Raw genomic sequence first — 57,671 nt, 5'->3', positions numbered from 1 at the left:
GCGGCGGGTATGCCCCGCGCTGGTCCTGACAGCTCGGGGGTGGCAGCCGGGCACGGCCAGTACAGTCCCGGGCCGCCGGCGGCGTCGTGCGCGTCGAGCCGGGCGTGGCTGAGCCCGGAGTAGTCCGCGACGCCGCCGGCCGACGCGCGCGCCAGCTCGTCGAACACGACGGCGGGGTCGGTCGGGAAGGCGACGTCGGAGCCCAGGCGGCGCGCGAGCTCCGCGAGGATCCACAGCTCCGAGCGCGCGTCGCCCGGGGCGTCGGTGGCGCGGCGGCGACGGATCACGCGGCCCTCGAGGTTCGTCATCGTGCCCTCCTCCTCCGCCCACTGGGTGGTGGGCAGGACGACGTCGGCGAGCAGCGCGGTCTCGGACGGCACGACGTCGCACACCACGAGCAGGTCGAGGGCGGCGAGGCGCTCGCGCACGCGGTCGGCGTTCGGCGCGGACACGACGACGTTCGAGCCGTGCACCAGCAGCGCGCGCGGCCCTCCGGGCGTCCCGAGCGAGGTGAGCAGCTCGACGGCGGGCACGCCCGGCCCCGGCAGCGACCCCGGGTCCACGCCCCACACCACGGCGACGTGCGCGCGGGCGGCCGGGTCGTCGATCCTGCGGTAGCCGGGCAGCTGGTCGCACTTCTGCCCGTGCTCCCGCCCGCCCTGGCCGTTGCCCTGCCCGGTGAGGCACCCGTACCCCGACCCCACGCGCCCGGGGAGCCCGAGGGCCAGCGCCAGGGAGATCGCCGCCGTCACGGTCGCGGTGCCCTGCGCCGACTGCTCGACGCCGCGCCCCGTGAGCACGTAGGCGCCTCGCCCGCCGCGCGACGGCGACGCCGCGGCCAGCAGCCGCGCCACCCGGCGCAGCTCCTCGGCGGGGACGCCGCACACCGTCTCCGCCCGCTCGGGCCACCAGGCGGCGGCCGACCGCGCGACGTCGTCGAACCCCGTGGTGCGCTCCTCCACGTACGCGCGGTCCACGAGCCGCTCGGCCACCAGCACGTGCACCAGCGCCAGCAGCACCACGAGGTCGGTGCCGGGCACGGGCTGCAGGTGCACCCCCTCGCCGGGACCGGCGAGGCGGGCGGTGGCCGACCGGCGCGGGTCGACGACGACGAGCCCGCCCGCGGCGCGCGCGCCGGCGAGGTGCTGCACGAACGGCGGCATCGTCTCGGCCACGTTCGAGCCGAGCAGCAGGATCGCGTCGGCCCCCGCCAGGTCGGTCACCGGGAACGGCAGCCCGCGGTCCAGGCCGAACGCCCGGTTCCCCGCGGCGGCGGCCGACGACATGCAGAACCGGCCGTTGTAGTCGATGAACGGCGTGCGCAGCACGGTGCGGGCGAACTTGCCGAGGGCGTACGCCTTCTCGTTCGTCAGCCCGCCGCCGCCGAACACCGCCACGGCCTGCGGCCCGTGCTCGGCGGCCAGCCTCGCGAGCCGGCCCGCCACCCGATCGAGCGCGTCGTCCCACGACGCCGGAGCCAGCGCGCCGTCCGCCCCGCGCACGAGCGGCGTCGTGAGCCGGTCGGTCGCGCGCAGCACGGTCGCGCTGGTCCACCCCTTCTGGCACAGCCCGCCGCCGTTCGTGGGGAACTGCCGGGGCGCCACCGACACGGGCAGCGCCGCCCGGCCCGCCGACGCCGGGCCGGCGGGGCCGGCGGGCGTGAGGTCCATGCCGCACTGCAGCGCGCAGTACGGGCAGTGGGTGGCGACCGCGGCCCCCGCCGTCGTCATACGCGCGCCGCCCGCATCGCGGTGCCGCGGCGCGCGTACACCGCCCAGGTGACGACTGCCATCACGGCGTACGCGCCGACGAACACCCACAGCGCGGCGACCAGCGAGCCCGTCAGCGACGTCGACATCGCGAACCCGCGGGGCACGAAGAACCCGCCGAGCGCGCCGACGGCCCCGGCGATGCCGATGCAGCCGGCCGCCGCGCGGGCCGTCGCCGACGCCTCCCGTCCCGCCCCGGCGACCCGGAAGGCCGCCGGGATCATCCGGTACACCGACCCGTTGCCGACGCCGGTCGCGACGAACAGCACGAGGAACGACGCGAAGAAGAGCCCGAACCGGTGGCTCCCCAGCGCGGAGATGGCGCCGAGCGCCCCGACGATCATCACGGCGTAGCAGCACACGGTGACGACGGCGCCGCCGACGCGGTCGGCGAGGATGCCGCCCAGCGGGCGGGCCACCGACCCCACGAGCGCGCCCAGGAAGGCGAGCGAGAGGCTCACCTCCGGGAACTGCCCCGCCAGGAGCGTCGGGAAAGCACCCGAGAAGCCGATGAACGACCCGAACGTGCCGATGTAGAGGAACGAGATGACCCACGTGTGCGGCTGGCGGACGGCCACCGCGAACGAGCGCGGGTCGGCCTTCGCCGCCGCGAGGTTGTCCATGAACCGCCAGGCGAGGAACGCCGCCAGCACGATGAACGGGACGAACACGAGGCTCGCCCGCTCCAGCGCCACGCCCGCGCCGGTCACGATCACCAGCGGCACGACGAGCTGCACGACGGCGGTGCCCAGGTTCCCGCCCGCGGCGTTCCAGCCGAGGGCCGCGCCCTTCTCCTTCTCCGGGAAGAAGAAGGAGATGTTCGCCATCGACGACGCGAAGTTGCCGCCGCCGAAGCCCGCGAGCGCCGCGACGGCGAGCAGCACGCCGAACGACGTCTCCGGCCGCTGCACGACGACCGCCAGCGCCGTCGTGGGGATCAGCAGCAGCGACGCCGACACGACCGTCCACGTCCGTCCGCCGAACACCGGCACCGCGAGGGTGTAGGGGATGCGGAGCGTGGCGCCCACGAGCGAGGGCACCGCGATGAGCCAGAACATCTGGTCGGTGGTGAGCGTGAACCCGGCGGCGGGCAGCTGCGGCACGACGATCGACCAGAGCGCCCACACGCAGAACCCGAGGAACTCGGCGAACACCGAGAGCACCAGGTTGCGGCGCGCGACGCGGCGGCCTCCGCCGGCCCAGAACGCCGGGTCCTCGGGGCGCCAGTCGTCGATCCAGCGGCCCGGGCGGGTGTGCGCGCCGGGGGCCGGGGGCGCGGCGTCCGTGGTGGGAACGGCCGTGGTCGGAGCAGCCATCGCGTGTCCTCCTGAGCGCGGGCCCGACGACGCGGGCGGTGGGTAGGTGCCGCCGGCGCGTCGTCGGGCCGGTGGTCCGACGCTAGGAAGACGGTGTTTCGATGCCTGACGCCGGGCCGTGAAATGCGCGTGAGCACGAACGCACAGCCGGCCCGGCGGGCCTGTGAGCAGGAGGGTTCGACATGCGCTGCCCCAGGTCCGGGCCCATGATGCGAAACAGTGACTCTTCGGTACCCCAGCCCCAGGAGTGCGCATGTCGACCACCCGTCCGCCCGTCACGACCGACCTCGGGGCGGCGCCGCCGACCGGGGCCGCCGACGCCCTGCTGCGGCTCGGCAAGCACCTGCGCAAGGGGGACGTGTCCGAGGACCTGCGCCAGCTGTTCCTCAAGGGCGGTCGCGAGGGTGACGTCTTCTACCGGGACCGGTGGTCGCACGACAAGGTGGTGCGCTCCACGCACGGCGTGAACTGCACGGGCTCGTGCTCGTGGAAGGTGTACGTCAAGGACGGCATCATCACGTGGGAGACGCAGCAGACGGACTACCCGTCGGTCGGGCCGGACTCCCCCGAGTACGAGCCGCGGGGCTGCCCGCGCGGCGCCGCGTTCTCCTGGTACACCTACTCGCCCACGCGGGTGCGCTACCCGTACGTGCGCGGCGTCCTGCTGCGGGCGTACCGGGAGGCGAAGGCCGCGGTCGGCGGCGACCCGGTGCTCGCGTGGGAGCGGCTGACCTCCGACCCGGAGACGGCGCGGGCGTACAAGAGCGCGCGCGGCAAGGGCGGCCTGGTGCGGGCCACGTGGGACGAGGCGGCGGAGATCGTCGCGGCGGCGCACGTGCACACCATCAAGGCGCACGGGCCGGACCGGGTGGCGGGCTTCTCCCCCATCCCCGCGATGTCGATGGTGTCGCACGGCGTCGGGGCACGGTTCGTGCAGATGCTGGGCGGCACGATGCTGTCGTTCTACGACTGGTACGCGGACCTGCCGGTCGCCTCCCCGCAGGTGTTCGGCGACCAGACGGACGTGCCGGAGTCCGCGGACTGGTGGAACTCGTCCTACCTGATCATGTGGGGCTCCAACATCCCGGTGACCCGCACCCCGGACGCGCACTTCATGGCCGAGGCGCGCTACCGCGGCACCAAGGTCGTGTCCGTCTCCCCCGACTACGCGGACAACACGAAGTTCGCCGACCAGTGGCTGGCGCCGCAGCCGGGCACCGACGGGGCCCTCGCGATGGCGATGGGGCACGTGATCCTGCGGGAGTTCCTCGTCGAGAAGCGCACCGCGCCGTTCGTCGACTACCTCAAGAAGTACGCGGACGCGCCCTTCCTGGTGCGGCTGGACGAGAAGGACGGCGCGTACGTGCCGGGCAAGTTCCTCACCGCCTCGGACGTGGACGACGCCGTCCTGCCGGGCGCACGGGCGACGGCGAACCCGAGCTTCCGCACGCTGCTCCTGGACGCCGACGGCACGGTCGTCGCGCCGAACGGGACGCTCGCCGACCGGTACGGCGAGGCGGGCGAGGGGAGGTGGAACCTGGACCTGGGCGACGTCGACCCGCTGCTGTCGGTGGCCGACGGCGCCGGGGCGGCGCCGGGCGAGCTGGGCACGGCAGCCGTGCTGCTGCCCCGGTTCGACGTCGTGCCCGAGGCCGACGCCGGTGCCGGGGACGCCGCCGAGCAGGCGCACCTGGGCGGCAAGGGCGTGCTGACGCGTGGCGTGCCCACCCGGCGGGTGGGCGGGCACCTGGTGTCGACGGTCTTCGACCTGCTGCTGGCGCAGTACGGCGTCGAGCGGGCCGAGCTCGACCTGCCGGGCGAGTGGCCCACCGGCTACGACGACGCGACGGCGCCCGGCACCCCCGCCTGGCAGGAGGAGATCACCGGCGTGCGCGCCGCAGACGCCGCGCAGATCGGCCGGGAGTTCGCGCAGAACGCCGAGGACTCCGGCGGCCGGTCGATGATCATCATGGGCGCGGGCGCGAACCACTGGTTCCACTCGGACACGATCTACCGCGCGTTCCTCACGCTCACGACGATCACCGGCTGCCAGGGCGTCAACGGCGGCGGCTGGGCGCACTACGTGGGCCAGGAGAAGTGCCGCCCGATCACGGGCTGGGCGCAGTACGCGGGCGGCCTGGACTGGGTGCGTCCGCCGCGCCAGATGATCGGCACGGGCTGGTTCTACCTCGCCACGGACCAGTGGCGGTACGACGGGATGCCGGCCGACGCGCTCGCGTCCCCGCTGGCGCCCGGGGTCCTGGCGGGCCGCACGACGGCGGACTCGCTGGTGGAGTCGGCGCAGCGCGGCTGGATGCCGAGCTACCCGACGTTCGACCGCAACCCGCTGGACCTCGTGGACGAGGCGCGCGCGGCGGGCAAGGAGCCGGAGCAGCACGTCGTGGACGAGTTGAAGGCCGGGAACCTGCGGTTCGCCTGCGAGGACCCCGACGACCCGGCGAACTTCCCCCGGGTGCTGACGATCTGGCGGGCCAACATCCTCGGCTCCTCCGGCAAGGGCAACGAGTACTTCCTCAAGCACCTGCTCGGCACGGACGCCTCCGTGCTGGCCGACGAGGCGCCGGAGGGCCGCCGTCCGGCGTCGATGACGTGGCACGACGAGGCGCCGCGCGGCAAGCTCGACCTGCTCGTCACGATGGACTTCCGCATGACCAGCACGACGCTGTTCTCCGACGTCGTGCTCCCCGCGGCCACCTGGTACGAGAAGCACGACCTGTCGAGCACGGACATGCACCCGTTCGTGCACTCGTTCAACCCGGCGATCAACCCGCCGTGGCAGACGAAGACCGACTTCGACACGTTCCACACGCTGGCGCGGCTGGTCTCGCAGCTGTCCGAGGAGCACCTGGGCGTGCGCGAGGACCTGGTCGCCACGCCGCTGCTGCACGACTCCCCCGACGAGCTCGCGGTGCCGCACGGCACGCTCACCGACGCGGGCGCGCCACCCGCGGAGCGCGAGCTGGTGCCGGGCGTGACGATGCCGCGCCTGCAGGTGGTGCAGCGCGACTACCCGGCGTTCGCGGCGCGCATGGCCGCGCTCGGGCCGCTCACGGACACCAAGGGCATGGCCACCAAGGGCGTCGCGTTCATGCCGGACGAGGAGGTGCGCAAGCTCGGGCAGGTCAACGGCCTGGTGACGTCCGGCCCCGCGGCCGGGCGCCCCCGGCTGGACCGCGACACCCACGCGTGCGAGACGATCCTCGCCCTGTCCGGCACGACCAACGGCCGCCTCGCGGTGCAGGGGTTCGAGCACCTGGAGAAGCGCACCGGGCAGCGGCTGGCGGACCTCGCCGCCGACGACCAGGCCAAGCGCGTCACGTTCCCGGACGTGCAGTCGCGGCCGACGACGGTGATCACCTCCCCGGAGTGGTCCGGCTCGGAGCACGGCGGGCGCCGGTACACGGCGTTCGCGGTGAACGTGGAGCGGCTCAAGCCGTGGCACACGCTCACCGGCCGCCAGCACTTCTACCTCGACCACGACTGGATGATCGAGCTGGGCGAGCAGCTGCCCGTGTACCGGCCGCCGCTGGACCTGCACCACCTGTTCGGCGACTCGCCGCGGCCCGGCGCCTTCGACGACGGCGGCCCCGACGGCAGCGGCACCGGGCACGCCGCCGTCGCGGTGCGCTACCTGACGCCGCACTCCAAGTGGTCCATCCACTCGGAGTACCAGGACAACCTGTTCATGCTGTCGCTGTCGCGCGGCGGCCCGAACATCTGGATGAGCCCGGCGGACGCCGCGAAGATCGGCGTGGCGGACAACGAGTGGATCGAGGCGGTCAACCGCAACGGCGTCGTCGTCGCGCGCGCCGTCGTCTCGCACCGCATGCCCGAGGGCACGGTGTACATGCACCACGCCACGGACCGCACGGTGGACGTGCCGCTCGCCGAGACCTCCGGCCGCCGCGGCGGCATCCACAACTCCCTGACGCGCATCCTGCTGAAACCCACGCACCTCGCGGGCGGGTACGGGCAGCTCACCTACGCGTTCAACTACCTCGGCCCCACCGGCAACCAGCGCGACGAGGTCACCGTCATCCGACGCCGCTCGCAGGAGGTGCGTTACTCGTGAAGGTCATGGCGCAGATGTCGATGGTGATGAACCTCGACAAGTGCATCGGGTGCCACACCTGCTCGGTGACGTGCAAGCAGGCGTGGACGAACCGCACCGGCACCGAGTACGTCTGGTTCAACAACGTCGAGACCCGCCCCGGCCTCGGCTACCCGCGCACCTACGAGGACCAGGAGACCTGGCAGGGCGGCTGGGTGCGCACCAAGCGCGGCAAGCTCAAGCTGCGGGCCGGCGGTCGGGCCAAGAAGCTCGCGTCGATCTTCGCGAACCCCAAGCTCCCGTCGATCCACGACTACTACGAGCCGTGGACGTACGAGTACGACATGCTGCTCAGCGCCCCGCAGGGCGAGCACACGCCGGTGGCGAAGCCCAAGTCGCTGCTCACCGGCGACGACATGTCGATCCAGTGGTCCGCGAACTGGGACGACGACCTCGGCGGCTCCACCGCGACGATGCAGGACGACCCGATCCTCAAGCACATGAGCGAGCACGTCGCCGAGGAGCTCGAGCAGACGTTCATGTTCTACCTGCCGCGCATCTGCGAGCACTGCCTCAACCCGTCGTGCGTGGCCTCCTGCCCGTCGGGCGCGATGTACAAGCGGGTCGAGGACGGCATCGTCCTGGTGGACCAGGACCAGTGCCGCGGCTGGCGCATGTGCGTCACCGGCTGCCCGTACAAGAAGGTCTACTTCAACCACAAGACCGGCAAGGCCGAGAAGTGCACGCTGTGCTACCCGCGCCTCGAAGTCGGCCTGCCCACCGTCTGCTCCGAGACCTGCGTCGGCCGCCTGCGCTACCTCGGCCTCGTGCTGTACGACGCCGACAAGGTCGGCGCGGCCGCCGCCATCGAGGACGAGCACGATCTCCTGGCCGCGCAGCGGTCGGTGTTCCTGGACCCGCACGACCCCGAGGTGGTCGCCGCGGCCAGCCGCGAGGGCATCCCGGACGACTGGATCGAGGCCGCCCAGCGCTCCCCGATCTGGAAGCTCATCTCCGACTACGAGGTCGCGCTCCCCCTGCACCCCGAGTACCGGACGCTGCCCATGGTCTGGTACATCCCGCCGCTGTCCCCCGTGGTCGACGTGGTGGCGAGCTCCGGCAACGACGGCGAGGACGGGCGCACCCTCTTCGCTGCGATCTCCCAGCTGCGCATCCCGCTGGAGTACCTCGCCGGGCTGTTCACCGCCGGCGACACCGGGCCGGTCGAGCGGGTGCTGCGCCGGCTCGCCGCGATGCGGTCGGGCATGCGCGAGGTGAACCTCGGGCGCGAGTTCCCCGAGGAGCACGCCGCCGCCGTGGGCATGACCGGCGACCAGGTCCAGGAGATGTACCGCCTGCTGGCCATCGCGAAGTACGAGGAGCGGTACGTCATCCCCACCGCGCACACCGAGGTCGCGCGCGAGCTGGAGGAGATGGCCTGCTCCCTCGACTTCGAGGGCGGCCCCGGCATGGGCGGCGCCGGCCCGTTCGGCTCGTCCTCGGGTCAGCCCACCCCGGTCGCCGTGGAGAACTTCCACGCCCTGGCCGCCCGGCAGACCGCGGACTCCCCCTACGGCCCGTCCACCCCCGGGCGCGTCAACCTGCTCAACTGGGACGGCAACGGGCGGCCCAGCGGCCTGTTCCCGCCCGGGGACGACGGCGCCCCCGGCGGCGGCGGGACCGGCGACGAGGAGGGCCGGTCGTGAGCCGGCTCGCGTTCCTGCCCCGCCCCGGCGTGCGCGCGAAGCGGCTCGACCCGCTCGCGCCGGTGCCGCTGCCCGACGGCGACCGCGCCGTCGCGCACATGGCCGCGTCGGTGCTGCTCGCCTACCCCGACGACGCGACCCTCGCGGCCGCGCCCACCGTGCGCGACGCCGTCGCCCCCCTGCCGGCCCCGGTGCGCGACCGCCTCGGCGGGCTCGCCACGACGCTCCTCGACGCCGACGGACCGGACGACGTCGCCGCGCTGCAGGCCCGGTACGTCGCGACGTTCGACCTCAAGCGCCGCTGCGCCATGTACCTGTCGTACTACGCGGCGGGCGACACCCGGAAGCGCGGCGCCGCCCTCGTGCGGTTCGTCGAGGCCTACCGCGCCGCCGGGTTCGAAACCACCGGCGACGAGCTGCCCGACTACCTCCCGACCGTCCTGGAGCTGTCCGCCCGCGGCGGGCCCGACGGCGCCCGGATCGCGGGCGCGCTGCTCGCGGCCCACCGCGACGGCATCGAGGTGCTGCGCTCGGCGCTCGCCGCGCAGCGCTCGCCCTGGACGGCGGCGGTCGAGGCCGTGAGCCTCACCCTCCCGCCCGTCGACGCCGCCACGGCCGAGCGCGTCGCCGACCTGGTGGCCGCCGGGCCGCCCGCGGAGCTGGTGGGGCTGAGCGGGTACGGGGCGAGCGGTGCCGGCGACACGGGGTACGGGGACGAGGGGAAGGACCTGCCATGGGCCTGACGGACGCGGGCGCCGACAAGATCATCCTCTGGGTCGTGCTGCCCTACGTGACCTTCGCCGTCCTGGTCGTGGGGTCGGTCTGGCGGTACCGGTACGACAAGTTCGGCTGGACCACCCGGTCCAGCGAGCTCTACGAGAAGCGCCTGCTGCGCTGGGGCTCGCCGCTGTTCCACTTCGGGCTGCTGTTCGTGGTGCTGGGGCACTTCCTCGGGCTCGTGATCCCGAACACCTGGACGGAGGCCGTCGGGGTCAGCGAGGGGTTCTACCACTTCATCGCCACGTCGATGGGGTCGCTCGCCGCCGTCGTCGCGGTGGCCGGGCTGCTCATCCTCATCTACCGGCGCCGCTCCACCGGCCCCGTCTTCCTCGCGACCACGCGCATGGACAAGACCATGTACGTGTTCCTCGCCGCGTCGCTGCTGTCGGGGGCCTGGGCGACCGTGCAGACGCAGATCCTCGCGGGCGGGCACGGGTACGACTACCGGGAGACGATCTCGCCCTGGTTCCGGTCGCTCTGGTACCTCCAGCCGCAGCCCGCGCTCATGGAGGGCGTGCCCGCCGCGTTCCAGGTGCACATCGTCGCGGCGATGCTGCTGTTCGCGCTGTGGCCCTTCACCCGGCTGGTGCACGCGTTCTCCGCCCCCGTGCAGTACCCGTTCCGGCCCTACGTGGTCTACCGCTCCCGCGAGGCGTCCGTGTCGTCCCGGGCGCCGCGACCCGGGTGGGACCCGACGACGCCGCCCCGCTGACCCGACCGTCCGACCCGACCGTCCGTCCGTCACGACTGGAGGAACCATGACCTCGGCAGCCACCCCCGGACCGGCCGACGCGCCGACCGCCCCGGCCGTGCAGGGCAACGCCACCCAGCTCACCCTCGCGACGATCGGGTTCGCGATCTGCTTCTGGGCGTGGGCGCTGCTGAGCCCGCTGGGCAAGAGCTACGGCGAGCTGTACGACCTCAGCGACTTCGAGGTGTCCGTGCTCGTGGCCATCCCCGTGATCGTCGGGTCCCTCGGCCGCATCCCGATCGGCGCGCTCACCGACCGGTTCGGCGCCAAGGTGATGTTCCCGCTGTGCAGCGCGCTGACGATCATCCCCGTGCTGTTCATCGGGTTCGTCGCGAACAGCCTGGTGTGGCTGCTGATCGGCGGGTTCTTCCTCGGCCTGGGCGGCACGACCTTCGCCATCGGCGTCCCGTTCGTCAACAACTGGTACCCGCCGGCCCGCCGCGGCACCGCGATCGGCATCTTCGGCGCCGGCATGGGCGGCACGGCCATCGCGTCGTTCTCCACGGTGCCGATCCGCGACGCGTGGGGCGACGGCGCCCCGTTCATCATCGTGTCGGTGTTCCTCGCGGTGTTCGCCCTCGCCTCGCGGGCACTGCTCCAGGACTCCCCCGCCTGGTCGCCGGGCACCGGCGGCGGCATGTGGGCGCGCACCTGGGCGACCTTGAAGATCCCTGCCACGCTCCAGCTGTCCTGGCTGTACGCGATCGGGTTCGGCGGCTTCGTCGCGTTCTCCGTGTACCTGCCGACGTTCCTGCAGAACGCGTACGACCTCAGCGCCAGCGACGCGTCGTTCCGCACCGCAGGCTTCGTCGTGCTCGCGGTCGTCTGCCGGCCGCTCGGCGGCACCCTGTCGGACAAGGTGGGCGGCGTCGCGGTGAACCTGGTGTGCTACGCGGTCGTGACGGTCGGTGCCGCCGTGATCATCTTCCAGCCCGCCCTGATCCCCGTGGCGACGGTCGCGTTCCTCGCGATGGCGGCGGCGCTCGGCGGCTCGTCGGGCGCCACCTTCGCCCTCGTCGCGAAGATGGCCCCGCCCGGGACGGTGGGCGCCGTGACCGGCGTGGTCGGTGCCGCGGGCGGCCTGGGCGGCTTCATCCCGCCGCTCATCATGGGCGCCGTCTACGGCGCGCAGGGCGACTACGGCATCGGGTTCGGCCTGCTCGCGCTGACGGCGCTGCTCACCCTGCTGTTCACGCTCGGCCCGGTGCGCAAGCGCGTGCGGGCGAACGCCGGATGACGGCGGTGCCCGCGCCCCGCGCCCCCTCACCCCGGCACGCGACCTGCCGTGAGGTCCGCGCCGCACAGGCGACACGTCCCCGGCCTAGCGTGGCCCCATGACCACCACGCCGCGGAGCCTGGCGGAGCACGTCGCCGCCGTGCTGGGTCGCGTCGCGCCGCTGCCCGTGCAGGACGTCGGGCTGCCGGACCTCGCCGTCGAGCCGCCCGGTCGCTCGCTCGGCGCGGAGGTCCGCTCCGTCGCGCTCGTGCCGCCGTTCGACGCCGCCGCCATGGACGGTTACGCCGTGCGTCTTTCCGACCTGCCCGCCGACGGCTCCCCCGTGACCCTGGCCGTCGTCGGCGACCTCCGCCCCGGCTCGCCCCCCGATCCTGGGCGCGTTCTCGGGGGACACGGGGCGGTCCGCATCATGACCGGCGCGCCGGTGCTCGGCGGGGCGGACGCCGTCGTGCCGGTGGAGCGCACGTCGACGGGCCGGTTCGTGGCGGGCGGCCCGACGACGGAGCGCGAGGTCACCCTCGCCCGGCAGCCCCGGGCCCACGTGCGGCACCGGGGCGAGGACGTGCGGCCCGGCGACCTGCTCGGCCGGGCGGGCGACGCCGTCACCCCGGCGCTGGTCGCCGTCGCGGCCTCGGGCGGGCTGACCGACCTGCCGGTGCGCCCGCGGCCGCGCGTGGCGGTGCTGTCGACGGGCTCCGAGCTCGTCGCGGCCGGCGACGTGGCGGGCGCGGGCCGCATCCCCGACTCCAACTCGTTGCTGCTGACGGCGCTCGCGCGGGCCGCGGGCGCCGACGTCGTGCGCGTCGGCGCCGTCCCCGACGACGCCGACGCCCTGCGCGCCGCCCTCGACGGCGTCGTGGGCAGCACGCCCGGCGGCTCGGGCACGGTCGACCTGGTCGTCACGACCGGCGGGGTGTCGGCGGGCGCGTCGGACGTCGTACGGGCGGTGCTCGACGCCGACGACGCGCGGCTGACGGACGTCGACGTCGCCGCCGTGGCGCTGCGACCCGGCCGGCCGCAGGCGCTCGCGCGCTGGCGGGGGGTGCCGTGGGTGGCGCTGCCCGGCAACCCGGTGAGCGCGTTCGTGTCGTTCGCGCTGTTCGTCCGTCCCGCGGTCGCCGTCCTCGCGGGCCGCGAGCCCGCGCGGCCGGTGCGACGCCCCGCCGCCGAGGCGTGGCCGAGCCCGCCGGGTCGCACGCACGTCGTGCCGGTGCGGACGCTGCCCTCGGGCGCGGTCGCGCGGGCCACGGCGCCGGGCGCCGACCACCGCTCGGGCGGTCACGCGACGTCGACCCTGCTCGGTGCCGACGCTCTCGCCCTCGTCCCGCCGGACGTCGAGAAGGTCGAGGCCGGCGACGAGCTCGACGTGCTGCCGCTCGACCTGCCGTTCGGCACCGGGACCTGACGTGGCCCCCGACGGCGCCGCCCCCGCGCGGCACGACCTCCGGTACGACGCCGTGATCCTCGCCGGCGGACGCGCCACGCGCCTCGGCGGCGTGCCCAAGCCGACCGTCGTGCTCGACGGCGCCACGCTGCTCGACCGCGCGCTGGCCGCGGCCCGCGACGCCGACCGCACCGTCGTCGTCGGCCCGGACCCCGCGCTGCCGCCCGGCCGCGAGGTGCTCGTCGCGCGCGAGGACCCGCCGTTCGGCGGCCCCGTCGCCGGGCTCGACGCCGGGCTGCGGGCCCTGGACGCGGCGCCGGGCCCTGGTCACGACGCGCCGGCGTGGGTGCTGGTGCTCGCCGTGGACGTGCCCCGGGCGGGCGACGCGGTGCCCGTGCTGCGCGCCGCCGTCGCGGGGCCGGGGAGCACCACGTCCGACGGCGCGTACCTGGTCCGCGCGGGCCGCGCGCAGTGGTTGGTCGGCCTGTACCGGCGCGACGCGCTGCGCCGCGCCCTCGACGCCGTCGCCGGGCCGGGGAACCCCGCAGCGCTCGCCGGGGTGCCGGTGCGCCGCCTGGTCGCGGAGCTGTCCTGCGTCGAGGTGCCCGACGACGTCGGCGCGAGCGCGGACGTCGACACCTGGGACGACCTGCGACGGCTTACGGTAGGACTCCACACAGGAAGCCACACGGTCGTGGCGGCCCGCGCCGGGACGGGACCCGCGACGACCCGACCGCCGACCGACCGCCCGGGAGGACCCCGATGACCGACCAGACTCCCCCCGCCGCCCCCCGCGCCTCGGAGCCGGGCTCCAGCGTGCTGGACCGGTGGGTGGACGCCCTCGAGGCGGAGCTCGGGCTGCCCCCGCGCAGCGTGGACGTCGGCGCGGTGCTCGACCTCGCGCGGGACGCCGCGCACCAGGTGGCGCGGCCCGCCGCCCCCGTCACCGCGTACGCGGTCGGCTACGCGGCCGGGCTGGCCGCCGCGCGCGGGGAGTCCTCCGACGCGCTCGACCGCGCGACGTCGTCGGCGCTGTCCTGGCAGGACCCGGGCCCCGGCGCCGAGGCCGTCACCGGGACCGGGGCGGGGAGCTGATCGGATGACGACCGTCTCCCTCGGGATGCCGCGCCTGCCCGGCGCGGGCGTGCCCGACGTGCGGCTGCCCGCGGACCGGCCTGCCACCGGCGGGCTCGTCGACACGTTCGGCCGGGTCGCGACCGACCTGCGCGTCTCGCTCACCGACCGCTGCAACCTGCGCTGCACGTACTGCATGCCGGCCGAGGGCCTGCCGACCCTGCCGAAGGACTCGGTGATGACGCGCGAGGAGATCGTGCGGCTCGTCGGGATCGCGACGCGCGACCTGGGCGTGCGGCAGGTGCGGTTCACCGGCGGGGAGCCGCTGCTGCGCCGCGACCTCGTGGAGATCGTGCGCGACTGCGCCGCCCTCCCCCAGCGCCCGGAGCTGAGCCTCACGACCAACGCCGTCGGGCTGGACTCCCGCGCCGCCGCGCTGCGCGAGGCCGGGCTGGACCGCGTCAACGTCTCCCTCGACACCCTCGACCCGGACACGTTCGCCACGCTCGCCCGGCGCCCGTTCCTCGAGCGCACGCTCGCGGGGATCGACGCCGCGGCGCAGCAGTTCGACCTCGTGAAGATCAACGCGGTGCTGGTGCGCGGCGTCAACCTCGACCACGCCGCCGAGCTGCTGGCCTGGTGCCTGGAGCGCGGCTTCGAGCTGCGGTTCATCGAGCAGATGCCGCTGGACGCCGACCACGCCTGGGACCGCGCGGCGATGGTCACCGCGGCCGAGGTGCGCGACCAGCTCGGCAGCCGGTTCGCCCTCGAGGCCGACGAGGAGCCGCGCGACGGCGCCCCCGCGGAGCGGTTCGTCGTGCGCGGCGCCGACGGCGCGCGCCTGGGGCGCGTCGGCATCATCGCGTCGGTGACGGAGCCGTTCTGCGACGACTGCCGCCGCACCCGCCTCACCGCGGAGGGCGGCGTGCGCGACTGTCTGTTCGCGCACACCGAGACCGACCTGCTCGGGCCGCTGCGCGCGGGCGCCGACGACGCCGTGCTCGCCGACCTGTGGCGCGCCGCGATGTGGGCCAAGCAGGCCGGGCACGGCATGAGCGACACGGGCTCCGGCACCGACCTCGACGGCTCGGGGTTCACGCAGCCCGAGCGCACCATGAGCGCCATCGGAGGATGACACGCATGACCCAGGAGACGACGGCGCCGGGCCGGCCGACGGACGCGGCGCCGGGCCTCGAGCAGACGGTGGCGCTGCGCTACTTCGCCGCCGCGCGCGCCGCGCTCGGGCGCTCGGAGGAGACGCTCGCCGTCCCGGCGGGCGCGACCGTCGCCGACGTCGTCGCCCGCCTGGCCGCCGCGACGCCCGCGGCCGCGCCCGTGCTGGAGCGCTGCAGCGTGCTGCTCGACGGTCGCCGGGCCGCGCCGTCCGACGTCGTGCCGGCCGGCGCGACCCTCGACCTGCTGCCGCCCTTCGCCGGGGGCTGAGCCGGCGCCCTGCGGGGCGCCGGCCCGGACGCCGGGCCAGGGCCGGTTCAGGCCCTGATCACCGCGCCTACTTGGTCCACCACGTCTTCTCGTAGTGCTTGCCGTTGATGACGACCCATACGTTGTGGCCGCCGTACTGCGGCGCGGCGCTGCCGATGAAGCACAGCAGCTCGAGCGAGCCGTTCGCCGGGATGCTCCGGGAGTAGGTCGACGACCCGTAGAACTGGTGCGCGCTGCCGCCGAAGTCCGTCCAGCAGGCGACGCTCTGGCTACCCGTGTCCTGGAAGTCGTGCGTGGTGATCACCAGCTTGGCGCAGGTGCCGTCGTTGCAGTCGCTGTTGCTCACCGAGCTGCCGCGCGACACCACCGCACGCGGGTTCGGCGGGGCGTCCGTGGTGTGGCTCCCGCTCGCCCACGCGCCGCAGCCCGCGGCGTTGCACGCCCGGGCCTGGACCGTGTACGTGGTCGAGTAGGCGGACCCGGTGTCCCACGTGATGGGGAACGACGTCGACGACCCGCTGCCCGTGCCCCAGTTCCGCTGCCACTCGATGCGCTCCACCGCGCGACCGCCGTTGTTGCTCGGCGCCGAGACGGTGAACCGCCCCTGCGTCGGGGACACCTTGGAGGCGGAGATGCCGGGGGTACCGGGCGTCGTGTAGGGCGTCACCGCGCCCGACGACCCCGACCAGTCGGAGCAGGTGTAGGCGTTGCAGGCCTGGACCTGGAACGTGTACTCGGTGCCGTTCGACAGGCCGCCGTAGGTGGTCGACGTGGTGTCCCCGACGTTCTTCGTGCCGGCCCCGCTGGCCCGCACCACGTAGTACCCGCCGGTCCCACGGAACGCGTCCGTCGCGCTCCAGCTCACGTTCGCCTGGCCGCTGGTGTTCGAGCCCAGCGCTGCCGAGACGTTGCCCGGCACGCCCGGCGTGCCGTAGGGCACGACGGCGTTGGACGAGGGGCTGGCCTCGGAGATCGCCGCCTTGTTCTGGGCGCGCACCTGGAAGGTGTACGAGGCGGTCGTCTTGAGCCCCTCCACTGTCTGGGAGAGCGCCGTGCCGGCCTCGATGGTCCGGACCTTCGTCCCGTCCTCGTAGACGTCGAGGTAGTACATCTCGATCGGGGCGCCGTTGGTGTCGGGCTGCTGCCACGACACGGTGGTCTGGCCGCCCAGGGCGGTGTCGACCCGGGTCGCCGACGGCGCGGCGGGCGCGGCCGGCGGGCCGGCTGGGGTCTCCGGCGCGGAGGTGTCGCCCCAGTCGGACGGGTCCGGCGCGGCGTTCACGGCCTGCAGGCGCACCGTGTAGGGGGTGCCGTTGGTCAGGCCCTCCCACACGTACGTGCCGCCCGTGACGCACTGCTGCTGGATCGCGCCGCTCGTGGGGGCGGGGCTGATCTCCAGGTTGACGCACTCGATCGGGGACCGGTCGGTGTACGTCTTGTTCGTCCAGTCGACCGTGAGCTGCTGGTCGCCGAAGGTCAGCGTCGGGGCCGCCGGCGGGTCCGGCTTCTCGTCGGGGCGGGCCATCTCGGACGCCGCCGACGGGTCGGACTCGCCCACGTCGTTCGTCGCGGTGACCGTGAACGTGTACTCCACGTTGTTGGTCAGCCCGTCGAACGTGCAGGTCGTGGTGGTGCACTCCTTGGTCTTGCCGTCGGTGGCGTGCAGCGTGTAGCCGGTGATGGGTGCGCCGTTGTCGTTCGGCTGCTCCCAGCTCAGCACCACCGTGCCGGACCGCACCTCCTCGACCGTCGGCGCCGACGGGGGCTCCGGCCGGCCCAGCACCGTCACGGACACCGTGCCGTCCACCTGGCGGTCCGGGTCCTGCGTGACGTCCTCGACCGTGTAGCGCGCGGTGAGCACGCCGTGGAAGTCGGCGTCCGGGGTGATCGTGACGAGCGAGCCGTCGAACGCGACGTCGCCGGAGCCGGTCTCGCCCACGGCACCCACCACGGTCAGGTCCTCGCCCGGGAACGGGTTGGTGTCGTTCTCCAGCACCGGGACCGTCACCGGCTGCCCCTGGTGGGCGTCGGGCACCTTGTCCGGCGTCGTCTGCACGAGCGGGCGCGTGGAACCCACGACGGTCACCTTCAGCGTGCCGGCGACCGGCGGGTTCTTGCCGTCGGACACGGTGAACGCGACGTCCGCGGCGGTGCCCTTCGGCACCGACGGCTCGACCTGCGCGGTCACGGTGCCGCCCGACACGGACGTCGAGATGCCCTCGGCGCCCTCGACGTCGAAGGTCAGCTTGTCCTTGTCGGGGTCCTGGGCGTACCGCGACAGGTCGACGACGTTCTCCTCGCCCGCAGCCACCTGGAGCGTCGGCGAACCGACCACCTCCGGCGGCTGGTTCTTGGACGGCACGACGTCGATCGGGACCGTGAGGACGGCCGTCAGCCCTTCCTCGTCGTCGGGCCCCTTGCCGTCGGTCACCTCGAAGCTCACCGACGCGCCGCCGGCGAAGTCCTCGGCGGAGGTGAACTCGATGGTGTCGCGGTCCTGGACCTCGGCCGCGCCGCCGGTGGCCTTGACCGTCTTCTCCTCGGTGACGCGCGGGGTGCGGTTCTCCCGCACCACGACGAGGTCGCCCAGCTCGACCGGCAGCGGCTCGCCGCTGACGGCCTGGAGCGGGGTCGAGCCCGGCTTGAGGTAGGGACGCGACTGGTCGCCCGGCACGCGCACGAACGCCTTGGCCTGCAGCCCGTCCACGTCGGTGACCGTGTAGGTGACGACCTGCGCGCTCGCGCCCACCGCGACCTGGATCGTGCCGTCCTCGCCGACGGTGACGCCCTCGGACGCCTGGTCCACCGACACCTCGAGGTCGGACGCCACGCCGTCGGGGTCGACGTCGTTGGCGAGCACGTCCACGGTCACCGTGGACGTGTCGCGGATCTGGTCGGCCGTGACGACGTCGTCGTGCGCGACCGGCCGGAGCAGCGGCGCCTCGGCGTCCACGGTCACGGTGATCGCGCCGGTCGCGCGCGCCTTGAACGCGTCCTGGACCGTGTAGTAGAAGGAGTACGCCCCGTCCTTGTCAGGAGCCGTGAGCACGACCTCGTCCTCCACGACCTCGGGCTCGACGCCCTCGGGCATGCCGCTGAAGCCGTCCTTGACGAGGCCGATCTCGTCGCCGTCGGGGTCGTTGTCGTTCTCCAGCGCGCGCACGGCCACCGTGCGCCCGGGCCGCACGGTGCTCTCGTCGTCGACGACCTGCGGCGCCTGGTTGGTCTCCGGGGGCACCGCGATGCCCACCCGGACGACGCCGCGGCCCACGGCGCCGCGCGTGTCGATCACCTCGTAGGCGAACGAGTCGAAGCCCGCCGCGCCCTGCTCCGCCGTGTAGTCCACGAAGCCGTCGACGATCGTCGCCGTGCCCTGGCTCGGCGCGTCCGCGATGGCGCTGAGGGTGACCTGGTCGCCGTCGGGGTCGGTGCCGTCGAGGGCGAGCGGGATGCGCACCGTCTTGCCGCTGAGCACCCGCGTCTCGGTGTCGGGCACCTGCGGCGCCGCGTTCTCCTCGTCGTCCTTGATCGTGATGGTGACCTGCGCGGAGTCCTTCTGACCGTTGCTGTCCCGCACCTCGTAGACGAGGTGGGCGGTCCCCGCGTCGGCGCCGGCCCGGAAGCGCACCGTGTCCTCGGAGACGAACGCCTCGCCGAGCTCCGCCTCGGGCTCCTCCTGCAGCTCGTCGTTGAGGACGATCTCGAGGCCGTCGGGATGCGAGTCGTTCTTCAGCACCGGGATCGTCACGACGTCGCCCGCGTGCACCAGCGCCTTGTCCGCGCCGGCCTCCGGGGGACGCAGCCGGTCGGGTGCGGGGATCGGCACGACGCGCACCTGGCCGGTGGCGGAGCCGGTGCCGTTCGCGACCGTGTACTCGAAGGTCACCGGCTCGCTGAGGCGGCGCTTCTCCGTGACCTTGAGGATCTCGTGGTTGAGCACCGCCACGTCGACGGGCGAGTCGTCCGGCACGGAGACCGACTGCACGACGAGCACGCCGCCCGCCGGGTCGGTGTCGTTCGCCAGCACGTCGAGCAGCGCGGAGCCGTCCGACGGCAGCAGCACCTGGTCGGAGACCACGACCGGCGGGGCCGCGTCCTCCGGCGGCGCGACGACGTCCACGCGGACCAGGCCGAGGGCCACGTTGGGGCCGTCGCTCACCTGGTAGGTGATGTCGAAGGAGCCCGGCTCCTGCCCCTGGACGGAGAACACCCCGGCGGACAGGTTGTTCGTGACCTTGAGGCCCTTCTGCTCCGTGACGTGCACGAGGCGCAGCTCGTCCCCGTTCGGGTCGGAGTCGTTGGCCAGCGGCTCGATCGTCATCGGCTGGCCGGCGAGCACCGTGACGTGGTCCTGCACCGCGACCGGCGGCTCGTTCGTGGCCAGCACGTCGACGAGCAGCCGGCCCTCGACCGGCTCGCCGTAGGAGTCGGAGACCGTGACGTCGACGATCTTGCGGCCGGTGGCCGCCCCGCCGTCGCGGAACTCGACGGTCCCGTCCGGACGGAACCGGACCTCGTCGTTCGGGTCGTTCGTCCCCGCGTGGGACAGGAAGAGGTCGTCGCCGTCCGGGTCCTTGAAGTAGGGCAGCACCTTGATGTCGGCGGTGCCGCCCTGGCCGACCCGCAGCACCGGCTCGCCCGACTGCGTCGGCGGGTCGTTCTCGGACTCCGGCACCACCGAGACCGTGACCTTCGCCGTGTCCGTGCCGCCCTCCCGGCCGTCGTCGACCTGGTAGGTGAACGTCGTGCTCCCGCTCGCGTCCGCGGGCACGTCGGCCTGCAGCGCGGCGCCGTCCAGCACCCGGTCCACGGCGATGTCCCCCTCGGGCTCGCCGTCGACCGACGCCGTCATCACGTCGCCGTCGGGGTCGACGTCGTTGCCCAGCACGTTGAGCACCGTGGTGCCCCCCGCGCGGACCCCGAAGCGGTCGTCCTTCGCCTGCGGCGGCCGGTTCTTCTTGTCCCGGTCGGCGACGAACTGGTCGACCTGCTCCGGCGTCGTCTCCTCGGACTCGGTCTTCTCGCCCTCGTCGTTCTCCGGGATGGTCAGGTCCCAGTCGTCGACCTTCTGGAACTCGTCCGCCGCCATCCAGAGCGTTCCGTTGACGACGTCGTTGAGCACGATGACGTCGCGGTTCACGCGGTAGACGAGGTGGGTGTCGGTGCCGACGCCCTCGAGCACGGTGTCCTCGTCGGCGTCCGTGCCGGGGCAGTCGCGCACCACCTGGCCCGAGACGGACCAGGCGCCGTAGACGCACTCGCCCAGCTGGACCGGGCGGGAGGGCGTGCCGTTCGCGGTGCGCTTCACGGCGGCCTTGCCGTCCAGCGGCTGCGAGACCAGGCCGCGGGACGTGGCCAGGACGACGACGTCGGAGTCGGCCGACGGCTGCTGCAGCTGCGCGGCCGCGCCGCCGTCGATCTCCACCGCGTCACCGCCCGGCAGCACGACCTTGCCCGTCGACCGGTCCAGCACGACCGCGGCGTCGCCCACCGTGGTCACCTGCACCTCGGCGTCCTTCGAGACCGACAGCCGCTCCTCCGTGGTGGACTCCGCCGTGCCCCGGGGGCCCGTCTCGACGGTGTAGACGGTGCCCACGCCGGGGGCCGCGACGACGACCGTGCCACCGGTGCTCACCTCGACCTGGGCGCCCGCGCCCACGTCCTCGAGCTCGGGCTCCGTCTCCTCGGCGTCGAACGCCATCGCGCCGTCGAACGGCACGACCCAGACCCGCCCCGTCTCCCCGTCGAGCACCGCCGCGGTGTTGCCGCCGGTCGCGACCTCGGACCCGGCGGGCAGCTTGAGCGTGCTCCGCAGGGCGAGCTGCGCGGGGTCGACCGGGCTCGCGGAGGAGTCGACGGAGCTCTCGAGCAGCACGTGCTGCGCGTCCTGCTCGACGTCGAAGCTCACCGAGTTGGCGAGGAGCGTGCCGTCGAGGGCCCGGGCCTGGTAGTTGAACCGGCCGAGGGTGCCCGTGGACGTCTGCGTGACCCACACGCCCGAGTCGTTGAGGTCGACGTCCACCGTCGCCTCGCCGTCGTACCAGAGCGCGAAGCCGGTCAGGCCCGCGCCGAACAGGGCGACGACGCCTGCGGACGCGATGGAGCGGCGGTTCTCCAGGACGCGCGAGACGAAGCTCATGCCTTACCCCTCGGCCCCCTGACCAGGTGCGACAGCCCGCGCGCCACCTGGCGACGTGGACGGAGGCACGGCGTGACCCATCTGGGGGCGGTGATGGGGAACAGCACGATGCTTTCCTCGCCGGAGCATACCGACTCGGACCGGCGCGAGGCTGCCCGGACCGATGGGCAGTACTCCCCATCGGCGCGACAGGTCAGGCGAGGGCGGGCTGCCTCAGCCGTCCCGGCGGGCGCGGAGGGCGGCGGCGGCCTGTGGCAGCACGTCCGCGAGGTCGCCGACGACTGCGAAGTCGCAGATCTCGAAGATCGGTGCCTCCGGGTCGGAGTTGACGGCCACGATCACCTGCGCCGCCTGCATCCCGCCGCGGTGGTGCGGGGCACCGGAGATGCCCGCGCCCACGTACAGGCGCGGGGCGATGGTGACGCCGGTCTGGCCGATGTAGCGGTCGAACCAGCCCTCGAAGACGGCGTCGCGCGACGCGCCGATCGCGGCGCCGACGGCGTCGGCGAACTCCTCGACGGGGCCGAAGTCGCCACCGGTGCCGCGGCCGCCGGCCACGACGACGGCCGCCTCCTCGAGCGTCGGGCGGCCGGGCGCACGCTCCTTGACCTCGCGGGACGTGACGACCACCCCGGCCGTGCCGGCCGGCGCCACGGGCAGCGCGTCGATCTCGGTCGCCACGGCCGCGTCGGCCGGCTCCGGCACGACGGCGTTGGCCCGCACCGTGAGCACGGCGACGTCGGCGGTCACCACGCACCGGGTGTCCCAGGCACCGGCGAAGACCCGCTTGCCGGCCACGATCCGGCCGTCGGCGTCCTCCCCCACGGCGGCGGCGTCGATGACCAGCCCGGCGCCGAGCGCGTGGGCGGCCAGCGCGGCGGCCTCCTTCGCGCCGAACGTGGCGGGCGCCAGGACGACGTCCGCGTCGGTGCGCCGCACGGCGGCGGCGAGCGTCGCCGCGACGACGGAGGGCAGGTGGCGGGCGCCGTCGCCCCCGGCGGCGGCGAGCACGTCGGTGGGCACCTCGGCCTGGTGCACGGTCTCGACGCCAAACGCCCCGAGCTGGGCGAGCGCCTCGACGGTCGGTGCCTCGAGCGTGACGGCCTCGACGCGACCGAGGCCGCGCGCGATGGTGAGCAGCTCGAGCGCGCCGGAGCGCACCTCGGTGGCCGGGTCCAGCAGGACGAGGACGGTGCGGTTGCGGGTGGGCTCGGTCGATGTCGTCACGGTCGCGTCCTCTCAGACCAGCTCGTTGCGGATCAGGTACTCGGCCAGCGCGGTGCCGCCCTCGCCCTTGTCGACCACCAGCTCGACCTCGGGACGGGCGGGGCGCGGGGTGGCGGAGACCGCCTCGGTGCGTGCCCCGGCCGTGCCGACGGCGGCCGGGTCGAGGCCGAGGTCGGCCGCCGACCATGCCTCGATCTGCTTGGTGCGCGCCGCCATGATCAGCTTGAAGTTCGGCATGCGCGGCGTGTTCGCGGTGTCCGCGACGGACAGGACCGCCGGCAGCGGCGCGGCGAGCGTCTCGGTGGCCTCGTCGGTCTCGCGCGTGACGGTGAGCGTGCCGTCGGCGACGGCGATCTTCTTCGCCAGCGTGAGGGCCGGGCGGCCGAGCTCGGCCGCGACGAGCGCCGGGACCACCGAGCCGAGGCCGTCGAGCGCCGCCATCCCGGTGATCACGAGGTCGACGGGCGCGCCGTCGGCCTCGAGCCTCCGCACGCCGGCCGCGAGCGCCGCGGCGGTGCCGAAGTAGTCCGAGCCGGCCAGGGCGTCGTCGGTGACGCGGACCGCGCGGTCCACGCCCATCTGGAACGACTTGCGCAGCGCGACGTCGCCGTCGGCGGGCGCGACCGTGAGGGCGACGACCTCGCTGGCCGCGCGCTCGTCCTCGGGCAGGGCGTCGAGGATCCGCAGCGCCGCCTCGAGGGCGTTCTCGTCCAGCTCGTTGAGGGTGCCGACGCCCGGGTCGCGGTCCACGCGACAGTCCACGAAGCGTCGGTCCGCGTTGATGTCCGGCACGTACTTCACGGCGACGACGATGCGCACGGGCGCGACCTCCAGCTCACGGTGGTGACGGCGGCCGCACGCGCTGCGGCCGACGGTGCCGAGCCTACCCGCGGCCCTCCCGGGTCCGACCCTGTGTCCAGGGGCGGACGGGTGTGACGCGGCCTACGGTCGGGGGATGCGGATCGACCTCGCCGGCAGGACGGCGCTCGTGACCGGATCGACGCAGGGCATCGGCCTCGCCATCGCGCGCGGGCTCGCGTCCGCGGGGGCGCGCGTCGGGATCAACGGCCGCTCGGAGGAGTCCGTGGGCCGCGCGCTCGACGAGCTCGCCCGGGACGTCGAGGGCTTCGAGGGGGTGGCGGTGGTGGCCGACGTCGCCACCGACGACGGGTTCGCCGCCGCCGTCGACGCGCTGCCCGACGTGGACGTGCTGGTCAACAACCTCGGCATCTTCGAGTCCCGTCCCGCGCTGGAGATCACCGACGCGGAGTGGCGGCGCTACTTCGAGGTGAACGTGCTGGCCGCTATCCGCCTGATCCGCCACCACCTGCCCCGCATGACCGCTCGCGGCTGGGGCCGGGTGCTCGACATCGCGAGCGACTCCGCCGTCGTCATCCCGGCGGAGATGATCCACTACGGCGCGTCCAAGACGGCGCTGCTCGCGGTCTCGCGCGGCTTCGCCAAGGAGGCGGCCGGTACCGGCGTCACGGTGAACTCCGTCATCGCCGGTCCCACGCACACCGGCGGCGTGGAGGACTTCGTCCACCAGCTGGTGGACCGTGACCTGCCGTGGGACGAGGCGCAGCGCGAGTTCATGGTGCGGTACCGGCCGCAGTCGCTGCTCCAGCGCCTCATCGAGCCCGAGGAGATCGCGAACCTGGTGGCCTACCTCGCCTCGCCGCTCGCGTCCGCCACCACCGGAGGCGCCGTCCGCGTCGACGGCGGCTACGTCGACTCGATCCTCCCCTGAGACCCGATCCGCACCCTCCCCCACCTGCGCCCGCGCGCCTGTCGGCGACCCCGGGCACCATGTCCCCCATGGAGTCGCGACCCAAGGTCACGCCGCTGACGCGCCCGACGGCGCGCCGCAGCCACGTCCCCCCGCTCGGGGTGCACCCGACACCGGACGGCGGGATCGACGTCGCCGTCGCCGCGGCGCACGCGGACGCGGTGGAGCTCTGCCTGATCGACGTCGTCGAGCCGCACCGCGACGCGCACGACCCGGCGCGGTACGCGGAGCGGAGGGTCCCGCTCGACGGGCCGGTGTACGGCGTGTGGCACGCCCACGTGCCCCACGTGCGGCCCGGCCAGCGGTACGGCTTCCGGACGCACGGCGCGTGGGACCCGGAGGCCGGGCACCGGCACAACCCGGCCAAGCTGCTCGTCGACCCGTACGCCCGGGGGCTGGCGGGCGACCTCACCTACGGCCCGGAGACGCTGGGGGCGGTGAGCGCGCCGCTCGACCCGGACGACCCCGACTCCCCGGAGGGGCGCTCGTGGGTGGCCGAGCGGTACGGCGCCCCGGACGACCGCGACTCGCTCGCCTTCGTGCCGCACTCGGTCGTCGTGGCGTCGCACCCGGGGCCGCCGCCGCTGAGCCGCCCGCGCGTGCCGTGGGCGGACACCGTCGTCTACGAGGCGCACGTCAGGGGCCTCACGGCGACCCACCCGGACGTCCCCCCGGAGCTGCGGGGCACGTACGCGGGGGTCGCGCACCCGGCGACGATCGCGCACCTGACGAGCCTGGGCGTCACCACGCTCGAGCTGCTGCCGATCCACGCGTTCGCCAGCGAGCCGCACCTCGTGGCCCGCGGCCTCACCAACTACTGGGGCTACCAGACGCTCGGGTTCTTCGCCCCGCACGCGGCGTACGCGACGCGGGCGGCGCGCGAGGCGGGGCCGGCGGCCGTGCTCGACGAGGTCCGCGGCATGGTGCACCTGCTGCACGACGCGGGCATCGAGGTGCTGCTCGACGTCGTCTACAACCACACCTGCGAGGGCGGCGACGACGCGCTGCACGTGGCCTGGCGCGGCCTCGACAACGCGGGCTACTACCTGCACGACGGCGCGTCGCCGGCCGCGCTGGCCGACGTGACCGGCACGGGGAACTCGCTCGACTTCCGCCGCCCGCGGGTGGTGCAGCTCGCGCTGGACTCGCTGCGCTACTGGGCCGAGGTGGTGGGCGTGGACGGGTTCCGCTTCGACCTGGCGGTGACGCTGGGCCGGGGCCAGCACGGCTTCTCCCCCGACCACCCGTTCCTCGTGGCGCTGCAGACCGACCCCGTGCTGAACAACCTCAAGCTGGTCGCGGAGCCGTGGGACGTCGGGCCGGGAGGCTGGCAGACCGGCAACTTCCCGCCGCCCATGGCCGAGTGGAACGACCGCTTCCGCGACGCCGCGCGCGGGTTCTGGCTGGACGCCGCGCGCGAGGGCTCGCACGGCCGGCCCATGCACGGCCTGCGCGAGCTCACCACCCGCCTCGCGGGCTCGGCCGACCTGTTCGGGCACTCCGACCCGCCGCTGGTGCGCGGGCCGGTCGCGTCCGTCAACTACGTGACCGCCCACGACGGGTTCACCCTCGCCGACCTGGTCGCCTACGACCACAAGCACAACGAGGCCAACGGCGAGGAGAACCGCGACGGCTCGGACCACAACCTGTCGTGGAACCACGGCGTCGAGGGGCACGCGCCCGGCGCCGAGGACGGGGAGGGCGCGGGCGACACGGGCACCGAGCCCTGGTCCGCCGTCGTGCCGCTGCGGCGGCGCTCGCAGCGCAACCTGCTCGCGACGCTGCTGCTGTCCGCGGGCACGCCCATGCTCACCGCCGGCGACGAGCTCGGCCGCACCCAGCGCGGCAACAACAACGCGTACGCCCAGGACAACCCGATCTCGTGGGTCGGCTGGGACCTCGAGGACGCCGCCCGCGACCTCCTGGACACCACACGCTTCCTCCTGGCGCTGCGCGCCGAGCACCCCGCGCTGCGGGCCGACTCGTTCTTCCTCGGCTCGCCCCGCCCCGGCGAGGACGAGACCGACCTGCTGTGGTTCGCCGTCGACGGCGCTCCCATGGACCGCGACGCCTGGGCTGTCGCGGGGCGCCGCGTCGTGCAGATGCTGCGGCCCGGGCCGGACGACGGCGACGCGGCCGTGCTGCTCGTGCTCAACGGCGGGCTCGACGACGTCGACGTCACCCTTCCCGCCACGCCCGGCGGCGGGGCGTGGGAGCAGGTCTGGAGCTCGGCGTGGGACCGTCCCGAGGCCCCCGACGACGAGGCCGAGGACGCCGTGCTCGAGTCGCTGAGCGTGCAGGTCTTCCTCGGGCGGTGAAGCCGCCGTCCGCGGACCGTTCTCCCCGAGCCGCTCCTCTGCCAGACTGCGCGCATGGATGCTGACGTCGTCGTCATCGGTGGAGGCCTGTCGGGACTCGTCACGGCCACGGAACTGACCGCCGCGGGCCGCCGGGTGGTGCTGCTCGACCAGGAGCCGGAGGCGTCGTTCGGCGGCCAGGCGTGGTGGTCGTTCGGCGGGCTGTTCCTCGTCGGCTCCCCGGAGCAGCGCGCGATGGGCGTGCACGACTCGGCCGACCTGGCGTGGTCCGACTGGCTCGGCTCCGCGCAGTTCGCACCCGGCGCCGACCGCGGCGAGGGCCCCGACCGGCACGGGTACGCGTGGGCCCGCCGCTTCGTGGAGTTCGCTGCCGGCGACCTGCGGTCCTGGCTGCGCGGCAAGGGCGTGCGGTGGTTCCCGCTGGTGCAGTGGGCCGAGCGCGGCGGGTACACCGTGGGGCACGACGACGGGAGGGTGGAGCACGGCAACTCCGTGCCCCGCTTCCACGTCACGTGGGGTACGGGCCCCGGCATCGTCGCGCCGTTCGTCGCCGCCGCGCTGGCCGCCCGCGACGCCGGCCTGCTCGACCTGCGGTTCCGCCGCCGCGTCACCGGGCTGGTCACCACGGACGGCCGCGTGACCGGGGTCCGTGCCGACCTGCTGGCCGACCAGCCGCTCGCCGGGCTGCCGTTCGGCGGCCGGGGCGCGCCGTCGAACCGGGACGTGGTGGGCACCGAGGAGATCTCTGCGGGCGCCGTCGTCGTCGCGACCGGCGGCATCGGCGCCAACCACGACCTGGCACGCGCGCACTGGGACCCCGAGGCCGGCACCCTGCCCGAGCGCATGCTCTCCGGCGTCCCCGACTCGACCGACGGCCTCATGCTCGGGATCGCGGCGGACGCCGGCGCCGCGCTCGTGCACGAGGACCGGATGTGGCACTACCCGGAGGGCATCGCCAACCACTCGCCCGTCTGGACGAACCACGGCATCCGCATCCTGCCCGGCCCGTCGTCGCTGTGGCTCGACGCCGACGGCGGCCGCCTGCCCGCCCCGCTGTTCCCGGGCTTCGACGCGCTCGGTGCGCTGCAGCACGTGACCCGCCGGGGCGACGACCACTCCTGGTTCGTGCTCAACAAGGCGATCATGGAGTCCGAGTTCGCCCTCTCGGGCTCGGAGCAGAACCCCGACCTCACCGGCAAGGACGTCAAGCTCCTCGCGCAGCGGGTGCTGCCGCGCGCCGTCGGGCCGGTGGAACGGTTCGCGAACGAGTCGCCCGAGTTCCTCTGGGCCGACACCACCGACGAGCTCGCCGCGAAGATGAACGCGCGGGTGGACGCCACGCCCGGCTCGAAGGGACACGTGGACCCGGGTGCGCTCGCCGCCGTCGTCGCCGCGCGCGACGCGCAGGTGGCGTCCGGCCTCGGCAAGGACCCGCAGGTGGTCGCGACGCGGGCCGCCCGGGACTACCGCGTCGACAAGCTCATCCGGGTCGCCAGGCCCCGGCCCCTCACGACGCCGAAGGACGGCCCGCTGCTCGCCGTCCGGCTGTCGGTGCTGACCCGCAAGACCCTCGGCGGCCTGTGGTGCGACCCGTCCGGCCGCGTGCTGCGCGCCGACGGGTCGGTGCTGGACGGCCTGTGGGCCGTGGGCGAGGCCGCCGGGTTCGGCGGCGGCGGGGTGCACGGCCACCGCGCGCTGGAGGGCACCTTCCTCGGCGGCTGCCTGCACACCGGCCGCACCACCGGCCGGGCACTCGCCGCGGACGCCTGACGCCGAGATCGAAGCGGAGCGCTCGAGGTCGAGGTCCGGGACATCGACCTCGAGCCCTCGCCGCGACCTCGCGGCACCGTCGTCCACAGATCTGCACCCACGGCCCCGCGCGGCGGCCGCGGCCCCCACGATCGACCCATGTCAAGGACCGCGACGCGCCGGCCAGGCGCACCGACCCCCGACCGCCCCCTGTTGCCGGCCGCCGTGCGGTACGACCCCGAGCGGAGGGCCGAGCTGCGGGAACGGACCCGGGACGACGACCTGGTGCGGCTCCGGCGCGGCGTCTACCTGCCGTCCGTCGACCCGTCGTTCACCACCGCCGTCCGCCGCCGAGCGCAGGTGCTGGCCCATATGACGGCCGTGGCCGAGCGTCTGACCACGACGTTCTGGTTCAGCCATGCGAGTGCCGCGGTCGCGTGGGGGTGCTGGACCTGGCAGCTCGGGCCCCAGGTGCACGTGACCCAGCTGACCCGCCCCGCCCCCGGGCCGGCCGACGACGTCCTCCGGCGCCACGTCTCCCCCGTGCCCGAGCATGATCGCGGCGACCTCGACGGCGTCCCCGTGACGTCGCTGGGCCGCACGGTCGTCGACTGCGCGCGCACGCTCGCGGAGCCGTCGTCCATCGTCGTGGCCGACTCCGCTCTCGCGCTGGGCGTCGACCCGGACGAGCTCACGGGACGGCTCGACCGGTCCCGCGGCGCGCGCGGCGTACGACGTGCGCGGCGCGTGCTCGCCGCGGCGGACGGCGCGTCGGAGTCGCCCCTGGAGTCGCTCGTCCGCTGGCACCTGCTCGCCGCGGGGCTGCCGCGTCCCGTCCACGCGACCCCGGTCGACACCTGGGCCGGCACGTTCTGGGTCGATCTCGCCTGGCCCGACCTCAAGGTCGCGCTCGAGGTCGACGGCGCGGTCAAGTACGACGGAAGGGCGGGCGACCCGCAGCAGGTGCTCCTGGCGGAGAAGCGCCGGCACGACGCCCTCGTCGAGGCGGGGTGGACGATCCTGCGGGTCACGTTCGCCGACCTGCGGGACGTCCGCCGCCTCGTCGCGAGGGTCGAGCACGCCCTGCGTGTCGCCAGGTCGAGGTAAAGCGTCCGAGATCGAGGTCCGGGACATCGACCTCGAGCCCTCGCCGCGACCTGGGCGCGCGCCGGGCTGACCGTCTGGCTAGCGTGGAGGCCGTGACGTCTCCGCAGCCCACGCCGCACGCGCCCATCGGACGGATCCCCGTCCTGCAGCTCTCCCCCGTCGTCGAGGGAGGGCGCTGGCCGGCGAAGGCGGCGGTCGGCGAGGTGGTGCCCGTCGAGGCGACGGTGTTCCGGGAGGGGCACGACGCCGTCGGGGCGACCGCCGTCCTGCTCGCGCCGGACGGCACGGTGCACTCCACCGCGCCGATGTCCGACGTCGCGCCCGGGCTGGACCGGTTCCGCGGGTTCCTCCAGCCCGACGCTCCGTCGGACCCCACGGGCGACTGGTCGTTCCGCGTCGAGGCGTGGTCGGACCCGTACGGCACCTGGTCCCACGACGCGGTGATCAAGTTCGACGCCGGTCAGGACGTCGACCTCGTGCTCGCGGAGGGGCGGCTGCTGTTCGAGCGGATCGTCGCGCCGGGGCTGCAGGCGACCCGCTCCGCCGCGGACGCCGCCGTCCTGGAGGCCGCGGCCCGTGAGCTGGCCGACGCCACGCGCCCGCCCGAGGCCCGCCTCGCGATGGCGATGACGGCCGCGGTCAAGGACGCCCTGCGCCGCGCGCCGCTGCGCGACCTGGTGACCGCGAGCGCCGCGTACCCGCTGCGCGTGAGCCGTCCCCTGGCGCTGGCGGCGAGCTGGTACGAGATGTTCCCCCGCTCGGAGGGCGCGAAGCGCCGCAAGGACGGGACGTGGCGGTCGGGCACGTTCGCCACGGCGGCGAAGCGGCTGCCCGCGATCGCGGAGATGGGCTTCGACGTCGTCTACCTCACGCCCGTGCACCCGATCGGCACGACGTTCCGCAAGGGCCGCAACAACACCCTGGACCCGCAGCCGGGCGACCCCGGCAGCCCGTACGCGATCGGCTCGCCGGACGGCGGGCACGACGCGATCCACCCCGACCTGGGCACGGAGCGGGACTTCCGGGCCTTCGTGGCGGCCGCCCGCGCCGAGGGCCTGGAGGTGGCGCTGGACCTCGCGCTGCAGTGCTCCCCCGACCACCCGTGGGTCACGGAGCACCCCGAGTGGTTCTCGGTGCGCGCGGACGGCACCATCGCGTACGCCGAGAACCCGCCGAAGAAGTACCAGGACATCTATCCGCTGAACTTCGACCGCGATCCCCAGGGGCTGTCGGAGGAGATCCTGCGGATCGTGCTGCTGTGGATCGACCGCGGGGTGACCGCGTTCCGCGTCGACAACCCGCACACCAAGCCGCTGGACTTCTGGGAGTGGCTGCTCGCGCAGGTGCACGCGGCGCACCCCGAGGTGATCTTCTTGTCGGAGGCGTTCACGCGGCCCGCGATGATGCAGACCCTGGCGCGGATCGGCTTCCACCAGTCGTACACGTACTTCACCTGGCGCAACACCAAGGAGGAGGTCGAGGAGTACCTCCAGGAGGTCTCGGGGCCACAGGGCTCCGTGCTGCGCCCGTCGTTCTGGCCCACGACGCACGACATCCTGCCCCCGTACCTGCAGCACGGGGGCGTGGCCGGCTTCGCGGTGCGCGCCGTGCTGGCGGCGCTCGGCAGCCCCACGTGGGGCGTCTACTCCGGGTACGAGCTGGTGGAGAACGTGCCCCGCCCGGGCGTCGAGGAGCAGATCGACAACGAGAAGTACGAGTTCAAGCCGCGGGACTGGTCGCAGGCCGACGTCGTCGGCGTCTCGACGCTGCTGCGGCGGCTGAACGAGGTCCGGCGCGCCCACCCGGCGCTGCGGCAGCTGCGCGACCTCACGGTGCACCCGACGACGAACGACCAGGTCGTCGCGTTCTCGCGGCGCGTGCGGGCCGAGCACCTGCCCGCCGCGGGCCGACCGGGCGCCACGCAGGACGACGTCGTGCTGGTCGTGCTCAACCTCGACCCGTGGACGACGCAGGAGTCCACGCTGTTCCTCGACCTGGAGGCGCTGGGGCTCACGCGGCCGGACGGCGTCGAGGACCAGCCGTTCTTCGTCGCCCACGACGAGCTGTCCGGCGCCACCTTCCCGTGGGGCGCCCACCCGTACGTCCGCCTCGACCCGCGCGAGCAGGTGGCCCACGTCCTGACGATCGGGCTGGCATGACGGGGCCGACATGAGCAGGCCCCGATGACGCCCCAGGTGCCGCGCCCGGTCACGCGCCAGGTGCCGGTGCAGGCGCTGCCCACCCGGCCGCAGCCCGCGCCGCCGCCCCTGGACAAGCCGGGCCTGTCCGAGGACCCGGAGTGGTACCGCACGGCCGTGTTCTACGAGGTCATCGTCCGGGCCTTCTCGGACACGGGCGGGGCGGGGACCGGCGACCTGCGCGGCGTCACGGAGCGGCTCGACTACCTGCAGTGGCTGGGCGTGGACTGCCTGTGGCTCCCGCCGTTCTACCCGTCGCCGCTGCGCGACGGCGGGTACGACGTCGCCGACTACACGTCGATCGCGAGCCAGTACGGCACGATCTCGGACTTCACGGAGCTCATCGAGGCGGCGCACGCGCGCGGCATCCGCGTGGTGGTGGACCTCGTGATGAACCACACCAGCGACCAGCACCCGTGGTTCCAGGCGTCGCGGTCGGACCCGGAGGGCCCGTACGGCGACTTCTACGTGTGGTCCGACGACGACACGCGCTACGAGGACGCGCGCATCATCTTCGTCGACACGGAGACGTCGAACTGGACGTTCGACCCGGTGCGGCGGCAGTACTTCTGGCACCGGTTCTTCCACCACCAGCCGGACCTCAACTTCGAGAACCCCCGCGTGGTCGACGCGATGCTCGACGTGGCGCGGTTCTGGCTGGGGGTCGGGGTGGACGGCTTCCGCCTCGACGCGGTGCCGTACCTGTTCGAGGCCGAGGGCACCAACTGCGAGAACCTGCCGGAGACGCACGCGTTCCTGCGCCGGGTGCGCCGCATGATCGACGACGAGTTCCCCGGCCGCATCATGCTGGCCGAGGCGAACCAGTGGCCGCAGGACGTGGTGGACTACTTCGGCACGGCGGACGAGCCCGAGTGCCACATGTGCTTCCACTTCCCCGTCATGCCGCGGGTGTACTACGCCATGCGGGACCAGCGCGCGCGGCCCCTGCTCGACATCCTCGCCGACACGCCGGACATCCCCGCGCCGGGCGGGCAGTGGTCCACGTTCCTGCGCAACCACGACGAGCTCACCCTCGAGATGGTCTCGACCGAGGAGCGGGCGGCGATGTACGGGTGGTTCGCGCCGGACCCGCGCATGCGCGCCAACATCGGCATCCGACGCCGCCTGGCGCCGCTGCTCGACAACTCGCGCAAGGAGGTGGAGCTGGCGCACGCGCTCCTGCTCAGCCTGCCGGGCAGCCCGTGCCTGTACTACGGCGACGAGATCGGCATGGGCGACAACATCTGGCTGCCCGACCGGGACGCCGTGCGCACCCCCATGCAGTGGACGCCCGACCGCAACTCCGGCTTCTCCACCGCCGACCCGGGCAAGCTGTACCTGCCGCTCGTGCAGTCGCTGGTGCACCACTACCAGCACGTCAACGTCGAGGCGCAGCTCGCGCAGCCGTCCTCGCTGCTGCACTGGGTGCACGGCATGCTCGCGGTGCGGCGGCTGCACCCCGCGTTCGGCACCGGGGCGTTCGCGCCTCTCGAGGCCGACGACGACGCCGTGATCGCGTTCACCCGGACCTCGGCGGACGAGACGCTGCTCGTGGCGGCGAACCTGTCCGCGACGGCGCGGTCGTCCCTCGTGCGGGTGCCGGGGCGCGCCGGCTGGACGCTCACCGACCTGTTCGGCGGCGCCCGCTTCCCCGACGTCGGCCCGGACGGCACCGTGTCGATGACGTGGGGGTCGCGCGACTTCTACTGGCTGCTCCTCACCCCGCCCGCACCGCAGACCGTCGGGGACGAGCCGGCATGACCGCCGTGCGGCCGGCCGCGGGAGTGCCCGACCCGAGCGTCGGGGAGCTCCTCGCGGCCTGGCTGCCCGGCCGACGGTGGTTCCCCGCGGGCGGCGCGAGCGCCGCCGGCGTGCGGGTCGAGCCGTGGCTCGCGGTGACGTTCGACGACGACGCCCCGGGTGGCCTCGACGAGCCCGACGGGGCGGACGTCGTCGTCCTCCTCGTGCGCCTGCGCGGCCCGGGCGTGCCGGGCGGCGAGGTGGTCGCGCAGGTGCCGCTCGTGCTCACCGACCCGGCCGCGCGCGGCCCGGGGTTCGTCGCCGACGTCCGCACCGCCGCGGGCGACGTCGCCGTGCACGACGGCGGCGCGCACCCCGCCTGCTGGCTCGCCCTGCTGCGGGCGGCCGGCGTGGGCGACGGCGTGGCGGCCGACGCGCTCGTCGCGGGCGGGCGCGTGGTCGCCGGCGAGCAGTCGAACACGAGCGTCGTGCTGCCGGGCGTGCCCTCGCCCGACGGCACCGGCGGGATGCTCAAGATCCTGCGCACCGTGGCCCCCGGGCCGCACCCCGACGTCGTCGTGCCCCGTGCCCTGACCCGCGCCGGCTGGGACGGCGTGCCGCGCTTCCTCGGTGCCCTCCAGGTGCCCACCGCGCCGGGCACGACCACCGCCCTCGCCGTGGTCGGCGAGCTGGTGCCGCGCGCCCGCGACGGGTTCGAGCTGGCCTGCGAGCACGCCGGCCGCGGCGAGTCGTTCGCGCACCTCGCCGCCGACCTGGGCCGCGTCGTGGCGGAGCTGCACGCGGTGCTGCGCCAGGCGATGCCGCCCGGTCCGCTGCTCGACCCGGCGACGTTCGTCGGGGGCCTGCGCGACCGGGCGGCGCTCGCCGTCTCCGAGGCGCCGGGCCTGGCGGTCCGGGCCCCCGCGATCGACGCGCTCCTCGACGACCTGCAGGCCCGCCTGCCGCGGCTGCGCCTGCAGACCGTGCACGGCGACCTGCACCTCGGCCAGGCCCTGCACGGCGAGACCGGGTGGAAGCTCCTCGACTTCGAGGGCGAGCCGCAGCGACCCGCCGCCGAGCGCACCGCCCCCGACCTCCCGCTCCGCGACGTCGCGGGCATGGTCCGCTCGTTCGCGTACGCCGCCGCCGTCGGCGGCGCGCCCGACCCGTGGTGGGAGGCGGAGGCCGTGCACGCCTTCCTCGCCCGCTACCGCCAGTCGGCGGACACGTCTGCGGCCGTGAGCGGCCTGACCACCCGCCGCCCGCCGGAGCTCGACCCGCCCACCGCCGACGCCGTCCTCGCCGCCCTCGTGCTGGACAAGGCGCTCTACGAGGTGGTGTACGAGACGCGGCAACGGCCGACCTGGGTGCACATCCCCCTGTCGGCCGTCGACCGCGTGCTCACCCGGCCGCGCTGACCCCACCCAGCAGGTCGTTCGCCGTGCGCACGGCGGCGGCGAACTCCTCCGGGTCGCCCCCGGGCGAGGTGATCCGGAGCGTCACGCTCTGGCCCGCACGCAGCGTGACGAGCCCGACGTCGACGCGTGCCGCCGGGTCCACCACGTCGACCGGGCAGAAGATGTCACGGGCGAGCGACGTCGCGGTCAGCCGCAGCTCGCAGCCCCCGGGGGCAGGCGACGACTCGATCCGCAGCGGGTTCGGGTCGAGCCGCTGGTCCACGACCTCGGCCCCGTGCCGCAGGGCCGTCGCCACGCCGGACTCAGGGTCGTCGGCCGTCGCCACGAGCACCTCGGCCGCCGCGTCGTCGAACGTGGCGACCTCGGCGGGCACGGTCACCGTCGCCGCGCCGCGGGCGGGCGCGTCGACCTCGACGGTCGCCTTGGCCAGGACCGACCCGTCCAGCGCCTCGCGCGTGACCGTCCAGGTCCCGGCCAGGCGCTCACCGGTGTCGTTGACGACGACCAGCGCGACGGTGTCGGGCGCCGGCTCCAGCCCCTCCCACGTGGCGGCCCGCGCCGCCTCGGACGCCCGCGGCTGGAAGGTGGCCAGCCGGGGCGCGTACGCGGCGCGCAGGGCGTGCCACAGCGGCTTGCGGTGCTCGTCGTGGTCGACCGCAGCCCACGACACCACCGGCCAGTTGTCGTTGAGCTGCCACATGATCGCGCCGGTGTTGTGCGGCGTGAGGGACCGCACGTGCTCGATCCCGAAGCGCACGGCGTGCGCCTGGTTGAGCTGCGTCGTCCAGTGCCAGTCCTCGATCGTCGCCGGGTCGGGCAGGTGCCCCTGCCAGCCGCGCTCGAGCTTGGCGTTGCCCAGGTGCGCCTTCTGGTGCACGAGCATCTGGTGGCCGAACGGGTCGAGCGGCTCGTCGTGGACCACGCGCGTGAGCGTCGACCAGGCGGGCGGCCCCTGGAAGCCGAACTCCGACAGGAACCGGGGCCGGTAGCGGGCGTAGACCGAGTAGTCCTCCCGGTTCCACACGTCCCAGATGTGCATGGTGCCGTAACGCTCGTCGTTCGGGTGCCGGTAGTCGCCGAACGAGTACGGGCTCGCCGGCGAGTACGGGCGCGTGGGGTCCAGCTTCGCGAGCACGCCCGGCAGCAGCTCGCGGTAGTACAGGTCGCCCCACGCGCGGCCGCCCAGCCGGCCGGCCCAGCCCCAGTCGACCGAGCCCCAGGTGTTCTCGTTGTTGCCGTTCCAGATCACGAGCGACGGGTGCGGGCTGAGCCGCGTGACGTTCTCGCGGGCCTCGGCCTCCACCTCGGCGCGCATCGGCTCGTCCTCGCTGTACGCCGCGCAGGCGAACGGGAAGTCCTGCCACATGAGCAGGCCGTGCTCGTCGGCGAGGTCGTACAGGTCGTCCGACTCGTAGATGCCGCCGCCCCACACCCGCAGCAGGTTGACGTTCGCCTCGAGGGCGTCGTCCACCCGGCGCGCGTACCGGCCGCGGTCGACCTCCGTGAGGAACGCGTGGTCGGGGATCCAGTTCGCCCCGCGGACGAGCACCGTCTCGCCGTTGATCTTGAGCAGGAACGGCGCGCCGGAGTCGTCGGGCGTCGTGTCCAGCTCGACGGTACGGAACCCGACCCGCCCGGCCCACTCCGCGACGTCGGTCCCGTTCGACGCGGACACCTCCACGCCGTACAGGGGCTGGTCGCCGTGACCCAGCGGCCACCAGAGACGCACGTCCGGCACGCGGACGGTCACCACGGCGGTGGTCTCCCCCGCCGGCACGACGCCCTCCGCCTCCGTCGACCGGCCCTCGGGGTCGGTGAGCAGCACACGCACGGGCACGTCGCCGGTAGCCTCCGTGCCGTCGCGCTCGATCTCGACGTGCGTCGTCAGGACGCCCTCCGGGCTGCCGTCCGACCCTGCCACGACGTCGACGAGCGGACGGACCGACACGACGCGCACGCCCGACCAGGAGTCGAGGCCGATCGGCTTCCAGATGCCCGCGCCGGCGACGTCGATGCCCCAGTCCCATCCGAACGAGCAGGCCATCTTCCGCAGCTGGTTGTACTCGTGATGGTTGGTCGACGGCAGCACCCCGTCGCGCTCGGCGCGGGCCAGCGCCTCGGGCACGGGCGCGGCGAACGTGACGGCCAAGGAGTTGTCGCCCTCGCGCAGCGCGCCACGGGCGTCCCACCGGAAGGACCGGAACATGTTCTCGGTCCGCCCGAGCTCGACCCCGTTCAGCTCCACCGACGCCACGGTGTCGAGGCCGAGCGCGACGAGGTCGTGCCGCGCCGCGTCTCCCGGCTGCCACTCGAACGTCGTCGCGAACCGCCACGAGGTGTCGCCGATCCACTGCTGCGCCGCCTCGTTGTCGCCGTCGAACGGCTCGTCGATCAGTCCTTCGCGGTGCAGGTCGAGGTGCGCCTCGCCGGGCACGGCTGCCGGGATCCCGCCCGCGAGCGCCGATGCCACGCCGTCGGGCGCGTCGGCCGCGAGCTCGGCGGCGGTCAGGCTCCACCCCTGGTGCAGGGCGCGGAAGGTCGTGGGGAGGTGCGTCATGGCGGAGTCCTTCGTGGTTCGCAGGGAGTTCGCTGGGTGCCGACCCGGTCAGGGTCGCAGGTGGCTCAGTCGGACGCCGGACGGCGCGGCTCGCGCAGCACGCGCACGCCGCCGGCGGGCACGGTGGTCAGCGGCCCGACCTCCGCCCCGGTCAGCAGGTCGTGCCCGGCGGCGGCGACCTTCTGCTCGTCGCCCGTGTGGTTGAGGAGGAAGAGGTAGGAGCGGTCGTCGCCCCGGCGGCGCACCGCCTCGAGCCCGGGCGCCGCGTCGAGGACGCGCGGCACCCCGGTGTCCGCGACGAGCCGGTCGACGACGCGGCCCACGCCGTCGGCGCCGAGGGCCGCCGAGACGTACCAGGCGGCGCCGTCGCCGATCTCGCGCCGGGTCACGGCCGGCCCGCCCGCGAGCGAGCTCGAGGAGTACCGGACCACGGCCTCCGCCCCGTCGAGGTGGACGCGCTCGGTCCACTCGGTCGCCTCGCCGCCGTCGTCCAGGCGGACGACCTGTCCCGCCTGGAGCGGGTAGAGCTCGTCGCTCCAGGCGCCGAGCACGTCGGCGAACGCGCCGGGGAACCCGCCGGTGCGGACCTGCCCGTCGTCGTCGCAGACGCCGGACAGATAGGTCACCAGCAGGGTGCCGCCACGCGCGGGGACGGAGGCGAGCCGTGCCGCTGCGTCGTCGTCGACGACCAGGAGGGTCGGCACGACGACGAGGTCGTAGCCGTCGAGCGGCACTCCGGGCGGAACGACGTCGCACACCACCTGCCGGTCCCACAGGGCCCGGTGCCATGCCCGGAGCTCCCGGCCGTAGGACAGCTCGCGATGCGGCATCAGGCCGTGCTGGAGCGCCCACCCGGCGGGGTCGTCGACCACCATCGCGGCGCGGGCGGGTTCGACGACCGTCCCGGCGACCTCCGCGAGCGAGCGCAGGTGGCCACCCAGCTCCACGACCTCCTGCCACACCCGCGACCGGGTGCCGCTGTGCGGGAGCATCGCCGAGTGGAACTGCTCGGCGCCGGCCCGCGAGGCCCTCCACTGGAAGAACATCGCGCCGTCCGACCCCCTGGCCACGTGACCGAGGGAGTGGCGCACGATCTCCCCGGGGTCCTTAGCACGGTTGCGGCGCTGCCAGCTCGGGCCACCGGTGGAGCTCTCCATCAGGAGCCACGGTCGCCCCGGGGACATCCCGCGCATCCGGTCGGCGGCGAAGGCGAGGTCGTGCTCGCGGTCTCCGGCCGGAAGGTCGCCGACGAGCGTGTAGTGGTCGTTGGAGACGACGGCCGTGTGCGGGGCCCACGACGCGTAGTCGACGACCTGCGCGCCGGCACCGACCATGAGGTTGGTCGTGACGGGCGCGGACGAGTGCCGCTCGAGGACCTCCTTCTCCGCCAGGTAGTGCGCCAGCAGCGCGTCCGAGGAGTACCGCTCGTAGTCGAGGAAGAGCCCGGGGTTCGGGGCGCCGTGGCGGCCGCGCGGCGGCATGATCTCGTCCCACGTCCCGTAGCGGTGCCCCCACTGCGCCGTGCCCCAGGCCGCGTTCACGGCGTCGAGGCTGCCGTGCCTGTCGCGCAGCCACCGCCGGAACCCTGCCGCCGAGCCGTCGCAGTAGCAGCGGGCGTTGCCGCCGCCGAGCTCGTTCCCCACGTGCCACAGGCGCACGGCCGGGTGGTCTCCGTAGCGGCGGGCGAGGGCGTCGACGTGCCGCAGCGCGTACCGGCGGTACACGCTCGACTCGGGGCACCAGGCGTTGCGCCCTCCGGCCGGCTCCCGGTACCCGTCGACGAGCACGGGCGCGATGTCGGGGTGCGCGGCGAGCAGCCAGCTCGGCGGCGCCGCCGTGGGGGTGGCCAGGTCCACGGCGATCCCGTGGGCGTGCAGCAGCTCGATCGCGTCGTCGAGCCACGACCAGTCCCGGACGTCGTCGGCGACCTCGACGGTCCCCCAGGCGAAGACCCCGAGGGTCACGAGGTTGACCCCGGCCACGCGCATGAGGCGCACGTCCTCGTCCCACACCTCCCGCGGCCACTGCTCGGGGTTGTAGTCGCCGCCGTAGGCCAGGCCGTCCGCGGGCCAGCGCGTCTGGGCCCCGCGGGACGCAGCCGTCACGACGTGGCCCGCGCGGCCGCGCCGCCGCGCGCCGCGGGCACACCGGCCTCCTGCCACTCACCAGCGAAGTGGTCGAAGCACACGCTGTTGTCGATCGCGCCGCGGTCCGTGCCCTCCTGGGTGAGGGTCACGCGGTCGACCCGCTCGGGGTCCGGCGCCGCCATCGCGAGCAGCTTGGTGTAGTCGTGGTGCGGGTCGAGGATCACCGCGTCCGCCGGTCCACGTTCGACGACCCGGCCCCGGTACAGCACGACGATCTCGTCGGAGAAGTGCCGGGCGGTGGCCAGGTCGTGCGTGATGTAGAGGACGGCCAGGCGGTCCTCGCGCTGCAGGCGCCCGAGCAGGTTGAGGACGCCGAGCCGGATCGACACGTCGAGCATCGACACGGGCTCGTCGGCGATGAGCACCTGGGCGCCCGGGGCGAGCGCCCGGGCGATGGCGACACGCTGGCGCTGGCCCCCGGACAGCTCGTGGGGCCGGCGCGAGGCGATGTCCTCGGCGGGCGTGAGGTTGACCCGCTCGAGCATCTCGACCACGCGCTCGTGCGTCTCCTGCGCCGTGCGCGTGCGCTGGTGGATCCGCAGCGGGCGGGCGACGTGGTGCTCGATCGAGTGGAACGGGTTGAGCGAGGCGAACGGGTCCTGGAAGACCATCTGCACCTGGCGCCGGTACAGCGACCCCTGGACCGGCGTGTCGTCGTCGAGGCGGACGTCGACCGTCCCCGACGTCGGCTTCTCCATGCGCGTGAGGATCTTCGCGATCGTGGACTTGCCGGAGCCCGACTCCCCCACCAGGGCGACCGTGCGCCCGGGAACCAGGTCGAGGCTCACGTGGTCGACGGCGCGCAGCCGCGACCGGCGCAGCCCCGAGCGGATCGAGTAGTCCTTGACCAGGTCGGACACGTGGACACGGGTCATGCGCGGTCCTCCTCGGGGGTGGCGGCGGGCTCGGCGAAGTCGTCGACGCCGCTGCGGATGAAGCCGCCCCGCTCCCCCGACAGGCTCGGGAACGAGCCGAGGAGCTTGCGGGTGTACGGGTGGCGCGCTTCGCGGTACAGGCGCTGCGCGGTGTCGAGCTCGACGATCTCGCCCTCCAGCATGACCGCGATCCGGTCGCTGATCTCGAGCAGCAGGGGCAGGTCGTGGGTGATGAACACGACCGCGAAGTCGAGCTCGTCGCGCAGCCGCACGATCTCGCGCAGGATGTCGCGCTGCACGACGACGTCGAGCGCCGTCGTCGGCTCGTCCATGATCATGATCTGGGGCTCCAGCAGCATCGCCATCGCGATCATGACGCGCTGGCGCATCCCGCCGGACAGCTCGTGCGCGTACGACCCGAGGCGCCGCGGGTCCACGCCGACGCGGGTCAGCACCTCCTCCGACCGGCGGCGCACCTCGGCCCGCGGCGTGCCCGGCCGGTGGGCCAGCAGCGTGTCCCGCAGCTGTGCCCGCACGGTCGTCACCGGGTTGAGGGCGTTCATCGCGCCCTGGAACACCATCGACAGCTTGTCCCAGCGGAACGCGCGCAGCGCGGAGTCCTCCAGGGCGAGCACGTCGACGTCCGTGCCGTCGCGGTCGTGGAAGGTGATGCTCCCGGACGCGATCCGCGCCGGGGGCCGGTGCAGCCGGTTGACCGCGTAGGCGAGCGTCGTCTTGCCGCAGCCGGACTCGCCGGCGAGGCCGAGGATCTCCCCGCGGTGCAGCGTGAGGCTCGCGTCCTTCACCGCCGTGACCGGCTGCTCCACCTCGTAGACCACCGTGAGGTCCGAGACCGTGAGGACCGGCTCCGTCCGGCCGCCGCGGGCGGCGGTCCCTTCGTCCTTCACCAGGGTCGTCGTCATCGCGCGGACACCTCCTTCGCGCCGTCCGACTCGCGGACCGCGTCCGGCTCCTGCGGGCGCGACCGGCGGTGCGCGCGGGCCAGCTCGCGCTCGAGGCGGGCGGCCTTGCGGGCCCGCCTGCGGTGCTGGCGCAGGTTCTTGAGCTTGGGGTTGATGATCTCGTCGATCGAGAAGTTGATGAGCGACAGGCCCATGCCGAACAGGGCGATCATCAGGCCCGGCGGCACGAACCACCACCACGCCCCGAGCGAGAGGGCGAAGCCGTTCTGCGCGTAGAAGAGCATCGTGCCGAGCGTCGAGGAGTTCGACGCCCCCAGGCCGATGAACGACAGCCCGGCCTCGCCGAGGATCGCCGCGATCACCGCGAAGACGAACTGCGACGCGATCACCGGAAGGAGGTTCGGCAGGATCTCGACGACGATGACGCGCCACGGCTTCTCGCCCGAGACCTTCGACGCCGCCACGTAGTCACGGTGGCGCACGGACAGGGTCTGGGCTCTCAGCACCCGCGCCGACGCGGCCCAGCTCGTCACCGCCAGCACGATCGCGATGGTCCACAGCCCGCGGCTCTCGCGCGGCACGAAGCCGGAGATGACGATCACGAGCGGCAGCCCGGGGATCACCAGGAAGACGTTCGACAGCAGCGAGAACGCCTCGTCGGCGAAGCCGCCGCGGTAGGCCCCGTAGATGCCGAAGAACGCGGACAGGGCGGTGGCCAGCACGCCGACCAGCAGGCCGATCTGCAGCGAGCCGCGGGTCGCGTACGCCAGCTGGGCGAGCACGTCCTGGCCGGTCTGCGTGGTGCCGAGCAGGAAGTCGGCCGACGGCGGCGTCAGCCCGATGTCGCGGATCTGCCGCGGGTCGCCCACCAGGTACGGGCCGAAGATGCCGAAGAGCGTGATGACGCCGACCAGCACCAGGCCGACGGCCAGCCAGGGCGTCATCGTGGGCAGGAGCATGCGCCAGCCGGAGCGCGGCGCGCCGCCGGCGCGGTCGCGCGCCACCTCCTCGGCCTCGGCCTCGTCCACGAGGGACGGTTCGTTCGCAGGACTCAGGTTCGTCATGACGGTGCCTCCTCTCAGGACCGGGCTCGGGTGCGCGGGTCGATCAGGCCGTACAGCAGGTCGACCACGAGGTTCGCGCCGAGCACGGCGAGCGTGATGACGAGGAACAGCCCCTGCATGAGCGCGTAGTCGTTGTTGGTCACGGCCCCCAGCAGCCGGCCGCCGATGCCCGGGTAGGAGAACACCTGCTCGGTGATCACCGACCCGGAGACCACGAAGCCGAGCGAGATCGCGAAGCCGGCGACCGACGGCAGCACCGCGTTGCGCGACGCGTACGAGCGCAGCACCTTGCGGGGCGACAGACCCTTGGCCTCGGCCGTGAGGACGTAGTCCTCGGACAGGGTGGAGACCATCATGTTGCGCATCCCGAGCAACCAGCCGCCCACGGAGGCGAGCACGATGGTCAGCGCCGGCAGGGCGCCGTAGTGGATGGCGGAGAGGATGAACTCGGCGTTCCAGCCGGGGTCCAGGACGACGTCGTAGCCGCCCTGCAGCGGGAACCAGCCGAGCACGCGGGCCAGGAAGTACGCCAGGATCAGCGCCAGCCAGAAGTACGGCACCGCGGCCAGGAGGGTGGTCGCCGGGATCAGCGAGTCCAGCCAGGTGCCGGGCTTCCACCCGACGAACGCCCCGAGCGTCACGCCCAGGACGGCGGCCATCACGGTGGCGATGCCCACCAGGACCACCGTCCACGGCAGCGACTGCGCGATGACGTCCGTGACCTGCGCCGGGTAGTAGCTGACCGACACGCCCAGGTCGCCGTGGACGAGGTTGTTCAGGTAGTCGACGTACTGGTTCCACAACGGTTGGGAGTCGTCGCCCCCGAGGAGGAGCGCGTATGCCTCGCGGGTCTCGGGCGTGACCGTCCCGCCACGCTGCTGCAGCTTGGCGAGCAGGATGTCGACCGGATTGCCCGGGAGAAGCCGGGGGATCGCGAAGTTCAACGTCAGCGCGGCCCACAGCGCCACGACGTAGAAGCCCATCTTGCGCAGGAAGTAGTTCACGGCAGGGTGCTTTCCTCGGGGACGACGTCTCGGGTCATGTCAGCCGGCCGGCTGGATCTTCTTGAAGATCTCGGCGGCGTCCATCGCGGACCACACGGCCGGGAAGGCGTACAGGTCGTCCTCGGAGGGCCAACCGGTGAACTTCGCGGTGTTCCACACGCTGGTGGTGCCGCCGGTGAGGATCGGCACGTACGGCATGTCCTCGAGGATCTGCGCCTGGATCGTGTCGAAGTACGGCTGCCGTGCGGCCGCGTCGTCGAGCGGGAGCTTCGCCAGCTCGTCGAGCGCCTTGTCGACCTCGGGGTTCGAGTACCGCGAGTAGTTGTTCCCCGCGGACTTTCCGACCTTCGCCCCCGAGCCGGAGTCGAAGAAGTAGTTGTAGAGGTAGAACGGGTCGGGCGCCGGCCCCTGCCAGAGGGAGTCGATGGCCAGCTCGAACTTGCCCGACCCCTTCTTCTCCGTCCACTCGTTCCACGACGACTGCGCCGTCTGCAGGTCGATCCCGACGGCCTTCGCCTGGGAGGCCATCGTGTCCAGGGCGGTGATGTAGTCCGTCCACCCGGTCACGACCTCGACCGTCAGCGTGAGCTTCTCGCCGTCCTTCGCGTAGATGCCGTCGGAGCCCTTCGCCCAGCCCGCGTCCTCGAGCAGCTGTGCGGCCTTGTCGGGCTCCGCGGACATCGGGGCGGTCTTCTCGGTGACCGCGTCCGAGACGAACGCGTCCTGGCTGGGGGTCAGCGTGAAGACCGGGGACATCTCGTTCGCGGTCTCCATGAAGGCCAGCTTGTTGAGCTGGGTGCGGTCCATCGCGTAGTACAGCGCCTTGCGGACGGCGGGATCCGTCTGCGGTCCTTCGCAACCCATCTCGGTGCTCGAGCAGGTGGACAGCACCATCTGGTTCTGCCACTGCGTGAACGCGTCGTAGCTGGGGAAGTTCTTGTTCGTGTTCTGGATGTCGGGGATGGGTCCCGTCTGCCAGTCGACCGTGCCGGCCGCGATCGCGTCGGCGCCCGCCTGGTTGCCCGACAGCGCCAGGAAGCGGATGTTCTTCAGCTCGGGCTCGCCGCCCCAGTAGTCGGGGTTCGCCTTGTAGGTGAAGGCCTGCGGCTTGAAGTCGTCGAGCAGGTAGGCGCCGGTGCCCACGGGCTCCTCGATGACGTCCTCGACGGGGTTGATGTCCTTCCACAGGTGCTGGGGCACGATCGGCGTGTTCATCACGTCCGGCCCCTTGACGAACGCCGGCTGCTCGAACGTGAACGTCACGTGCGTGTCGTCGACGGCCTTCGCCGTCCCGTCGAAGCCGCCGCTGTTGATCGACGGGTTGTCCTTGAGGAGGGTGAAGGTGAACTCCACGTCCTTGGCGGTGAACGGCTCGCCGTCGCTCCAGGTGACACCCTCGCGCAGCGTGACGGACAGCTCCGTGCCGTCGTCGTTCCATGCCTGCTCGGTGCCCAGCAGGGGCACCGGGTCCCGCACCTCCGCCTTGTTGTAGAAGAAGAGGGGCTCGTAGATGGTCCCGAGGCCACCGATCTTCGAGGGCGAGAACGGGTTGAAGTTGATCTGGTAGTCGCCGGCCTGGCCGGTGTACGCGACGAGCGTGCTGCTCGCGCCACCTCCCGAGCCGCCCGAGCTGCCGTCCGAGCCGCCCCCGGAGCACGCCGCGAGGGCGAGACCGAGGGCCGCGACGCCGGCGAGCACCGCGCCACGCCGACGGATTCCTGTCCTGAGGAACATCTGCGGTCCTTTCTCGTGCCGGCACCAGAGCCGGCTCCAGCGGCGCCGTCGTCGGCGCTCGTGGGTATTCTTGCCATGGTTAACTTAAGCGGTCAAGTGCCGTAGGTCACTCACGCAAGGAGGCGATACATGCTGCTGGACGGCGTCGCGCAGGTCGTCTCGTCGCGCCGTCTGCTCGATCTCGTGCGGACCCGCGGGTCGATCAGCCGCGTGGAGCTGGCCCGGCTCTCCGGGCTCACCTCCCCGACCGTCACGCACGTGGTCCGGGGGCTCCTGGACCTCGGGCTGGTGCACGAGACCGGTGTCCAGCATCGCGGCAGGGGCCAGCCGCGCCGCCTGCTGAGCGTCACGGCGGACGCCGGGTACGCCGTCGGCATCCAGGTCGACCTCACCACCACGACGGCGGTGGTCGTCGACTTCGCCGGCGCGACGGTCGCGAGCGCCGGGCTGCGGGGCTCCGGGCGGCGCTCGCCCGACCGGACCGTGGGGGCGCTCGTCGACCACGTGGGCGACCTGCTCACCAGCGCCGGCGTCCCGCGCGACCGTGTGCTCGGCGTCGGCCTCGTGACCCACGGTCCGCAGGACCGGGAGCGGGGCATGCTGCTCACCGCACAGCCCACGCCGGCCTGGGAGAGGTTCCCGCTGACGGCGCGGCTGGCCGCCGGGCTGGGGCTGCCCGTCCTGCTGGAGAACGACGCGACCGCGGCGGCCGTGGGCGAGCTGTGGACGCGAGACCTCGACACCGAGACGTTCGGGCTGGTCTACATGGCCTCAGGGATCGGCGGGGCCGTCGTCGTGGACGGCGTCGCCTACCGGGGGCGCGCCTCGAACGCGGTCGAGATCGGCCACGTCCCGCTCCCGGACGCGCGGTCCGCCTGCGTCTGCGGCAACCGGGGGTGCACGCAGGCGGAGGCGGGCCCGGCGGCCGTCGTCACCCAGGCCCTGGCCCACGGCGGTGTCGCCGAGCGCTGGGGCGTGCGGGGACCCGCCGAGGACGCGCTCGCCGACTTCGAGCGCGTGGCCCGTGCCGCGCGCGACGGCGACGCGGACGCCACCGACCTGCTCACCCGGTCCGCCCGCAGGGTCGGCCAGGCGGCCACCGTCCTCGTCAACCTCTTCGACGTGGACACCGTGCTGCTCGCCGGCCCGGCGTTCGCGACGGCCGGCCCCCTGTACCGCCACGTCGTCGGCGCGGCACTGTCCGAGCACGCCCTCAGCCGCACCCTCAGCCCGCCTCGGGTCGCGCTCTCCGGGCAGGTCGCCACCGTCGCCGCCGTCGGCGGCGCCCTCACCGTGCTGCGCGGCGCACCCGACGCGGGCCTGCCCCTGGGGCGCGCCCGACCCCGACCCTCGACCGACCTCGAACCCGACCAGCCCGCCACGATCGGAGCCCTGTGACCACCGCCCACCACGTCCTGCACCGCGACGGGACCGCCCTCGTCCTCCATCTGCCCGCGCGCGGCCTGCCCGCCGTCGTGCACTGGGGCGCGGACCTCGGTCCGCTCGACGACGCCGCCGCCGAGGCCCTCCTCCGGGCCACCAGCCGCCAGACGCCGCCCGGCACCCTCGACGCCGCCTGGCGTCTGCCGCTCCTGCCGCAGGAGTCCGACGGCTGGTCCGGCCGCCCCGGCCTGCTCGTCACGCGTGCCGGCCTCCCCGTGTACCCGCGGTGGGAGTCCTCCGTGGACCGCCCGGACGAGACGACCGCCGTCGTCACGGCCACCGACGCGGCCGGCAACCTCACCCTGCGCACCCGCGTGGAGATCGGCCCGGGGGGACTGGTCACGCTCGACCACGAGCTCGTCAACGACGGCGCCGACCGGCTCGAGGTCGCCTGGCTCGAGGCGACCCTGACCGTGCCGAAGACGGCCGACCACCTCACCACGTTCGGCGGGCGGTGGACGCGCGAGAAGTCTCCGCTCACGACCCCGATGCCGCGCGGGACCACGGTGCGCGAGTCCCGCCGGGGTCGCGGCGGCCACGACGCCCCGTGGGTGACGATCGCCTCCGAGGGCGCGCCCCGCGCCGGGACGGGCCGGGTGTGGGCCACCCACCTGGGCTGGAGCGCCGACGTGCGCCACCGCGTCGACCGGGTCACCGAGCACGTCTCGCTGCTCGGCGCGGGAGAGCTCCTCCGGCCCGGCGAGCTCGTCCTGGCGCCCGGCGAGTCGTACCGCGCGCCGACGGCGTACTTCGCCTGGTCGGACGAGGGCCTCGACGGCGTCGCGGCACGGTTCCACACCTGGCTGCGCGCCCGCCCCCGGCACCCGCGCTCGCCCCGGCCGCTCGTGCTCAACACCTGGGAGGCGGTGTACTTCGACCACGACCCCGAGCGCCTCTTCGCGCTCGCCCGGCGGGCGGCGGAGGTGGGGGTCGAGCGCTTCGTCCTCGACGACGGCTGGTTCCCCGCGCGCCGGGACGACACCAAGGGTCTCGGCGACTGGGTGGTCGACCGCGGCGCGTGGCCCGACGGCCTCGAGCCGCTCGCCGAGCTGGTGCACGGCCTGGGGATGCAGCTCGGCCTGTGGTTCGAGCCGGAGATGGTCAACCTCGACTCGGACCTCGCGCGCCGCCATCCCGAGTGGATCCTGGCCAACCCCGACTCCGTCCCGTCCCCCGACGGCCTGTCGTTCCGTACCCAGTACGTGCTCGACCTGGCGAACCCCGACGCGTGGGAGCACGTCCGGGGGCAGATCTCCGCGCTCGTGAAGGATCTCGGCGTCGACTTCGTCAAGTGGGACCACAACCGGGACCTGGTCGAGCCGGTCCACGACGGCGCGCCCGGCACGCACGCCCAGACGCTCGCCGCGTACCGGCTCCTGGACCGGCTCCGGCAGGACCACCCCGCCCTGGAGATCGAGTCCTGCTCCTCCGGCGGGGCGCGCACCGACCTCGGCATCCTCGCCCGCACCGACCGGGTCTGGGCCTCCGACTCCAACGACCCGGTGGAGCGGCAGGACGTCCAGCGCTGGACCGAGCTGGTGCTGCCCCCCGAGCTGGTCGGCGCGCACGTCGGGCCCTCGCCCGCGCACTCCTCCGGACGGGCCACCGACCTGTCGTACCGGATCGCCACGTCGCTGCAGGGCTCGGCCGGGTTCGAGTGGGACATCCTCGGCTGCACCCCCGAGGAGACCGCCCGGATCACCGCGTTCGCGGCGCTCTACAAGGAGCTCCGCGGCCTTCTCCACACGGGCACCGTGCGGCACCCCGACACCGCCGACCCCGCCCTCCGGGTCCGCACCGTGGTCGCACAGGACCGGTCGGAGGCCGTCGTCACCGTCGCGACCGTCGCGTCGCCCGAGGAGGCGCTCGCGGAGCGGCTGCGGATCGACGGTCTCGACCCGGAGCGGCGGTACACGGTGCGGCTGCGGGACGAGGTCGGGGAGTCGCGCTGGGGCTGGGTCACGCCGGGCTGGCTCGGCGACGGGCCGGTCACCCTCCCCGGCCGGGTGCTCGCCGAGGTCGGGCTGCAGCTGCCGACGCTGTGGCCCGTCCAGGCGCTCGTGCTGCACCTCGCGCCGGCCTAGGCCGGCGGGCCGGTGCTCCCTCGCACCGTGAGAGTCGGGGTCGAGTCGCGGTACGCCCGCGCCTCGGCCCCGGCCATCCGCTCGAACAGCCGCCGGGCCACGTGCGCCCCGTAGCTCGTCACGTCGTGGCTGAGCGCGGTGAGCTGGGGGTAGGCCGCCTGGCACAGCGGCGAGTCGTCCCAGGCCACCAGCGAGACGTCCTCGGGCACACGGGCCCCGAGCCCGTGCGCGACCCCGAGGCCGGCGAACGCCATGACGTCGTTGTCGTAGATCACGGCCGTCACGGGGTCGTCCGCCTCCAGCAGGGAGCGGGTGGCGGCCGCGCCGGAGTCCGGCGTGAAGTCCGCCCGCGCCACCCGGGCGTCCACGTCCGCGCGCCTCGCCTCGTCCTCGAACGCCACGTCACGGATGGTCGTGTGCCCGAAGCCCTCCGTGCCGGACACGCGGCCGATCCTGCGGTGCCCCAGCCCGGCGAGATAGCGCACGCACTCGCGGAGGGCCGTGGCGTCGTCGGTGTACACGGCGGGCAGGTTCCCCGCGAACTCGGGGTCGCCCACGACGACGGCGGGCAGGGCGTCGCGCTCCGACAGCGCCGCGATCCGGGGGTCGTCCTTGCGGGGGTCGACCACGATCACGCCGTCGACGCGGCGGGCGGCGTGCCAGCGCCGGTGCGCCTGGGTCTCGGCCTCCATGTCCGGCACGACCTGCAGCAGCAGCCCGTACGAGCGCTCCGTGAGCACCTGCTCGATGCCCGCGATGAACTGCATGTAGAACGACTCGAAGCCCAGGGTCTCCGGAGCGCGGGCGAGCACCAGGCCGATCGTCTCCACCCGGGCGCCGGACAGCGCCCGGGCCGCCTGGCTCGGCACCCACCCGAGCTCCGCCGCGACCCCGAGGATCCGTGCCCTGGTCTCGTCGGAGACGCCCGGGCGGTCGTTGAGGGCGTAGGACACCGCGCCCGTGGACACACCGGCCCGTCGGGCGATGTCCGCGATCGTGATCCGAGCCATCCGCTCTCCTTCCCGAGCAGGATGGTATGCCTCGCCGGGCCGCCGCCCGTGCCGGGCCGCGCGTCGGAACGCGCCCGACATACGTCCGTGGAATCGTGGGCGCATGACGCCGTCGCCACCGCCCGTCGACCCCGAGGTGCTGACCGCCCTCGCGCAGGGCACCCTGCACGACCCGCACACCGTGCTCGGTCCGCACCTGCTGGACGACCCGGGGACGCCGGCCGACCGGGCCTGGGCGGTCGTGCGCGTGCTGCGGCCGCTGGCCGACGAGGTGACCGTCGTGACCACGGACGGCGAGCACCCGGCCGGGCACGTGGCCGCGGGGGTGTGGGAGTCGGTGGTGCCGGCGGGCGTGGACGCCGGCGGCGGGCGCCACGCGCCGGACTACCGGGTCCGCACGCGGTACGACGACGACGTGCAGACCGTCGACGACCCGTACCGCTTCCTGCCCACGCTGGGCGAGATGGACCTGCACCTGATCGCCGAGGGCCGGCACGAGGAGCTGTGGCGGGCGCTCGGCGCCAACCCCCGCCGGTTCCCGAGCGCGCTGGGCGACGTCGACGGGACGGCGTTCGCCGTCTGGGCGCCGAACGCCCGGGGCGTGCGGCTGGTGGGCGACCACAACCGCTGGACCACGGTGCACCCGATGCGCTCGCTCGGCGCGAGCGGGGTCTGGGAGCTGTTCGTGCCCGGCGTGGGCGAGGGCACCCGGTACAAGTTCGAGGTGCTGGGCGCCGACCGCGTGTGGCGGGCCAAGGCCGACCCGCTCGCCAAAGGCACCCAGGTGCCGCCCGCGACGGCGTCGGTCGTCGTCGACTCGGCGTACGAGTGGTCGGACGGCGAGTGGATGGCACGCCGCGCGGCGACCGACCCGCACTCCGGCCCGGTGAGCGTCTACGAGGTGCACCTGGGCTCGTGGCGGCCGGGTCTCGGCTACCGGGAGCTCGCGGAGGAGCTCACCGCGTACGTCGTCGAGCAGGGCTTCACCCACGTCGAGCTGCTGCCCGTGGCGGAGCACCCCTTCGGCGGGTCGTGGGGCTACCAGGTGACCGGCTACTACGCGCCGACGGCGCGGTTCGGGCACCCCGACGACTTCCGCTACCTCGTGGACCGCCTGCACCGGGCCGGCGTCGGCGTCATCCTCGACTGGGTGCCCGGCCACTTCCCCCGTGACGAGTTCGCGCTCGCGCGGTTCGACGGCGGCCCGCTGTACGAGCACCCGGACCCCCGCCGCGGGGAGCAGCCCGACTGGGGCACGCTCGTCTTCGACTTCGGCCGCCGCGAGGTGCGCAACTTCCTCGTCGCCAACGCGACGTACTGGTTCGAGGAGTTCCACGCCGACGGCCTGCGCGTGGACGCCGTGGCGTCGATGCTCTACCTCGACTACTCGCGCAAGCCCGGCGAGTGGGAGCCGAACGTCCGCGGCGGGCGGGAGAACCTCGAGGCCATCGCGTTCCTGCAGGAGGCCAACGCCACCGCCTACCGCCGCTCCCCCGGCGTCATGATGATCGCCGAGGAGTCCACGGCCTTCCCCGGCGTCACCCGGCCCACCGACGCGGGCGGGCTCGGTTTCGGGCTGAAGTGGAACATGGGCTGGATGAACGACGGCCTGCGGTACGTCGCGCACGACCCGATGTACCGGCGCTACCACCACCACGAGCTGACGTTCTCGCTGGTCTACGCGTTCTCGGAGCAGTACGTGCTGCCGATCAGCCACGACGAGGTGGTGCACGGCAAGGGCTCGCTGCTGCGCCGCATGCCGGGCGACCGGTGGAAGCAGCTCGCCGGGGTGCGCGCCTTCCTCGCCTACCAGTGGACCCACCCGGGCAAGCAGCTGCTGTTCATGGGGCAGGAGTTCGCGCAGGACGCCGAGTGGGACGAGGGCTCCGGCCTCGACTGGTGGCTGCTCGAGACCCCGGGCCACGCCGGCGTGCAGCGCCTGGTGCGCGACCTCAACGCGGTCTACCGCGCCACGCCCGCCCTCTGGGAGCGGGACTTCGACGCCGCCGGCTTCGAGTGGCTCGACGCCGACGACGCCGACCACGACACGCTCTCGTGGGTGCGCCGGTCCGCCGACGGCGCCCCCGTCGTCGTGGTCGTGAACTTCGCGGGCGTCCCGCACGAGGGCTACCGGCTCGCACTGCCCGACGGCGGCGCCTGGGACGAGGTCCTCAACACGGACGCCGAGGTCTACGGCGGCTCCGGCGTCGGCAACCTCGGCCGCGTGCACGCCCAGGACGTGCCGTGGAAGGGGCGGCGGCACTCCGTCACGCTGCGGGTGCCGCCGCTCGGCGCGCTGGTGCTGCGACCCGCCGATCGGTAGAGCCGCCGGTCAGGTAGAGCCGTCAGTAGAGGCTGATCGCCAGGCGCTGACGGGCCTTGACCACGCGGGGGTCGGTGGGGCCGACGATCTCGAAGTACTCGACCAGCCGCACGCGCAGCTTCTCCTTGGCGTCCGCGTCGGCACCGGGGAGCAGCTCGAGCAGCCGGGCGAAGGCGTCCTCCACCTTGCCGCCGAGCATGTCCATGTCGGCCACGCCCAGCTGCGCGTCGAGGTCGGCCGGGGCGTCGGCCGCCGCGGTCCGGGCCGTCTGGAGGTCGACACCGCGCGTGCGCTGCAGCAGGCGCACCTGCGCGAGCCCGGCCACCGCGAGGGCATCCTTCGGGTCCTGCTTGATCGCCTTCTCGTACGCGGCGACGGCGGTGTCGAGGTCGTCGCGCTCGATCGCGTCGTACGCCTCCTGGTGCAGCGGCGGCAGCGGCTCCTCGACCGGCTCCTGGTCGGCGGCCTCGGCGGGCTCCTCGCCCTCGGCGCCCTGGGCCGGGGCGCGTCCCGTGACGCCGTTCTGCTCGGCCGCGGCCAGCACCTGGTCCAGCACGCCGCGCACCTGCTCCTCGGGCGCCGCGCCCTGGAACAGCGGGAGCGGCTGGCCCTGCAGCACCGCGACGACGGTCGGCACCCCCTGCACCTGGAAGGCCGCGGCCACCTGGGGGTACGCCTGCGCGTCGAGACGGCCGAGCAGGAACCTGCCGGCGTACTCCTCCGCGAGCCGACCCAGCAGCTCGCCGAGGTCGGCGTTGGCCTTGTCGGTGGGGATCCACAGCAGCATGACCACGGGGTACGTGGTCGAGTCCTGCACCACCTGCTGGAAGTTCGCGTCCGTGACGTCCAGCACGTAGCCGCCCGCCGACGGCGCCCCACCGGGCTCCCCCGGGGGCGGCGACTGCGGGCGGTTGAGCGCCGACAGGTCGACGGCGCCACGCGTGCTGAAGGTCGGGTCGGGCGTGGGGTTGGTCATGGGCGCCATCCTACGAGCGGAGCGTCAGTTCGAGGCCGCCGTCGCCACGTGCGAGTACCCGAGCGGCCGGATCTTCTCGTCCGAGCCCTTGGCCGGGACGTACAGCGCGACCATGTCCGTGTACTCGGTCTTCAGCACGTTGGTCTGCGCGGCGTCGCCGAGCAGCGCCTTCTGCGTCTCGGAGAGGGCGGGCACCTTGGCCTCGTCCTCGGCCTTGACCGTGGTCGTGCCGTCGAGGACGCCCATGACGAGCGCCCCGCCGTCGGCCGTGCGGACGGCACGGACCTCGTCCTTGCGCGCCTTGTACTTCTGCGTGTACTCGGTCCCGGACTCCTCGAAGCCGTCGACCTCCTTCCACGCCGCCGCGTCGGCCGCGACGGCCGCGACCAGGTCGCCGTCGGGCAGCTCGAAGCCCTTCGCGAAGGACGACTTCTTGGCCCCGAGGGTGACGAGGTCCGCGTACTGCGCGAGGGCGTCGACCGGGGACGCCGCCAGGGAGTCGTCGTCCCCCGCGACGGCGGCCGAGCCCACGGCCGAGTCGGCGAAGTACGGCATGCTCTGCCCCGGGATGAGCTGCACCCACGACCACATCTTGTAGTCGGCGCGCGCGGACCCCTGCTCGAACGCGACGAGGCGCGGCGTCTCGAGGTCCTCGGTGCTGGCCGTGATGGAGAAGCTCGTGCGCGGCCACCCCTCGGTGGTGGGGATGATCATCTGCTGGGACTCGCTCGGGATGTCCGTGACGAACTCCGCGTTGTCCCGCTTCTTCGCGACCGCGAGCTGGCTGGTGCGCACCTCGTACGCCGGGCCGGTCACGCGCGCCTTGAGATCCTTGCCCTTGAGGGCCTTGTCGGCCTTCGCGACCGTGTCCGCGACCGCGGTGAACACCTGGGTGTCCTGCTCCTCGGTCAGCACGGGCCCGCCGACGGCCTCGCCGGGCTGGGGCTGGGGCAGCTCGTCGGCGCAGCCGGCGAGCAGCGTCGTCGACACGACGAGGGCGCTCGCCACGGCCAGGCCGCGGGTGGTACGGCGGTTCATCGGTTCTCCCCGTCGTCGTCGGTCGTCGGGTCGGCGGCCTGCCCGGTGCGGGTGGCGTCGCCGAAGCCCCAGGTAGCGCGCCAGGCAGCGGCGCGCCCCGCGGGCGTGGAGGTGTCGGGTCGGGGTGCGCCCTGCTCGGACGCCTGGTCGGGCTGCGCCGGGCGCACCGTGGGGATCGAGCCCGTGATGGCGCGCAGCATGCGGGTCATCCCGCCCTGCTCCGCGGCCCGCCGGGCCTCCTCCTGGGCACGCAGCTCCCGCCGCGTCATGCGCAGGGCGCCGGTGGCGGTCGTCGGCTCGGCCGGCACGGGCTCGTCCACGGACGCCTCCGCCGGCACCGGCACCGCCGGGGCGGGCAGGCCGCCGAACGGCGCGGGCGCCGCCGCGTCGACGCCGACCGGCGTCGCCTCGGGCGCCGGGTCGGCCGACGACGCCGGTGCGTCGACAGCCGCGTCGGCGGTCTCCTCGCGCTGGCGGCGTCGCGACCGGCGCAGGAGCCGGCCGGCGAGCGGCACCTCGGCCGTGCCGGAGGCCGAGTCGCGGGCGGTGCCGTCCTCCCGGGAGTCGTCCTCGCTCTCGCCGTCCGGCGCGGGCTCGACGGGCGGGACGTCGTCCACCGACGGCCCGGCGGGTGTCGCCGGCGACCAGGGGCCGGCGGACTCGGTCGACGGGCGCACCGGGGCGAACGGCGCCCCGAGGCCACCTGCCGACGGCCCGTCGTGGAGGTCGGTGGCGGTCTCGTCGCCCGCGCCCTGCTCGGCGAGGTCGGCCTGGCGGGCGCGGGTACGCCGTCCCCCCAGCACGAGCAGCAGGGCCCCGGCGAGCACCAGCACGGCGCCCACCCCGACGCCGGGCCACAGGTAGGGCGTGCTCACGGTGCGCGGCCAGCTGAGCTCGAGGGTCGGCGCCTGCGCGCCCTTGCCGACGCCGGCGGCGAGGAGCGTCCAGCTGCCGGGGCGGTCGCTCCAGCGCAGCGTGACGCTGTTCTCGTCGGAGGCCTCGGCCACCCACATGTCCGACCCTGCCGGGTCGGGGCCGGACTCCGGCGCCTCGTTGGTCTCGGCGTCGGCGTCGGCCGGCTCGCCCGCCGCGACGGAGAGGTTCTCCCAGTCGCTCAGACCCGTCACGCGCGAGTACGGGTCGTTGCCGACCCACCCCTTGACGTCGACGTCGCGACCGACGGCGAGGGTGACCTTCTGACCCTCGGGGACGGACGCGCTCACGGTGACGTCGCCACCGACGAGCCCGAGGACACCGGGGTCGGTGACGACGAGCGTGCCGTCACCGGTCGGCTTGGCCGTGGCGACCACCGTGTCGGTGTCGCGCCAGACCGTGGCCGAGGCGACACCGAGCGCGGCGGCTGCCAGTCCGACCAGGACCAGGACACCGCCCAGAATGCGTTGCAGCACCGAGCTTTCCCTTCGACGTGGACAGTCCAGCATAGGGACGGCGCGGCGGGCTCCGTCCACGTGACCGCCCTGGCAGGGTGCGGTTCACCAACCCTTCACGACTCGCGTACGACCGACGCGCCCGGGCTCCTGCGCGTCGTCACGACCCGTGGAACACTGCCGTGGCGACGCCGTGGCGCCGCACCGACCCGGCGTGGGAGGATGTCCGACTCGTCCCGCGAGGGCCAGAATGTCCCGAGTATCGGCGCCCTGCCCCCGCCACTATCCTGGCGACGCCGGGGCACCCACCATGTACGGAGGTCTGCACGTGTCCGACGAGCGCACGCTCTTCCCGATCACCATGCGCGGTTACGACCGCCCGCAGGTGGACGGTCACATCGCCCGACTCGAGCAGGCGCTCGAGGAGGCCCGCCGGAACGTCGAGAGCACCGACGCGCGCGCCATGCAGATCTCCTCGGAGCTCGCGCTCGCGCAGCGCCAGCTGCGGGAGAACGAGAAGCCCTCGTACGCCGGGCTCGGCTCGCGCGTCGAGCGGCTCCTGCGGTCCGCGGAGGAGCAGTCCACCGAGGTCCTCACGCAGGCGAACCAGCAGGCCGCCGACATCATGGCGCGCGCCAAGCTGTCCGCGGGCCAGGTGCGCGCCCGCGCGGAGTCCGAGGCCTCCGAGCTGCTGGGCAGCGCCCGCCGCGAGGCGGAGGAGATCCGGTCCACCACGGCCGCCGAGGCGGAGGGCACCCTGCTCGCCGCCCAGCGCCGCGCCGAGGAGCTCGTGGGCTCCGCCGAGCGCGAGGCCGCCCTCATCACCAGCACCCTGTCCGCGGAGGAGAGCGAGCGGCGCGCCACCCTCGAGCGCGAGATCGGCGTCCAGCGTTCCACCGCGGAGCGCGAGACCACCGAGCTGCGGGTCGCCGCCGAGCGGGACACCGCGCAGCAGCGGGCCCAGGCCGCCGCCGAGGCCGCGGCGCAGCGCGAGGAGGCCGACCGCGAGTCGAGCGATCTCCTGGAGCGCACGCGCCGCGAGGCCGCCCGCATCGTCGCCGAGGCCAAGCACCAGGCCGCCGAGGCGTCCGACGCCGTGACGACCGAGCTCGAGCAGCTGCGCGAGCAGGCCCGTGCCGCGCTGGCCGACGCCGAGCTCGAGATCGCGCAGCGCCGCGAGCAGGTGGAGCACGAGGCCGCCGCGCGGCACGAGACCGCACGCCAGGAGACGGACCTGCTCGTCCGCGCCGCCGAGGAGCACGCGGCGGAGGCCGAGCAGCGCGTCGCCCTGGCCCTGCAGCAGGCGGAGAAGGTCCGCGCGGAGTCCGACGCGTACGTGAAGTCCCTGGTCGCGGACGCCCGCCGCACCGCGGACGGGATCGTCGCCGAGGCGCGGGAGTTCACCGAGCAGATGGTCAACGACGCGCGCGTCGAGGCGGAGAACCACCGCTCCACGGCCACCCGCCAGCTCGAGGACCTCACCCGCCGGCACGACTCGATCAACTCCTACCTCGAGGAGCTCCGCGGCCTGCTCGGCACGGAGAAGTCCGAGACCCCGGCCGGCGCGGGCCAGCCCGTCGCCCTCGTGCAGAAGGCCGTCCCGGCACCCCCGGCCCCGCAGGCGAAGACGGTCGACGAGACCGCCGACGTCGAGCCGGAGGCCGACGAGCAGGCGGACGAGCAGGCGGACGAGCAGGGAGCCGAGGCCCTCGACGCGCAGCCGGACGACGCGGCGCCCCAGGACACCGCCGACGGCGACGACACCGCCGCGAAGACCGAGACCGAGGCGACGACCGAGGCCGAGGCCGACGTCGAGGAGGAGTCTCCGGCCCCGTCCAAGGCCTGAGCGACCACGCCCCGACGCCGCGGGCCCGCCACCGTTCGGTGG

General features: G+C 74.1%; 37 protein-coding genes (1 of these 37 running past the window's edge). 21 read left to right on the top strand and 16 right to left on the bottom strand.

Going from position 1 to position 57,671, the window contains the following annotated elements; translation table 11 throughout:
• Positions 1-1,730, bottom strand: the 5' portion of a protein-coding gene (locus ACFQ80_RS05270) for a molybdopterin oxidoreductase family protein (protein ID WP_430562830.1). The gene continues 538 nt to the left of window position 1, outside the view; only the first 1,730 of its 2,268 coding nucleotides appear in the window; it begins with the start codon at positions 1,728-1,730; its stop codon lies off the left edge, out of view.
• The gene (locus ACFQ80_RS05265; protein ID WP_430552063.1) at positions 1,727-3,085 is read right to left on the bottom strand and encodes an MFS transporter; all 1,359 of its coding nucleotides are present in this window, start codon (positions 3,083-3,085) and stop codon (positions 1,727-1,729) included. Before ACFQ80_RS05265 ends, ACFQ80_RS05270 begins: the two co-directional genes overlap by 4 nt.
• Positions 3,086-3,338: 253 nt before the next feature.
• Between ACFQ80_RS05265 and ACFQ80_RS05260 the strand changes: the two genes are divergently transcribed.
• The 10 genes from ACFQ80_RS05260 to ACFQ80_RS05215 all read left to right on the top strand — a co-directional run bounded on the left by ACFQ80_RS05260 (position 3,339) and on the right by ACFQ80_RS05215 (position 15,532).
• Positions 3,339-7,178: a nitrate reductase subunit alpha gene (locus ACFQ80_RS05260; protein ID WP_430562829.1), complete on the top strand. Its 3,840-nt coding sequence runs from the start codon at positions 3,339-3,341 to the stop codon at positions 7,176-7,178.
• Positions 7,175-8,863, top strand: coding sequence for a nitrate reductase subunit beta (gene narH / locus ACFQ80_RS05255; RefSeq protein WP_430562828.1), 1,689 nt, complete (start codon positions 7,175-7,177; stop codon positions 8,861-8,863). The genes ACFQ80_RS05260 and narH overlap by 4 nt, the downstream gene beginning before the upstream one ends.
• Positions 8,860-9,606: a nitrate reductase molybdenum cofactor assembly chaperone gene (gene narJ, locus ACFQ80_RS05250; RefSeq protein WP_430562827.1), complete on the top strand. Its 747-nt coding sequence runs from the start codon at positions 8,860-8,862 to the stop codon at positions 9,604-9,606. The genes narH and narJ overlap by 4 nt, the downstream gene beginning before the upstream one ends.
• Positions 9,597-10,355 carry a respiratory nitrate reductase subunit gamma gene (gene narI / locus ACFQ80_RS05245; protein WP_430562826.1) on the top strand — a complete coding sequence of 253 codons (759 nt, stop codon included), beginning with the start codon at positions 9,597-9,599 and terminating at the stop codon, positions 10,353-10,355. Before narJ ends, narI begins: the two co-directional genes overlap by 10 nt.
• Before the next feature lie 46 nt (positions 10,356-10,401).
• Positions 10,402-11,631, top strand: coding sequence for a nitrate/nitrite transporter (locus tag ACFQ80_RS05240; protein ID WP_430552058.1), 1,230 nt, complete (start codon positions 10,402-10,404; stop codon positions 11,629-11,631).
• Between the two features lie 97 nt (positions 11,632-11,728).
• A complete protein-coding gene (gene glp, locus ACFQ80_RS05235) occupies positions 11,729-13,036 on the top strand; it encodes a gephyrin-like molybdotransferase Glp (RefSeq protein WP_430562825.1) in 1,308 nt (435 codons plus the stop codon).
• 1 nt (position 13,037) lies between these two features.
• A complete protein-coding gene (locus ACFQ80_RS05230; protein WP_430562824.1) occupies positions 13,038-13,781 on the top strand; it encodes a molybdenum cofactor guanylyltransferase in 744 nt (247 codons plus the stop codon).
• Complete coding sequence (locus ACFQ80_RS05225; RefSeq protein WP_430552055.1) at positions 13,778-14,110, top strand: DUF6457 domain-containing protein; 333 nt, start codon at positions 13,778-13,780, stop codon at positions 14,108-14,110. The genes ACFQ80_RS05230 and ACFQ80_RS05225 overlap by 4 nt, the downstream gene beginning before the upstream one ends.
• Before the next feature lie 4 nt (positions 14,111-14,114).
• On the top strand, positions 14,115-15,224 hold the full coding sequence (gene moaA, locus ACFQ80_RS05220; protein WP_430562823.1) for a GTP 3',8-cyclase MoaA: 1,110 nt from the start codon (positions 14,115-14,117) through the stop codon (positions 15,222-15,224).
• 5 nt (positions 15,225-15,229) lie between these two features.
• On the top strand, positions 15,230-15,532 hold the full coding sequence (locus ACFQ80_RS05215; RefSeq protein WP_430562822.1) for a MoaD/ThiS family protein: 303 nt from the start codon (positions 15,230-15,232) through the stop codon (positions 15,530-15,532).
• Between the two features lie 67 nt (positions 15,533-15,599).
• Here ACFQ80_RS05215 and ACFQ80_RS05210 read toward each other — a convergent pair whose 3' ends face one another.
• The 3 genes from ACFQ80_RS05210 to ACFQ80_RS05200 all read right to left on the bottom strand — a co-directional run bounded on the left by ACFQ80_RS05210 (position 15,600) and on the right by ACFQ80_RS05200 (position 23,717).
• Positions 15,600-21,671 carry an Ig-like domain-containing protein gene (locus ACFQ80_RS05210; protein WP_430562821.1) on the bottom strand — a complete coding sequence of 2,024 codons (6,072 nt, stop codon included), beginning with the start codon at positions 21,669-21,671 and terminating at the stop codon, positions 15,600-15,602.
• Between the two features lie 213 nt (positions 21,672-21,884).
• Positions 21,885-22,898 carry an electron transfer flavoprotein subunit alpha/FixB family protein gene (locus ACFQ80_RS05205; protein WP_430562820.1) on the bottom strand — a complete coding sequence of 338 codons (1,014 nt, stop codon included), beginning with the start codon at positions 22,896-22,898 and terminating at the stop codon, positions 21,885-21,887.
• Positions 22,899-22,910: 12 nt separating this feature from the next.
• Positions 22,911-23,717 carry an electron transfer flavoprotein subunit beta/FixA family protein gene (locus ACFQ80_RS05200; RefSeq protein ID WP_430552050.1) on the bottom strand — a complete coding sequence of 269 codons (807 nt, stop codon included), beginning with the start codon at positions 23,715-23,717 and terminating at the stop codon, positions 22,911-22,913.
• A 136-nt stretch (positions 23,718-23,853) separates the two neighbouring features.
• Between ACFQ80_RS05200 and ACFQ80_RS05195 the strand changes: the two genes are divergently transcribed.
• From ACFQ80_RS05195 to ACFQ80_RS05165, 7 genes are all read left to right on the top strand, one after another.
• The gene (locus tag ACFQ80_RS05195; RefSeq protein ID WP_430562819.1) at positions 23,854-24,648 is read left to right on the top strand and encodes an SDR family NAD(P)-dependent oxidoreductase; all 795 of its coding nucleotides are present in this window, start codon (positions 23,854-23,856) and stop codon (positions 24,646-24,648) included.
• A gap of 68 nt (positions 24,649-24,716) precedes the next feature.
• Complete coding sequence (glgX, locus tag ACFQ80_RS05190) at positions 24,717-27,005, top strand: glycogen debranching protein GlgX (RefSeq protein ID WP_430562818.1); 2,289 nt, start codon at positions 24,717-24,719, stop codon at positions 27,003-27,005.
• A gap of 54 nt (positions 27,006-27,059) precedes the next feature.
• Positions 27,060-28,775 (top strand): FAD-binding dehydrogenase, encoded by a 1,716-nt coding sequence (locus tag ACFQ80_RS05185; protein ID WP_430562817.1) that lies wholly within the window; start codon positions 27,060-27,062, stop codon positions 28,773-28,775.
• A 138-nt stretch (positions 28,776-28,913) separates the two neighbouring features.
• Positions 28,914-29,861: a hypothetical protein gene (locus tag ACFQ80_RS05180; protein WP_430562816.1), complete on the top strand. Its 948-nt coding sequence runs from the start codon at positions 28,914-28,916 to the stop codon at positions 29,859-29,861.
• Between the two features lie 83 nt (positions 29,862-29,944).
• Positions 29,945-32,020, top strand: coding sequence for a maltotransferase domain-containing protein (locus tag ACFQ80_RS05175; protein WP_430562815.1), 2,076 nt, complete (start codon positions 29,945-29,947; stop codon positions 32,018-32,020).
• Between the two features lie 24 nt (positions 32,021-32,044).
• A complete protein-coding gene (gene treS, locus ACFQ80_RS05170; protein ID WP_430552044.1) occupies positions 32,045-33,820 on the top strand; it encodes a maltose alpha-D-glucosyltransferase in 1,776 nt (591 codons plus the stop codon).
• Positions 33,817-35,217, top strand: coding sequence for an aminoglycoside phosphotransferase (locus ACFQ80_RS05165; RefSeq protein WP_430562814.1), 1,401 nt, complete (start codon positions 33,817-33,819; stop codon positions 35,215-35,217). The genes treS and ACFQ80_RS05165 overlap by 4 nt, the downstream gene beginning before the upstream one ends.
• On the opposite strand, the gene ACFQ80_RS05160 is transcribed toward ACFQ80_RS05165, so the two are convergent.
• The 7 genes from ACFQ80_RS05160 to ACFQ80_RS05130 all read right to left on the bottom strand — a co-directional run bounded on the left by ACFQ80_RS05160 (position 35,201) and on the right by ACFQ80_RS05130 (position 45,521).
• Complete coding sequence (locus tag ACFQ80_RS05160) at positions 35,201-37,774, bottom strand: glycoside hydrolase family 2 protein (RefSeq protein ID WP_430562813.1); 2,574 nt, start codon at positions 37,772-37,774, stop codon at positions 35,201-35,203. The genes ACFQ80_RS05165 and ACFQ80_RS05160 overlap by 17 nt on opposite strands.
• A 65-nt stretch (positions 37,775-37,839) precedes the next feature.
• A complete protein-coding gene (locus ACFQ80_RS05155; RefSeq protein ID WP_430562812.1) occupies positions 37,840-39,879 on the bottom strand; it encodes a beta-galactosidase in 2,040 nt (679 codons plus the stop codon).
• Positions 39,876-40,796 carry an ABC transporter ATP-binding protein gene (locus ACFQ80_RS05150; protein ID WP_430562811.1) on the bottom strand — a complete coding sequence of 307 codons (921 nt, stop codon included), beginning with the start codon at positions 40,794-40,796 and terminating at the stop codon, positions 39,876-39,878. Before ACFQ80_RS05150 ends, ACFQ80_RS05155 begins: the two co-directional genes overlap by 4 nt.
• The gene (locus ACFQ80_RS05145; protein ID WP_430562810.1) at positions 40,793-41,719 is read right to left on the bottom strand and encodes an ABC transporter ATP-binding protein; all 927 of its coding nucleotides are present in this window, start codon (positions 41,717-41,719) and stop codon (positions 40,793-40,795) included. The genes ACFQ80_RS05150 and ACFQ80_RS05145 overlap by 4 nt, the downstream gene beginning before the upstream one ends.
• Complete coding sequence (locus ACFQ80_RS05140) at positions 41,716-42,783, bottom strand: ABC transporter permease (protein WP_430562809.1); 1,068 nt, start codon at positions 42,781-42,783, stop codon at positions 41,716-41,718. Before ACFQ80_RS05140 ends, ACFQ80_RS05145 begins: the two co-directional genes overlap by 4 nt.
• Positions 42,784-42,797: 14 nt before the next feature.
• Complete coding sequence (locus tag ACFQ80_RS05135; protein ID WP_429735193.1) at positions 42,798-43,787, bottom strand: ABC transporter permease; 990 nt, start codon at positions 43,785-43,787, stop codon at positions 42,798-42,800.
• Between the two features lie 39 nt (positions 43,788-43,826).
• Complete coding sequence (locus ACFQ80_RS05130; RefSeq protein ID WP_430562808.1) at positions 43,827-45,521, bottom strand: ABC transporter substrate-binding protein; 1,695 nt, start codon at positions 45,519-45,521, stop codon at positions 43,827-43,829.
• A gap of 129 nt (positions 45,522-45,650) precedes the next feature.
• Here ACFQ80_RS05130 and ACFQ80_RS05125 point away from each other — a divergent pair, with 129 nt between their 5' ends.
• Together ACFQ80_RS05125 and ACFQ80_RS05120 are read left to right on the top strand one after the other, a co-directional pair.
• The gene (locus ACFQ80_RS05125) at positions 45,651-46,919 is read left to right on the top strand and encodes an ROK family protein (protein ID WP_430562807.1); all 1,269 of its coding nucleotides are present in this window, start codon (positions 45,651-45,653) and stop codon (positions 46,917-46,919) included.
• Positions 46,916-49,048 carry an alpha-galactosidase gene (locus tag ACFQ80_RS05120; RefSeq protein ID WP_430562806.1) on the top strand — a complete coding sequence of 711 codons (2,133 nt, stop codon included), beginning with the start codon at positions 46,916-46,918 and terminating at the stop codon, positions 49,046-49,048. The genes ACFQ80_RS05125 and ACFQ80_RS05120 overlap by 4 nt, the downstream gene beginning before the upstream one ends.
• On the opposite strand, the gene ACFQ80_RS05115 is transcribed toward ACFQ80_RS05120, so the two are convergent.
• On the bottom strand, positions 49,045-50,058 hold the full coding sequence (locus tag ACFQ80_RS05115) for a LacI family DNA-binding transcriptional regulator (RefSeq protein ID WP_430562805.1): 1,014 nt from the start codon (positions 50,056-50,058) through the stop codon (positions 49,045-49,047). The two genes, ACFQ80_RS05120 and ACFQ80_RS05115, sit on opposite strands and share 4 nt — an antisense overlap.
• A gap of 103 nt (positions 50,059-50,161) precedes the next feature.
• On the opposite strand from ACFQ80_RS05115, the gene glgB reads away from it, so the two are divergent.
• Positions 50,162-52,381 carry a 1,4-alpha-glucan branching protein GlgB gene (gene glgB / locus ACFQ80_RS05110; protein WP_430562804.1) on the top strand — a complete coding sequence of 740 codons (2,220 nt, stop codon included), beginning with the start codon at positions 50,162-50,164 and terminating at the stop codon, positions 52,379-52,381.
• 22 nt (positions 52,382-52,403) lie between these two features.
• Here the strand turns inward: glgB and ACFQ80_RS05105 are convergent, their stop codons facing one another.
• Genes ACFQ80_RS05105 through ACFQ80_RS05095 form a run of 3 tightly spaced genes read right to left on the bottom strand, consistent with a single transcriptional unit; the run spans position 52,404 to position 55,804 of the window.
• Entirely contained in the window at positions 52,404-53,357 is a 954-nt protein-coding gene (locus tag ACFQ80_RS05105) for a co-chaperone YbbN (protein WP_430552032.1), read from the bottom strand.
• 24 nt (positions 53,358-53,381) lie between these two features.
• Positions 53,382-54,395: a hypothetical protein gene (locus tag ACFQ80_RS05100; protein ID WP_430552031.1), complete on the bottom strand. Its 1,014-nt coding sequence runs from the start codon at positions 54,393-54,395 to the stop codon at positions 53,382-53,384.
• Positions 54,392-55,804, bottom strand: a complete 1,413-nt coding sequence (locus ACFQ80_RS05095; protein ID WP_430562803.1) for a hypothetical protein — start codon at positions 55,802-55,804, stop codon at positions 54,392-54,394. Before ACFQ80_RS05095 ends, ACFQ80_RS05100 begins: the two co-directional genes overlap by 4 nt.
• A 307-nt stretch (positions 55,805-56,111) precedes the next feature.
• Here ACFQ80_RS05095 and ACFQ80_RS05090 point away from each other — a divergent pair, with 307 nt between their 5' ends.
• The gene (locus tag ACFQ80_RS05090) at positions 56,112-57,629 is read left to right on the top strand and encodes a hypothetical protein (protein WP_430562802.1); all 1,518 of its coding nucleotides are present in this window, start codon (positions 56,112-56,114) and stop codon (positions 57,627-57,629) included.
• Positions 57,630-57,671 lie beyond the last annotated feature (42 nt).

Source organism: Isoptericola sp. NPDC056578, from assembly GCF_042793275.1.
Lineage (GTDB): Bacteria > Actinomycetota > Actinomycetes > Actinomycetales > Cellulomonadaceae > Isoptericola.
This window is presented reverse-complemented; position numbering and strand designations above follow the sequence as displayed.

Coding starts and splice junctions, on each gene's coding strand:
- ACFQ80_RS05125 (WP_430562807.1), top strand. CDS start 45,651: ATGCTGCTGGACGGCGTCGCGCAGGTCGTCTCGTCGCGCCGTCTGCTC.
- ACFQ80_RS05150 (WP_430562811.1), bottom strand. CDS start 40,796: ATGACCCGTGTCCACGTGTCCGACCTGGTCAAGGACTACTCGATCCGC.
- ACFQ80_RS05130 (WP_430562808.1), bottom strand. CDS start 45,521: ATGTTCCTCAGGACAGGAATCCGTCGGCGTGGCGCGGTGCTCGCCGGC.
- ACFQ80_RS05265 (WP_430552063.1), bottom strand. CDS start 3,085: ATGGCTGCTCCGACCACGGCCGTTCCCACCACGGACGCCGCGCCCCCG.
- ACFQ80_RS05165 (WP_430562814.1), top strand. CDS start 33,817: ATGACCGCCGTGCGGCCGGCCGCGGGAGTGCCCGACCCGAGCGTCGGG.
- ACFQ80_RS05105 (WP_430552032.1), bottom strand. CDS start 53,357: ATGACCAACCCCACGCCCGACCCGACCTTCAGCACGCGTGGCGCCGTC.
- ACFQ80_RS05260 (WP_430562829.1), top strand. CDS start 3,339: ATGTCGACCACCCGTCCGCCCGTCACGACCGACCTCGGGGCGGCGCCG.
- ACFQ80_RS05100 (WP_430552031.1), bottom strand. CDS start 54,395: ATGAACCGCCGTACCACCCGCGGCCTGGCCGTGGCGAGCGCCCTCGTC.
- ACFQ80_RS05180 (WP_430562816.1), top strand. CDS start 28,914: ATGTCAAGGACCGCGACGCGCCGGCCAGGCGCACCGACCCCCGACCGC.
- ACFQ80_RS05195 (WP_430562819.1), top strand. CDS start 23,854: ATGCGGATCGACCTCGCCGGCAGGACGGCGCTCGTGACCGGATCGACG.
- ACFQ80_RS05140 (WP_430562809.1), bottom strand. CDS start 42,783: ATGACGAACCTGAGTCCTGCGAACGAACCGTCCCTCGTGGACGAGGCC.
- ACFQ80_RS05215 (WP_430562822.1), top strand. CDS start 15,230: ATGACCCAGGAGACGACGGCGCCGGGCCGGCCGACGGACGCGGCGCCG.
- treS (WP_430552044.1), top strand. CDS start 32,045: ATGACGCCCCAGGTGCCGCGCCCGGTCACGCGCCAGGTGCCGGTGCAG.
- ACFQ80_RS05225 (WP_430552055.1), top strand. CDS start 13,778: ATGACCGACCAGACTCCCCCCGCCGCCCCCCGCGCCTCGGAGCCGGGC.
- narI (WP_430562826.1), top strand. CDS start 9,597: ATGGGCCTGACGGACGCGGGCGCCGACAAGATCATCCTCTGGGTCGTG.
- ACFQ80_RS05210 (WP_430562821.1), bottom strand. CDS start 21,671: ATGAGCTTCGTCTCGCGCGTCCTGGAGAACCGCCGCTCCATCGCGTCC.
- ACFQ80_RS05160 (WP_430562813.1), bottom strand. CDS start 37,774: ATGACGCACCTCCCCACGACCTTCCGCGCCCTGCACCAGGGGTGGAGC.
- glp (WP_430562825.1), top strand. CDS start 11,729: ATGACCACCACGCCGCGGAGCCTGGCGGAGCACGTCGCCGCCGTGCTG.
- ACFQ80_RS05185 (WP_430562817.1), top strand. CDS start 27,060: ATGGATGCTGACGTCGTCGTCATCGGTGGAGGCCTGTCGGGACTCGTC.
- glgX (WP_430562818.1), top strand. CDS start 24,717: ATGGAGTCGCGACCCAAGGTCACGCCGCTGACGCGCCCGACGGCGCGC.
- ACFQ80_RS05145 (WP_430562810.1), bottom strand. CDS start 41,719: ATGACGACGACCCTGGTGAAGGACGAAGGGACCGCCGCCCGCGGCGGC.
- glgB (WP_430562804.1), top strand. CDS start 50,162: ATGACGCCGTCGCCACCGCCCGTCGACCCCGAGGTGCTGACCGCCCTC.
- ACFQ80_RS05115 (WP_430562805.1), bottom strand. CDS start 50,058: ATGGCTCGGATCACGATCGCGGACATCGCCCGACGGGCCGGTGTGTCC.
- moaA (WP_430562823.1), top strand. CDS start 14,115: ATGACGACCGTCTCCCTCGGGATGCCGCGCCTGCCCGGCGCGGGCGTG.
- ACFQ80_RS05240 (WP_430552058.1), top strand. CDS start 10,402: ATGACCTCGGCAGCCACCCCCGGACCGGCCGACGCGCCGACCGCCCCG.